This is a genomic window from Streptomyces sp. GLSS-08 (genome assembly GCF_056387915.1).
This window is the reverse complement of record NZ_JBWJAQ010000013.1, coordinates 1-57,299: the sequence shown is the minus strand read 5'-3', so window position 1 is coordinate 57,299 and position 57,299 is coordinate 1. Positions and strand designations below refer to the sequence as shown.

Below are 57,299 nucleotides of genomic sequence, written 5' to 3'. Positions count from 1 at the left end.
CGAGTTGGGCAGTGACGTGCCGTTCAGCCTGGTGGGCGGGGCGGCTCTGGGCACCGGGCGCGGCGAGCGGCTGCGCCCGCTGGAGGTCGGCGGGAGTTTCCACTGGGTCTTCGCCGTCGCCGACGGCGGGCTGTCGACACCGGCCGTGTACGCGGAGTTCGACCGCCTCACCTCGCACGTCACCGTTCCCGAGCCGGCCGCGTCCCAGGACCTCCTCGACGCCCTGGCGAAGGGCGACCCGGCGGCCCTCGCGGCATCGGTCTCCAACGACCTCCAGCCCGCGGCGCTCTCCCTGTTCCCGAAGCTGACGGACACCCTGGCCGCCGGACGCTCCGCGGGCTCCCTGGCCGCGCTGGTCTCCGGGTCGGGGCCGACGACGGCCTTCCTCGTGCGGGACGCGGAGTCCGCGCGCGAGGTCGCCGGCGCGCTGCGCGCCTCGGGCACCTGCCGGGCGGTACGGGCCACCGAGGGCCCCGCGCCCGGCGCGACCCTGCTCTGAGACCGCGGCCTCTGAGACCGCGGCCCGGGCCTCGACGGGCGCGGACTACCCTTGAGGGTCGATCGTCCCCCTCGTCAGGAGAGAAATGGCCGTCAATCTGGTCAATGTCGAGTCCGTCAGCAAGGTGTACGGAACCCGTGCCCTGCTCGACGGTGTCTCCCTCGGCGTGTCCGAAGGGGACCGGATCGGCGTGGTCGGCCGCAACGGCGACGGCAAGACCACCCTGATCCGCATGCTCGCCAAGCTGGAGGAGGCGGACACCGGCCGGGTCACGCACTCCGGCGGCCTCCACCTCGGGGTGCTGACGCAGCACGACTCGCTGGACCCCGCGGCGACCGTCCGCCACGAGGTCATCCGGGACCTCGCCGACCACGAGTGGGCGGGCAACGCCAAGATCCGCGACGTGCTGACCGGTCTCTTCGGCGGCCTGGACCTGCCCGGTTTCCCGCAGGGCCTCGACACCGTGATCGGTCCGCTGTCCGGCGGTGAGCGGCGGCGCATCGCGCTGGCCAAGCTGCTCATCGACGAGCAGGACCTGATCATCCTCGACGAGCCCACCAACCACCTGGACGTGGAGGGCATCGCCTGGCTGGCCCGGCATCTGCGCGAGCGTCGGTCGGCGCTGGTGTGCGTCACCCACGACCGGTGGTTCCTCGACCAGGTCTGCACCCGCATGTGGGACGTGCAGAAGGGCGACGTCTACGAGTACGAGGGCGGCTACACCGACTACGTCTTCGCCCGCGCCGAGCGGGAGCGGATCGCCGCGACCGAGGAGGTCAAGCGGCAGAACCTGGTCCGCAAGGAGCTGGCGTGGCTGCGTCGGGGCGCGCCGGCCCGTACGTCCAAGCCGCGCTTCCGGGTGGAGGCCGCCAACGAGCTGATCGCGGACGTACCGCCGCCGCGGGACACGAGCGAGCTGATGAAGTTCGCCTCGTCGCGGCTCGGCAAGACCGTCTTCGACCTGAAGGACGTGACCGTCCAGGCCGGGCCCAAGCTGCTGCTCAAGCATCTGACCTGGCAGCTCGGTCCGGGTGACCGGATCGGTCTGGTCGGGGTGAACGGCGCGGGCAAGACCTCGCTCCTGCGGGCCATGACCGACGCCGCCCGCAGCGACGGCGAGCAGCAGCCCGCGGCCGGCCGGATCGTCACGGGCAAGACCGTCAAGCTCGCCTACCTGTCCCAGGAGGTCGCCGAACTCGACCCCACCTGGCGGGTGCTGCAGGCCGTGCAGGCCGTGCGGGACCGGGTCGACCTCGGCAAGGGGCGCGAGATGACCGCGGGGCAGCTCTGCGAGACGTTCGGCTTCAGCAAGGAGAAGCAGTGGACGCCCGTCGGCGACCTGTCCGGTGGTGAGCGCCGCCGGCTCCAGCTGCTGCGCCTGCTGATGGACGAGCCCAACGTCCTCTTCCTCGACGAGCCCACCAACGACCTGGACATCGAGACCCTCACGCAGCTGGAGGACGTGCTCGACGGGTGGCCCGGGTCGATGGTCGTGATCTCCCACGACCGGTTCTTCATCGAGCGGACCACCGACAAGGTGTACGCCCTCCTCGGGGACGCCACCCTGCGGATGCTGCCGCGCGGCATCGACGAGTACCTGGAGCGGCGCCACCGCATGGAGGAGGCCGCCGCGGCCGCCGTCCTCGCCGCCGCCCCCGCCCCTGCCAGGTCCGCGTCGGCCGCCGACGCCCGCGCCGCGAAGAAGGAACTGCAGAAGATCGAGAGGCAGTTGGACAAGGTTTCCGACAAGGAGACCAGGCTGCACGCCCAGATCGCCGCCAACGCGACGGACTTCGCAAAGGTGGCCGAACTGGACGCCGAGCTGCGGGAGTTGGCCGGTGAGCGCGAGGAGCTCGAACTGCGGTGGCTGGAGCTCGCCGAGGACGCGTAGGACGCGGCGGGGTGGGTGAAGGGCGCGTGAAGGCGCGTAACGAGGGCATCACGGGCCGGTCCTCCCTTGGGAACAGGGGGAGGACCGGCCCCTTGTTCGAGGGCTGCGCAGTGATAGAAAGGGCCGTCTGAAGACAGTCTGAGAACCACTCCAGCGCGACCGTGGGTGGCTAAAAATCAGTGAAGAGGGGGAGCGCTGATGACTCAGCCGCCCAACCAGCCGCCCAAGGGCGACTCGGGAACACCGCACGACCAGCCGGCCCAGCACGCCTCCGGGGCACCGCAGGACCCGCGGCAGGGCGCCACGCCGCCGCCGCCCCAGGCCCCGCCGGGCCCGCCCGCCGGCGGCCCTCCGCAGCCGCCGCAGCCCGGCTACGGATACCCGCAGCAGCCCGGCCCGTACGCCCAGCCCGGCCCGTACGCCCAGCCGGGCGCGTACACCCCGCCGCAGCAGCCGGGCGCCTTCGGCCAGCCGCAGCAGCCGGGTCCGTACGGGCAGCCGCCGCAGGCCGGTCCCTACGGTCAGCCCCAGCAGCCCGGCCCCTACGGCCGGCCTGGTCCCTACGGGCAGCCGCCGCAGGCCGGTTACGGCTATCCGCAGGGCCAGTTCCCCGGCGGCCCGGTGCCTCCGCCGCCCGGCGGCGGGCCGAGGAACCCGTTCCGGGGCAAGCCCGCGATGATCATAGGCGCGGCGGTCGCCGCGCTGCTCGTCATAGGCGGCACCGTGTTGGCGGTCTCCAGCGGCGACGACGGCGACAAGAAGCCGGTCGCGAAGAAGAGCCAGGACGACAAGCCGACCCAGTCCGCCCCGGTCGACGAGGGCGACGGCAGCGGTGACGGCGGCGAGGACCCGGACAACCTCAACGAGGGCCGCCAGGACGGCGAGGCGAAGGTGCTCTGGTACAAGGAGGCGCCCGACGCCCCCGGTTCCGGCGCCGACGCCCCCGGCATGTGGATCACCGGCAGGACGGCGGTGAAGGCGGCCTACAAGCAGCTCTTCGCCTACGACGTCGGTGACGGCAAGCCCACCTGGGACGCCATCACGTTCCCGCAGAAGATCTGCGCGGCCTCCCGGCAGAAGACGTCCGACGACAAGATCGTCATCGCGTACAAGGCCGGCGCCACGGACGGCGCCAAGTGCAACCAGATCCAGGAGATCGACCTCACCACCGGCAAGAAGGGCTGGAGCGCGAAGGTCGCCGACGGCGGCCTCTTCGACAGCGCCCTGTCCGTCGAACTGACCATCTCGGGCGACACGTTGATGGTCGGCCGCTCGCAGTCCGGCACCGCGTACGACATGTCCTCCGGCAAGAAGCTGTGGGACAAGAAGAAGTACGGCACGGCCTGCTTCCCGACCGCGTTCGCCGGCGGCAGCAAACTGATCTCCGTCTCCTCCTGCGGCGCCGGCAGCTCGAACGCGCACGACGAGGTGCAGGAACTTGACCCGGCGACCGGCAGGACCAGGTGGACGCAGAAGGTCGTCAAGGGCTGGCAGGTCGCGCGGACGTACTCGGTCGACCCGGTCGTCCTGTACCTCACCAACAAGGACAAGAAGCAGTGGAACATCTCCACGCTGAAGAACGACGGCACGATCCGCTCGCAGGTCGACGTCGACGAGTCGTTCGCACCGGAGTGCGGCTGGGCCATCCTCACCCGTGAGCTGCAGGGCTGCACGGGGGTCGCGGCCGACGCCAACACCCTCTACCTGCCCACCGAGGCGAAGAGCGGCCCGAACGAGATCGTCGCGATCAGCCTGGAGAGCGGCAAGGAGAAGTGGCGCACCAAGTCGCCCACGGACCAGACGATGCTGCCGCTGAAGCTCGACGGCGGCGACCTCATCGCGTACGTCGAGCCGTCGTACGACGCGGGCGGCCGGATCGTGTCCGTCCCGACCGGGGGCAGCGGCCACAAGACGACGAAGCTGCTGCAGAACCCGCAGGGCACCGCGGACATCGAGAACGGCTTCTACTCCAAGGCACTCGACTACGTGGACGGACGCTTCTACCTGTCCACGACCCGGCTGACGGGCAACGACGAGTCGAAGGAGAAGCTGATGCTGGCCTACGGCAAGTGACCGCCGGCCCGCCGACAGCGCCCCTTCCCGTCACCTCCACGCGCCCCGCGCGCCCTTCGCACTCCGAACACCCCGAGGTAGAGACGTCATGAGCCAGCCGCCGCCCCCGCCGCCCAACGAGCCCCCGCAGCAGGGAGGGTTCGGCGCCCCGCAGGACCCGCCGCCGGGCGGCTTCGGTGCCCCCCAGCCCCCGCCGCCGGGTGGTTTCGGCGCGCCCCAGACCCCGCCGCCGGCCCCCGGTTACGGCTACCCGCAGCCCCCCCAGCCTCCGCAGACGCCCCCGCCCGCCCCGCCGCAGGGCGCGCCCCCGCAGCCGCCGCAGGGCCCGGGCTACGGCTACCCGCACACCCCGCAGTCGCCGCCGCCCGGACAGCCCGGGTACGGGTATCCGGGCCAGCAGCCCCAGCCGCCGTACGGCTATCCGCAGCCGCAGACCTTCCCGATGCAGCCGCAGGTGCCCCACCAGGGCGGCGGCCGGAAGTTCAGCCCCCAGATGATCATCATCGTCGCGGCCGTCGTCGCCATCGCCCTCATCATCGGCGGGGGGGTCTGGTACAAGTCGTCCTCCGACAAGGACGACAAGAGCAAGGACACCTCCGCGGGACCGGGCGGCAGCTCCGGCGGCACGGACGCGAAGGGCGGCGGCACCTCCGGTGGCGGCGGCGCCAAGGAGAAGGCCCCCTCCGACCCGGCCGCCGAGGTCCTCTTCCAGGTGCCCGCGCACGAGGTCAAGGACGAGCGGATCGACAGCGTCACGGGCTCCTGGCTCACCGACGCGGTGTACGCCAAGGCGGGCGTCGGCAAGATCGTGGGCTACGAGCCCGACAGCGGCTCCGAGAAATGGACCCTCGACCTGCCCGGCCAGACCTGCGCGGGCTCGCGCGAGATCACCGAGGACGGCGTCGCCGCGGTGGTGACCGAGGAGGCCGAGCGCAGCGGCAAGAACGACCGCCATCCCTGCACGAAGGTCGTCGCCTTCGACATGGACACCGGCAAGGAGCTGTGGACCAAGACGGCCGCCATCAGCGGGACGGATATCGCGTTCGGCGAGGTCACCATCAGCGGCAGCACCGTCGCGGTCGGCGGAGGCTACTCCGGTGGCGCCGCGTTCGACGCGAAGACCGGCAAGGTCCTGTGGCAGCCGAAGGCGAGCTCCTGCAAGGACGTCGGCTACGCCGGCGGCGAGCAGCTCGTCGCGGTCCGCAAGTGCGGTGACTACGGCAACGAGAAGTACCAGGTGCAGCTGCTCGACCCGAAGAGCGGCAGCGCCAGGTGGACGTACAAGCTCCCGGCCGGCATCGACAACGCCAAGGTGATCTCCACCAAGCCGGTGGTCTTCGGCGTCGACTCCGGTGACATCACCGCCTCCGGTGTCACGGACGCGTTCTCGCTCGACGAGAGCGGCAAGCTGCGCACCAAGATCACGCTGGCGGACGGCAAGTACGAGCACGACTGCGGCGTCAACAAGGTGCACGACTGCACCGGCATCGCGGTCGGCAACGACAAGCTGTACGTGCCGACCAAGGAGCACGAGGGAACCGCCCAGTACAGCCGGACCAACGAGATCATCTCGTTCTCGCTGGCCACCGGGAAGACCACCGGCGACCGGATCGACGCGGGCGACGGCTACTCGATGTTCCCCATCCGGATGGACGGCGCCGACGTCATCGCGTACAAGGACGGCCCGTACGACAAGGGCGCCCAGGTCGTCTCGGTGGACGGCAAGTCGCTGAAGCAGACGAAGCTCCTGGAGACCCCCGCCTCCGAGACCGTGCTGAGCGCGATCAGCAGCATGGTCCCGAGCTCCTGCGAGCTGCTGTACACCTCCGGCCGCCTGTTCATGGGCAAGGAGCTGATCAGCAAGCCGTACTCGAAGGACGAGAAGGAGTACACGGCTCTCGGGTTCGGCGCCAAGTAGCGCGCGCGGCGCCGAGGAGCGCGCCGCGCGCCAGGACGCACCGGGTACCGCGCGCGGTACCGCACCCCGTGGCCGACGGCCCCGTCCCTGCTCAGGGGCGGGGCCGTGCGCATTCCCCGCATCATGCGCGAGGGGATGGGATTTCGGTGTTCCGGGCCGCTTCTCCCCGGTAGGGGAAGCGCAACGTCGAACAAGCGTGTAGCTTCCGGGGGATGGAGAGCCGGGGGGCTCGTTACCACGGGGAACCAGTGGGGATGCTCAGGGGGACTGGGGGTTGCTCGATGGGAGTTCGGCTCATGGTGGTCGACGACCACCGACTGCTCGCCGAGGCACTGGCCTCGGCGCTGAAACTGCGCGGGCACCGGGTGCTCGCCGCCGCCGCGCCCGCCGCGGGAGCGGCCGAGCTGGTGATCGCCCGGGCACCCGAGGTGTGCCTGATCGGCACGGCGACACCGGCCGAGCCGGGAATCTTCGACCCGGTGGTGAAGATCAAGCGGGAGCGCCCGCAGGTGGCGGTCCTGGTGCTCGGGCCGGTGCCGAACCCGCGCGGGATCGCCGCCGCCTTCGCCTCCGGTGCCTCCGGGTACGTGCGGCACGACGAGCGGATCGAGGGCGTCGAGCGCGCGATCATGAAGGCGAGGGCCGGGGAGGCCGCCGTGGCCCCGCAGTTGCTCCAGGGCGCGTTCGGCGAGCTGCTCAATCCGGCCGCGCAGCCCGACGACGAGGGCCAGCGGCTGCTCCAGATGCTCACCCCGCGCGAGGTGGAGGTGCTGGTGCGGGTCGCGGACGGCGAGGACACCCGGCTGATCGCGGCGGGGATGGGCATCGCGCCGAGCACCGCACGCACCCATGTCCAGCGGGTGCTGATGAAACTGGGTGTGGGTTCGCGCCTGGAGGCGGCGGCGCTGGCCGCGCGCACCGGGCTGCTCGACCGGGCGGGTCCGGTGCCGCACCTCCCCGCACCGACGGGTGCGGGGCCGGAGTGAACTCCGGCCCCGCCTGCCTCGGGCACCGACCGGAACGGCCGGCCGGGCCCGGGTGCGTCACGCGTGCTCGTCCGGCGCCCCGGTCTCGGCCGGCGTCGCCGGGGCGATGGGGCGGAGCTTGAGCCACACCAGGAAGAACAGCCCCAGGGCGAGCATCGCGAGGCCCGTCCAGAGGTTGATGTTGACGTCCTGGGCCTTCTTCAGGTCGGCTTCGGACGGGTTGATCCCGGCGATCGTGACGATCACGCCGTAGACCACGAACAGGCCGCCGATGATCCGCCGGATGTCGAAGAGACGGGCGGCGGTCGCGGACTTGCTCTCCAGTTCGGAGACTTCGCGCTGCAGTTCGGACATGGTCAGTGCCTCCGATCGGGTCAGAAGGAGTACGGGACGTAGCACAGCGCGGCCAGGGCGATCGCGCTCCAGCCCAGCAGCGCCGGCCTGCGGTACCAGGCGTCGTCGCCCGTGGCGGGCGGTTCCGCGAGCCCCGGGGAGGTCGTTCCGTAGACCAGTCCCGCCAGTTCGGCCTCCGGCTTGGGAGCGGTGAACAGGGTGACGGCGACCATGACGACCGCGCCCGCGACGAAGCCGACGATCGCCGACACGAAGTTGGCGCCCTGGTCGCTCGGGATGCTGATGACGCCCTGCTTGTAGATCCAGAAGTAGTTGGCCATCGCGGCCGTGGTGCCCGCGACCAGGCCCCAGACACCGGACTTCATCGAGGCGCGCTTCCAGAACATGCCGATGATGAAGACCACGAACATCGGCACGTTGAAGAAGGAGAAGAGCGTCTGGAGGTAGCTCATGATGTTGGAGAAGCTGGAGGCGATGAACGCCGTGCCGATGGAGGCCAGCACACCGATCGCGGTGATCAGCCGGCCGAACTTGACGTAGTAGCCGTCCTCGCGGTCCGTGACCACGTACCGCTGCCAGATGTCGGTGGTGAACACGGTGTTGAAGGACGACACGTTCGCCGCCATGCCCGCCATGAACGCGGCGAGCAGGCCGGTCACCGCGATGCCGAGGACGCCGTTGGGCAGCAGTTCCTGCATCAGGTACGGGATGGCGTCGTTGTACTGGAGGTCCGAGCCGCCGGTGCCTATCTTCGGGACGAGGACGGCGGCGACCAGGCCCGGGATCATCACCAGGAACACGATGAAGATCTTCGGGAACGCGGCGATCAGCGGGGTGCGCTGGGCGGCGGAGAGGTTCTTCGCGGACAGCGCGCGCTGCACCTCTGCGAAGTTCGTCGTCCAGTAGCCGAAGGAGAGCACGAAGCCGAGACCGAGGACGATCGTCAGCCAGTTCGCGCCGAGCGGGTTGGCTTCACCGATGCCCGTACCGCCCCAGGCGGACAGGAAGTTGTCGCCGTGGCTCTTGCTGAGCGAGTCGGTCAGGCCGTCCCAGCCGCCGACCTTCTTCAGGCCGAGGACGGAGAGCGGGATGAGCGCGGCGAGGATCACGAAGAACTGCAGGACCTCGTTGTAGATCGCCGAGGACAGACCGCCGAAGGTGATGTACGCGAGGACGAAGAAGCCCGCGACGACGATCGCCACCCACTGCGGCCAGCCCAGCAGCGCCTCGACGACGATCGCCAGCGCGTAGAGGTTCACGCCCGCGATCAGCACGGCGGCGAAGGCGAACAGGACCGAGCTCAGCAGATGTGCGGACCTGTCGAACCGCTGGAGCAGATACTCCGGCACCGAGCGGACCTTGGAGCCGTAGTAGAACGGCATCATCACCAGGCCCAGGAAGACCATGGCGGGGATGGCGCCGATCCAGTACCAGTGGACGACGGCCACGCCGTACTGCGCGCCGGTCGCGGCCATGCCGAGGATCTCGGTCGCGCCCAGGTTGGCCGCGACGAACGCGAGACCCGTGACCCAGGCCGGCAGGGAGCGCCCGGACAGGAAGAAGTCGAGGCTCGTCTTCACCGAGCGGCGCGCGGCGAAGCCGATGCCCAGCACCACGACGAAGTAGATCGCCAGGATCGCGTAGTCGAGCCCGTTCGTGGGGAGTCGGAGCCCTTCGGCGAGATAGGTGCCGTGGGGCAGGGAGGTGGGGGACTGCATAGGAACTCGCTTCGTTGCGTGAACGTATCCGACCGGAACCTACGCCTCCGCGTTCAGAAAATGAACACTTCAGTTGATGTTCTTTGTTTGATTGTGATGTTGACGCCCGTGGGGACTTGTGGTTTGTTGTGTTCGGTTCTGTTTGATGGGTGGGACAGGGGAGTCCGGCAGTGAAGAAGACCTCGACCCGGCTGGCGGACGGCCGTGAGCTCGTCTATTACGACTCGCGGGACGACACGGTGCGCGACGCCGCAGACCGGCGTCCGCTGGAGCCGACCGTCACCACCTCCGAGGTCCGCCGCGACCCGCTGCTCGGTGACTCGGTGGCCGTCGCCTCCCACCGGCAGGGCCGCACCTACCACCCGCCGGCCGACGAGTGCCCGCTGTGCCCCTCCCGGGGCGAGAGGCTGAGCGAGATCCCGGACTCCTCGTACGACGTGGTGGTCTTCGAGAACCGTTTCCCCTCGCTGGCCGGTGACTCCGGCCGCTGCGAGGTCGTCTGCTTCACCTCCGACCACGACGCGTCCTTCGCCGACCTCACCGAGGAGCAGGCGGCCCTGGTCCTGGAGGCGTGGACCGACCGCACCGCCGAACTGTCCCATCTCCCCTCCGTCGAACAGGTCTTCTGCTTCGAGAACCGCGGCGCCGAGATCGGCGTCACCCTCGGCCACCCGCACGGCCAGATCTACGCCTACCCCTTCACCACCCCGCGCACCGCGCTGATGCTGCGCTCCCTCGCCGCCCACAAGCAGGCCACCGACGGCGGCAACCTCTTCGACGAGGTCGTGGCCCGCGAACTCGCCGAGGGCGACCGGGTCGTCCTGGAGACCGAGCACTGGGCGGCCTTCGTGCCGTACGCGGCGCACTGGCCCTACGAGGTGCACCTCTACCCCAAGCGCCGGGTCCCCGACCTGCTCGGCCTCGACGACGGCGCGCGCACAGAGTTCCCCCAGGTCTATCTGGAACTCTTGAGGCGCTTCGACCGGATCTTCGACCGGCGGGACGGAGGGAAGGAGGGCGAGGGCGAGCCCGCGACGCCGTACATCGCCGCCTGGCACCAGGCGCCGTTCGGCACGCTGGAGGAGTTCGAGGGCGTCGACCGCGACGACTTCGCACTCCACCTCGAGCTTTTCACCATTCGCCGCACTTCCGGCAAGCTGAAGTTTCTCGCGGGTTCCGAGTCCGGCATGAGCGTGTTCATCAACGACGTGCCGCCGGAGACCGCGGCTCAGCGACTGCGAGAGGTAGCGAGTTCATGAGTGGGAAGTACCTGGTCACCGGCGGCGCGGGCTATGTCGGCAGCGTGGTCGCGCGGCATCTGCTGGAGGCGGGCCACGAGGTCACCGTCCTCGACAACCTCTCGACCGGCTTCCGCGAGGGAGTCCCGGCGGGCGCCGCGTTCATCGAGGGCGACATCCGCGACGCCACCAAATGGCTGGACTCCTCCTACGACGCGGTCCTGCACTTCGCCGCCTTCTCCCAGGTCGGCGAGTCCGTCGTCAAGCCCGAGAAGTACTGGGACAACAACGTCGGCGGCACCATGGCGCTGCTCGCCGCGATGCGCTCCGCGGGCGTGCGCACACTCGTCTTCTCCTCCACCGCCGCGACCTACGGCGAGCCCGAGGTCACCCCGATCGTGGAGAGCGCGCCGACCGCCCCGACGAACCCCTACGGCGCCTCCAAGCTCGCCGTCGACCACATGATCAGCGGCGAGGCGGCGGCCCACGGACTCGGCGCGGTGTCCCTGCGCTACTTCAACGTGGCCGGCGCCTACCGGGACTGCGGCGAGCGGCACGACCCCGAGTCGCATCTCATCCCGCTGGTCCTCCAGGTCGCCCAGGGCCGCCGCGAGGCGATCTCGGTCTACGGGGACGACTACCCGACCCCGGACGGCACCTGCGTCCGCGACTACATCCACGTCGCCGACCTCGCCGAGGCGCACCTGCTGGCGCTGACCGCGGCCCGCCCGGGCGAGCACCTCATCTGCAACCTGGGCAACGGCAACGGCTTCTCCGTCCGCGAGGTCATCGAGACCGTCCGCCAGGTGACCGGGCACCCGATCCCCGAGGTGGCGGCGCCGCGCCGCGCCGGCGACCCGGCCGTCCTGGTCGCCTCCGCCGCCACCGCGCGCGAGCGGCTCGGCTGGAACCCGTCCCGCGCGGATCTCGCGGGGATCGTCGCGGACGCGTGGGCGTTCGCACAGAACAGGGACTGAGGGAGCACCAGGTGGGGGTTCGCGAAGGATTCCAGGAGCTGTACGGGGCCGCGCCGGAAGGCGTCTGGGCGGCCCCCGGCCGGGTCAACCTGATCGGTGAGTACACGGACTTCAACGAGGGGTTCGTGATGCCGCTCGCCCTGCCGCACACCGCGGTGGCGGCGGTCTCCCGGCGCGACGACGGCGTCCTGCGGCTGCACTCGGCCGACGTCGAGGGCCCCGTCGTCGAGCTGCACGTCGACTCGCTCGAGCCGCTGACCAACACCAGCTGGGCCGCGTACCCGGCCGGTGTGGTGTGGGCCCTGCGCGCCGCCGGGCACGCCGTGACCGGCGCCGACGTGCACCTGGCGTCCACCGTGCCGACCGGCGCGGGCCTCTCCTCCTCCGCCGCCCTCGAAGTCGTCACGGCGCTGGCCCTGAACGACCTCTTCGGATTCGGGCTCACCCGGCCCGAACTGGCCCGCCTGGCCCAGCGCGCCGAGAACGACTTCGTCGGCGTGCCCTGCGGGATCATGGACCAGACGGCGTCCGCGTGCTGCACCGAGGGGCACGCCCTGCACCTCGACTGCCGCGACCTGTCGATCCGCCAGGTCCCCTTCGACCTCGCCGCCCAGGGCCTCGAACTGCTCGTCGTCGACACCCGCGTGAAGCACGCCCTCGGCGACGGTGCCTACGCCGAGCGGCGCCAGGGATGCGAGGAGGGCGCCCGCCGGCTCGGCGTCTCCCATCTGCGCGACGTCGCCCACGAGGACCTCGACGCGGCCCTGGCCCGGCTCTCCGACGAGCGCGTGCGCCGCTACGTACGGCACGTGGTCTCCGACGACCACCGGGTGGAGCGGGTCATCGGCCTGCTGGACGCGGGAGACGTGCGCGGCATCGGGCCCGTCCTCACCGAGGGGCACGCCTCCCTCCGCGACGACCTGCGCATCTCCTGCCCCGAGCTGGACCTCGTGGTCTTCGCCGCCAACGCGGCCGGGGCGCTCGGCGCGCGGATGACCGGCGGGGGCTTCGGCGGTTCGGCGGTCGTCCTCGTGGAGTCCGCCGACGTCGACACCGTCACCAAGGCGGTGACGGAGGCGTTCACCGCGGCCGGCCACACCGCCCCCCGCGTCTTCCCGGCGGTGCCCGCGGCGGGCGCCCGCCGGGTGGGCTGACCGAAGGGGTTCCCGGTCCGGGGACGAGCGCGCGGCGCGCTGACGGGGGTCCGGGGCCGGCGCCCCGGGTACGGGACGGACAGCTGGGGAGCCCCGCGGTTCAGCGGGTCAGACGCTTCGTCAGCGTGTACTCGGTGATCCCCGGCGGATAGCCGGGGATCACGCACACCACCTCGTAGCCCTGCTTCTCGTAGAACCCGGGTGCCTGGAAGTCCCAGGTCTCCAGCCGGGCACTGCGGCACCCGTGGTCGTCCCGCGCCGCCCGCTCCGCCCGGGCGAGCAGCCGGGCCCCGAGCCCGGCCCCCCGGTACCGCTCGTCCACCCAGAGATACGTGACGTGGAGCCAGGTCGCCCACGCGTGCCCGACCAGGCCCCCCGCGAGGGCGCCCGTCCCGTCCAGCGCCCAGACATGAAGCGGAACCTCCCGTTCGCCGGGGGTTCCGCGCAGGGAGCGGAGCACCGGGGAGGCCCGCGTGTTGGCGTCCCGCAGCCGCCTGCGCAGCAGATCCCGTCGCTCCCGGTCCACTTCTGTCTCAAGACGGAACATACGGCTCACCATAAACGCGCTGGCCAACCAGTTCTGCAAATCGCCTTCCGCTCCCCGCTCCCGGGCCTACCCTGATGGACAGTGCCGGTGGGGGCCGGTGCTGATCAGGGGGCGAGACAGCCGGGTACGACGCCCGGAGTGGGGGTAGCAGTTCCAGCACGGCGGCGGCCGTGCGGCTGCGTCGCCCCACCCCGGGTCCTGGGGGCCAGGGGATCATTCCGGGCGCCGTACCTGCGCAGGCCGTCCTCCGACAGTGGGGGTTTCAGTGGTTCGCATCCGTGTCCTGGTCGTCGACGACCACCGCATCTTCGCCGAGTCGCTCGCCGCTGCCCTGGCCGCCGAGCCCGACGTCGACGTGTCCGCGGCGGGCAGTGGCCCCGCCGCACTGCGCTGCCTGGAGCGGGGCGCCGCCGAAGGGCGCAGATTCGACGTGGCTCTCGTCGACGCGGACCTGGGCGGCAACGTGCCGGGCACGCGTCCGGCCGTCCCCGTGCAGGAGAGCAACGAGGACGGGCTCGTCGACGGGATCTCCCTCGTCGCCGGGGTCCGCTCCGGTCAGCCCCACGTCCGCACGGTGGTCCTCGCCGAGAAGGACGACCCGCGCCGCGCGGCCCTCGCCCTCCAGGCCGGCGCCTCGGGCTGGGTCGCCAAGGACTGCTCCCTGTCCCGGCTGCTGACCGTCATCCGGGGAGTCCTGCGGGACGAGACGCATCTGCCGCCCGCCCTGCTCACCGGCGTGCTGCGGGAGCTGACCGCCGCCCGCAAGCACCGCACCGAGAGCGAGCGGCTGGTGGAGTCCCTCACGCCGCGGGAGCGGGAAGTGCTGCGGTGCATGGTCGCCGGGCTGGGGCGCAAGGCCGTCGCCGAGCGGCTGTTCCTCTCGCCCCACACCGTGCGGACCCACATGCAGAACGTCCTCGGCAAGCTCGGGGTGCACTCCACGCTCGCCGCGGTCGCGCTCGCGCGCCGGGCCGGGGTCGGACCCGCCGACCTAACCGGGGATGTTGTCGAACGGGGCGGTCAACTGGCGTAGCAGTGCGGCCAGTTCGCCGCGCTGTCCGCGGCTGAGCTCCGCGAGGATCGCGCGCTCCTGGTCCAGGAGTCCGGCCAGTGCCTGGTCGGCGCGGTCCTGGCCCTCCTCCGTGAGCCGCACCAGCACACCGCGCCGGTCGCTGGGATCGGGCAGCCGCTCCACCAGGCCCTTCTTGGCGAGCCGGTCGATGCGGTTCGTCATCGTGCCCGAGGTGACCAGGGTCTGGGTGAGGAGCTGGCCGGGGGAGAGCTGGTAGGGGGCGCCCGCACGCCGCAGCGACGTCAGGACGTCGAACTCCCAGGGCTCCAGGCTGTGCTCGGCGAACGCCAGCCGGCGCGCCCGGTCCAGGTGCCGGGCCAGCCTGCTCACCCGGCTGAGCACCTCGAGCGGTTCCACGTCGAGGTCAGGGCGCTCCCGGCGCCACGCTGCGACCAGCCGATCGACCTCGTCCTCCATGACGATCAGTGTAGTGGTTGTGTCGACGTGAAGTCTCTTGACGTCAAGATACTTGGGTGTGAGGGTGGAGATCGCCCAGGACACCTCGCCCAGGTCACGTCCCCGCCGGACGTGCCCCTCCAGGAGGCCCGCCATGCCCGCCGCCGCTCCCCACTGGGACCCCAGCCAGTACCTGCGCCACGCCGACCACCGCGCCCGCCCCTTCATCGACCTCCTCGCCCGAGTGCCGGCCCTGCCGCGTGAGCCCGCCCGCATCGCCGACCTCGGCTGCGGCCCCGGCAACGTCACCGCCCTGCTCGCCGAACGCTGGCCCACCGCACACATCACCGGCTACGACAACTCCCCGCAGATGCTGGAACGCGCCCGCACCGACCACGCGGGCCCCACCCCGGGCGGCGGCCGCCTCGACTTCGAAGACGCCGACGCCCGCACCTGGACGCCCGCGGAGCCGTACGACCTGATCATCAGCAACGCCACCCTGCAGTGGGTACCCGGGCACCCCGCGTCCTTCCCCGCCTGGGTCGAGGGCCTCACCCCCGGCGGCACCCTCGCCTTCCAGGTCCCCGGCAACTTCGACTCGCCCAGCCACCGCCTCATGCGCGAGATCACCCGCTCCCCGCGCTGGCAGGACCGCCTCGGCGAAACGCTGCGCCACGACGGGGCGATCCTCACCCCCGCCGGCTACCTGGACCGCCTCGTCGCCCTCGGCTGCCGGGCCGACGTCTGGGAGACGACGTACCTGCATCTCCTCCCCGGCGAGGACCCGGTGCTGGACTGGGTGAAAGGAACGGGTCTGCGGCCCGTCCTCACCGAACTGGGCCCGGACGCGGACGCCTTCATCGACGAGTACCGCGAGGCCCTGCGCACCGCCTATCCGGCCGGCGGACACGGCACGGTGTTCCCGTTCCGCCGCGTCTTCGCCGTCGCCCGGAAGGCTGACTGAGGTGCTGACCGCCGTCGACCACGTCCAGCTCGCCGCCCCGCCCGGCTCGGAGGACGCCCTGCGCGCGTACTACACGCACGTCCTCGGCATGACCGAGATCCCCAAGCCGCCCGCCCTCGCCGCCCGCGGCGGCTGCTGGTTCGCCGCGGGAACGGTGCGGCTGCACCTCGGGATCGAGAAGGGCTTCCGGGCCGCGAAGAAGGCCCACCCCGGCCTGCGAGTCCGTGGCATCGAGGCGTACGCCGACCGGCTCACCGCCCACCGGGCCCCCGTCACCTGGGACGACGGCCTGCCCGGCCACCGCCGCTTCTACTCCGAGGACCCGGTCGGCAACCGGCTCGAATTCCTGGAACCGGTCGCCGGTCCTTGGAAGGCTCATGAAGACCCAAGATCTGCACGAGCCTTCTAGGCCTTGCGGTGGCCTATCAGGCGCGGCTTCGCCTCCAGGCCGTCCAGGCCGTGCCACGCCAGATTCACCAGATGCGCGGCCACCTCGGCCTTCTTCGGCCGCCGCACGTCCAGCCACCACTGGCCCGTCAGGGCCACCATGCCCACCAGCGCCTGCGCGTACAGGGGCGCCAGCTTCGGATCGAAGCCGCGGCTCTTGAACTCGCGGCCCAGGATGTCCTCCACCTGGGTGGCGATGTCCGAGATCAGCGACGCGAAGGAACCCGTCGACTGCGGGATCGGGGAGTCACGGACCAGGATCCGGAAACCGTCCGTGTACTCCTCGATGTAGTCCAGGAGCGCGAACGCGGCCTGCTCGCACAGCTCACGGGGATGGCCGGCCGTCAGCGAGCTGGTCACCATGTCCAGCAGCCGGCGCATCTCCCGGTCCACCACCACCGCGTACAGGCCCTCCTTGCCGCCGAAGTGCTCGTACACCACCGGCTTGGAGACCCCGGCCTTCGCCGCGATCTCCTCCACCGACGTGGCCTCGAAACCCTTCGCGGCGAACAGCGTGCGACCGATCTCGAGCAGCTGCTGACGTCTCTCCGCACCGGTCATACGGGTGCGGCGCGGACGCCGCTGCTTGTCGTTGCCGGATGTGCTCGAGTCGGTCGCCACGCTGTCCATCATGCCGCTTCGGCGGTCTCCGGCCTGCGGCGGGCGCCCGTCCCGTCCGGGTTCCGGCGGGAATCGATACGCGAGCGTGACGGCCAGCGCACGTCGTACGCCCAGCCCAGCCGCTCGCACCAGCGGATGATCCGCGCCGAGGAATCCAGCTGACCGCGCTCCACACCGTGCCGCGCCGACGTCGGGTCCGCATGGTGCAGGTTGTGCCAGGACTCGCCGCACGACAGCACGGCCAGCCACCACACGTTGCCCGAACGGTCACGCGACTTGAAGGGCCGCTTGCCCACCGCGTGACAGATCGAGTTGATCGACCACGTCACGTGGTGCAGCAGCGCCACGCGCACCAGCGAACCCCAGAAGAAACCGGTGAACGCGCCCCACCAGGACATCGTCACCAGACCACCGATCAGAGCCGGCAGCGCCAGGGACAGCGCCGTCCAGGCGAGGAACTGCCGCGAGATCGCCCGGATCGCCGGGTCCTTGATCAGATCAGGCGCGTACTTCTCCTGCGAGGTCCGCTCCTCGTCGAACATCCAGCCGATGTGCGCCCACCACAGGCCCTTCATCAGCGCCGGAAGCGTCTCGCCGAAACGCCACGGCGAATGCGGGTCACCCTCGGCGTCCGAGTACTTGTGGTGCTTGCGGTGATCGGCGACCCACCGCACCACCGGCCCCTCCACCGCCATCGAACCGGCGATCGCCAACGCGATCCGCAGCGACCGCTTGGCCTTGAAGGAACCGTGCGTGAAGTACCGGTGGAAACCGATCGTGATGCCGTGGCAGCCCAGGTAGTAGAAGAACACCAGCAGGCCGAGGTCCAGCCAGCTCACCCCCCGGCCCCAGGCCAGCGGCACCGCCGCCAGCAGGGCGAGGAAGGGAAAGACGATGAAGAGGAGCAGCGCGAACTGTTCCACCGAACGCTTCTGCTCACCGCCCAGCGTGGCGGGCGGCAGCGAGCCGTCGTCGTCCGCCCGGGGGGCGTCTTCGAACACATCGGAGCTTGCGGTCATGGGCGTCCCCTTGTGGGGTCGAGGGTCAAGAGTCAGAAAATGCCGGAAGCAGGGACCCGACAGACATACCTGGAGCTGACGGGCATCCCTACGGTTCCGTAACCTACGGCATCGTAAGTATGACAGCGCGAAAGCCGACGGCAACAGCCCGACAGTCTGCGCGTCCGCATGGACACCTATCCTTGGAGTCGGTCGGACAGCGCGGTCCGTTCTGAAATCTTCCCGGGCGCCACGTCCCTGAGCGGCACCCCGCCGCGCGGTCACCACCCGGGTTCCCCGCCAGACGAGCTTCAGACGAGCTTCAACACTGCAAGGAGCCGCACCTGTGAGCAGTGCCGACGAACAGACCACGACGACCAGCAGCGAGCTGCGCGCCGACATCCGCCGCCTGGGCGACCTGCTGGGAGAAACCCTCGTACGCCAGGAGGGCCCCGAACTCCTGGAACTCGTCGAGAAGGTCCGCAGCCTGACCCGCGAGGACGGCGAAGCCGCCGCCGAGCTGCTCCGCGGCACCGAACTGGAGACCGCAGCCAAGCTGGTCCGCGCCTTCTCCACGTACTTCCACCTGGCGAACGTCACCGAACAGGTGCACCGCGGCCGCGAACTGCGCGCCAAGCGCGCCGCCGAAGGCAGCCTCCTCGCCCGCACGGCCGACCGCCTCAAGGACGCCGACCCCGACCACCTGCGCGACACCGTCCGCAACCTCAACGTGCGCCCCGTCTTCACCGCACACCCCACCGAAGCCGCCCGCCGCTCGGTCCTCAACAAGCTGCGCCGCATCGCCGCCCTCCTCGAAACCCCCGTCACCGAGGCCGACCGACGCCGCTACGACACCCGACTGGCCGAGAACATCGACCTCGTCTGGCAGACCGACGAACTGCGCGTCGTCCGCCCCGAGCCCGCCGACGAGGCCCGCAACGCCATCTACTACCTCGACGAACTGCACGCCGGCGCCGTCGGCGACGTCCTCGAGGACCTCACCGCCGAACTCGAACGCGTCGGCGTCGACCTCCCCGACGACACCCGCCCCCTCACCTTCGGCACCTGGATCGGCGGCGACCGCGACGGCAACCCCAACGTCACCCCCCAGGTCACCTGGGACGTCCTGATCCTCCAGCACGAACACGGCATCAACGACGCCCTGGACATGATCGACGAGCTCCGCGGCTTCCTGTCGAACTCCATCAGATACACCGGCGCCACCGAAGAACTGCTCACCTCCCTCCAGACCGACCTCGAGCAGCTCCCCGAGATCAGCCCCCGCTACAAGCGGCTCAACGCCGAGGAGCCCTACCGGCTCAAGGCCACCTGCATCCGCCAGAAGCTCGAGAACACCAAGCAGCGCCTCGCCAAGGGCACCCCCCACCAGGACGGCCGCGACTACCTCGGCACCGGCGAACTGCTCGCCGACCTCACCCTCATCCAGAGCTCCCTGCGCGAGCACCGCGGCGCCCTCTTCGCCGACGGCCGGATGAACCGCACCATCCGCACCCTCGCCGCCTTCGGCCTCCAGCTCGCCACCATGGACGTCCGCGAACACGCCGACGCCCACCACCACGCCCTCGGCCAGCTCTTCGACCGCCTCGGCGAGGAATCCTGGCGCTACGCCGACATGCCCCGCGACTACCGCGGCAAGCTCCTCGCCAAGGAACTGCGCTCCCGGCGCCCCCTCGCCCCCAGCCCCGCCCCCGTCGACGCCGCGGGCGAGAAGACCCTCGGCGTCTTCCAGACCGTCAAGAAGGCCCTCGAAGTCTTCGGACCCGAGGTCATCGAGTCGTACATCATCTCCATGTGCCAGGGCGCCGACGACGTCTTCGCCGCCGCCGTCCTCGCCCGCGAGGCCGGACTCATCGACCTGCACGCCGGCTGGGCCAGGATCGGCATCGTGCCGCTGCTGGAGACCACCGACGAACTGCGCGCCGCCGACGTCATCCTCGACGAAATGCTCGCAGACCCCTCCTACCGGCGCCTGGTCGCCCTGCGCGGCGACGTCCAGGAGGTCATGCTCGGCTACTCCGACTCCTCCAAGTTCGGCGGCATCACCACCTCCCAGTGGGAGATCCACCGCGCCCAGCGCCGCCTGCGCGACGTCGCCCACCGCTACGGCGTCCGCCTGCGCCTCTTCCACGGCCGCGGCGGCACCGTCGGCCGCGGCGGCGGCCCCTCCCACGACGCGATCCTCGCCCAGCCGTGGGGCACCCTCGAAGGCGAGATCAAGGTGACCGAACAGGGCGAGGTCATCTCCGACAAGTACCTCGTACCGTCACTCGCCCGCGAGAACCTTGAACTGACCGTCGCCGCCACCCTCCAGGCATCCGCCCTGCACACCGCCCCCCGCCAGTCCGACGAGTCACTCGCCCGCTGGGACGCCGCGATGGACGTCGTCTCCGACGCCGCCCACGCCGCCTACCGCCGGCTCGTCGAGGACCCCGACCTGCCGACCTACTTCCTCGCCTCCACGCCGGTCGACCAGCTCGCCGACCTGCACCTGGGCTCACGGCCCTCCCGCCGCCCCGGCTCGGGCGTCTCGCTCGACGGACTGCGCGCCATCCCGTGGGTCTTCGGCTGGACCCAGTCCCGGCAGATCGTGCCCGGCTGGTTCGGCGTCGGCTCCGGCCTCAAGGCCCTGCGCGAGACCGGCCTCGACAGCGTCCTCGACGAGATGCACGAGCAGTGGCACTTCTTCCGCAACTTTCTGTCCAACGTCGAGATGACGCTGGCCAAGACGGACCTCAGGATCGCCGGCCACTACGTCGAGACCCTCGTCCCCGACGAGCTCAAGCACGTCTTCGACACCATCAAGGCCGAACACGAACTCACCGTCCGCGAGGTGCTGCGCGTCACCGGCGGCGAACGACTGCTCGACAACCACCCCGTCCTCCAGCAGACCTTCGCCATCCGCGACGCCTACCTGGACCCCATCTCCTACCTCCAGGTCGCCCTCCTCAAGCGCCAGCGCGACGAGGCCGCAGCGGGCTCCGAACCCGACCCGCTGCTCTCCAGGGCCCTGCTCCTCACCGTCAACGGCGTCGCCGCCGGACTGCGCAACACCGGCTGACCCACCCGGCACACACAAGTGGCCCCCGCCCTCGCACCACGAGGACGGGGGCCACACCCCATTCACAGCACCAGGAACGTCACCCGTTCACAGCACCAGGCACGTCACCGGCTCACAGCACCAGGAACGTCGCCGTCAAGAACGTGACACCCGCCCCCGCCATCAACCACGCCACCCGCGTCAGCCGCAGACCACCCGCCACCACCACCGACGCCAGCAACAACGCGCCCGCCAGCGGAACCCACGCATACAACAGCCCCGCAGGCCCCGTACGCACCACACGGCCACTGCCCGGCTTCACCGCCACGGAGTACGTCCGCCCCGCCTCCACCGCCACCGACCGATCGATGACCACCCGGCCCCGCGCCTGCGACCCCACCGACGTCGGCCGGAACGGCCCCCAGCAGGCATCGTCCGCACAGGACGTCACCCGCATCGTCCCCTGCTCGCGCCCCTTGGTCAGCATCACGTGCTGCGCCGTACCCCAGGAACCCCACACACCCGCGACCAGGATCAACGCCGCGACCACACCCATCGCCGCCAGCCGCCCGAACCGCAGCGCCGCGTACGCGCTCTGACTGGAGGCCGCCCGGGGACACATGGCCGCGATCCTTGGCCATGACACTGCACCCGGTCAACCCGGCCGGGCGACAAGTCGCCGTTGTCCCCCTGCAACCGGGCCGGACAGCATCCGGCCCCTCACGAGTTGTACGTCGACTGCGCCCGCTCAAGACCCTCGATCACCAGGGCCTCCACCGCATCCGCCGCGCGGTCCACGAAATACCCCAGCTCCTTGCGCTCCGCCGACGAGAAGTCCTTCAGCACGAAATCCGCCACCTGCATCCGCCCCGGCGGACGCCCGATACCGAAACGCACCCGGTGATAGTCCGGACCCATCACCTTCGTCATCGACTTCAGCCCGTTGTGCCCGTTGTCACCCCCGCCCAGCTTCAACCGCAGCACCCCGTGATCGATGTCCAACTCGTCATGCACCGCCACCACATGACCCACCGGCACCTTGTAGAAGTCCCGCAGCGCGTTCACCGGACCACCCGACAGATTCATGTACGACATCGGCTTCGCCAGAATCACCCGCCGGTTGGCAGGACCCGGCGGACCGATCCGCCCCTCGATCACCTGAGCCTGCGCCTTCCCGGCCCGCTTGAACTTCCCGCCGACCCGCTCCGCCAGCAGATCGGCCACCATGAAGCCCACGTTGTGCCGGTTCATCGCATACTCCGGCCCCGGATTGCCGAGCCCCACGATCAGCCAGGGCGCATTGGCGTCGGTCGTCACGTCCGTGTCTCCCATGTGTGCTGGATACGCGCCAGCCGCCGCTCCGGAACGGAACGGCGGCTGACAACAGAGAAATCGGGGGGATCAGGCCTCGGCGGCCTCGTCGCCCGCACCCTCGGCCTCCGGAGAGGCCTCCTCCGCCTGCGCGGCCAGGACCTGGAGGACGACCGCGTCCTCGTCGATCGCCAGCTTCGTGCCCGACGGCAGCGGGATGTCCTTCGCGAGAATGGCGGCACCGGCCTCCAGACCCTCGATGGACACGGTGACCGACTCGGGGATGTGCGTGGCCTCGGCCTCGACCGTCAGCGTGCTCAGCACGTGCTCGAGCAGGTAGGCACCCGGAGCCAGCTCGCCCTCGGTGTGGACGTAGACCTCGACCGTGACCTTCTCGCCACTGCGGACGAGCAGCAGGTCGACGTGCTCAAGGAAGCCCTTGATCGCGTCACGCTGCACGGCCTTCGGGATCGCCAGCTGCGACTTGCCGTCGAGCTCCAGGGACAGCAGCACGTTCGGCGTACGCAGGGCGAGCAGCAGCTCGTGACCCGGAAGCGTCACGTGAACCGGGTCGGCACCGTGGCCGTACACGACACCGGGAACCTTGCTGTCACGACGGATACGACGCGCGGCACCCTTGCCGAACTCGGTGCGGGTCTCAGCGGCGATCTTGACCTCGGACATGTCACTCCTCGTAGTACCTGGGGAAAGTGGTCACCCGGCCACGAACGGCCTGCTACGAAGAGCGCGTCGATAACGGACAGCCGTACCCCGAAAACGCGGTACGGCCTCCCTCGCCGAGCAACTGTCACAGCTTACTCGGCGCGAAGGCCGTACCAGAAATCGATCTTCAGCAAGCCGGTGGACGGCTCACTGCTCCTCGAACAGGCTCGTCACCGAACCGTCCTCGAACACCTCACGCACCGCGTTCGCGATCGTCGGCGCGATGGACAGCACCGTGATCTTGTCCAGCTCCAGCTCACCCGGCGTCGGCAGCGTGTCCGTGAACACGAACTCGCTCACCTTCGAGTTCTTCAGCCGGTCCGCCGCCGGCCCCGACAGCACACCGTGCGTCGCCGTCACGATGACATCCTCCGCACCGTGCGCGAACAGGGCGTCCGCCGCAGCGCAGATCGTGCCACCCGTGTCGATCATGTCGTCGACCAGGACACAGACCCGGCCCTTCACATCACCCACGACCTCGTGCACGGTCACCTGATTGGCGACGTCCTTGTCACGACGCTTGTGCACGATCGCCAGCGGCGCGTCCAGCCGGTCGCACCAGCGGTCCGCCACCCGCACCCGGCCGGCGTCCGGAGACACCACCGTCAGCTTGCTCCGGTCCACCTTCGCACCCACGTAGTCCGCCAGAATCGGCAGCGCGAACAGATGGTCCACCGGACCGTCGAAGAAGCCCTGGATCTGATCCGTGTGCAGATCCACCGTCAGGATCCGGTGCGCACCCGCCGTCTTCATCAGGTCCGCGATCAGACGCGCCGAGATCGGTTCACGCCCACGGTGCTTCTTGTCCTGCCGCGCGTAACCGTAGAACGGCACGATCACCGTGATGCTCCGCGCGGAAGCCCGCTTCAGAGCATCGATCATGATCAACTGCTCCATGATCCACTTGTTGATCGGAGCCGTGTGGCTCTGCATCAGGAAGCAGTCGGCGCCACGAGCCGACTCCTGATAACGGATGTAGATCTCACCGTTCGCGAAGTCGAAGGCCTTCGTCGGGACAACCCCGACACCCAGCTTGTGGGCGACCTCCTCGGCAAGCTCGGGGTGGGCGCGGCCGGAGAAGAACATCATCTTCTTCTCGCCGGTCGTCTTGATCCCGGTCACAGCACTGTCTCCTCAGAGGTGTCTCAGCTGGGCGTTGAGAAGTGATCTCAGCTGGGGGGTGCGAGTTGTGCACCTATCACGGTACGCCGTGTCCGACGTGCCCGTTTCCGGTCAGCCTTCGCCGTCCGACTCCCGGGAAGCCGCCTCCGCCGCCTTCGCGGCCGCGCTCCCCGGACGCTTACGGGCCACCCAACCCTCGATATTCCGCTGCTGGCCACGGGCCACGGCCAGCGAACCGGGCGGCACATCCTTCGTGATCACCGAGCCCGCCGCGGTGTACGCGCCGTCCCCGACCGTGACAGGAGCCACAAACATGTTGTCCGAACCCGTACGGCAATGCGAACCCACCGTCGTGTGGTGCTTGTCCTGCCCGTCGTAGTTCACGAACACGCTCGCCGCACCGATGTTGGAATACTCACCGATCGTCGCATCACCCACATACGACAGATGCGGCACCTTCGTCCCCTCACCGATCGACGCGTTCTTCGTCTCCACGTACGTACCCACCTTGGCCCTCAGACCCAGACGCGTCCCAGGACGCAGATACGCGAACGGACCCACACTCGCCTGCGGACCCACCTCCGCGCCGTCCGCCACCGTGTTGTCGACCCGCGCCCCCGCACCCACCGAGGTGTCCTTCAGACGCGAATGCGGACCCACCTCCGCACCCTCACCCAGATGCGTCGCACCCAGAAGCTGCGTCCCCGGCAGCACCACCGCGTCCCGCTCGAACGTCACCGTCACATCCACCCACGTCGACGCCGGATCCACCACGGTCACCCCCGCGAGCATCGCCCGCTCCAGCAACCGGTCGTTCAGAATCCGCCGCGCCTGAGCCAACTGCACCCGGTTGTTGATACCGGCGATCTCCCGGTGATCGGCCGCCACCGACGCCCCCACCCGGTGACCCGCCTCCCGCAGGATCCCGAGCACATCCGTCAGGTACTCCTCACCCTGGCTGTTGTCGGTACGCACCTTGCCCAGCGCCTGCGCCAGCAGCCGCCCGTCGAACGCGAACACCCCGGAATTGATCTCCCGGACGGCACGCTGCGACTCGCTCGCGTCCTTGTGCTCCACGATCGCGGTCACCGCGCCGTTCGCGCCGTCCCGCACGATGCGGCCGTACCCCGTCGCGTCCGGCACCTCGGCGGTCAGCACCGTGACCGCGTTGCCGTCCTCGGCGTGCGTCGCCGCGAGCCGCTCCAGGGTCGCGCCCGTCAGCAGCGGCGTGTCGCCGCACACCACCACGACGGTCCCGTCGACGGCTCCGCCCAGCTCCTCCAGGCCCATCCGGACGGCGTGCCCGGTCCCGTTCTGCTCGGCCTGCACGGCCGTGCGTACGCCCGGGTCCGTGCCGGCGAGGTGCGCGGTGACCTGCTCACGGGCGTGACCCACGACGACGACCAGGTTCTCGGGGTCCAACTCGCGCGCGGCGGCGAGCACATGGCCCACCAGGGAGCGTCCGCAGAGTTCGTGCAGGACCTTCGGTGTGGCCGACTTCATACGGGTGCCCTCACCCGCTGCAAGGACGACGACGGCTGCCGGGCGGTTGGCGCTCACGGGGATGCCCTTCGGCTACGGATGGCGGGGTGGACATCCGCAGGATACCGGGGCGTTTCGGGGGTGACATGAGAGCGGGCCCTGACGGAGCTGTCAGGGCCCGAACGTGCTTGCTCCCGGGGAAGGAATCGAACCCTCATTCAATGGACCAAAACCATTTGTCCTGCCATTAGACGACCCGGGAAGGTCTGCGCGTTATGTCCGGTTCGATCGACCGGCGTCGCGCGCGGACAACACTATGCCGTACCAAGCCCCTTCGATGCGACGGTAGAGGTCGGCGCCTTGGCGGACAGTGACTGCCAGGCACCCTTGATAGGCCGGGCCCACGTTCCTGCGGACCGTCTTGGGATTGTGCTTCTTGAGCGTCGTCTTGTAGAAGGCGGACGGGTCGGCTCCGACCAGGTCCGCCCAGTACCGTTCGGCGCCCGCGACGTCGGCGCTCTCGTGGATCATCACGGAGTAGCGCAGCCGGTCCCGCTCCACTCCGAGCAGGTCGAGCCAGCGGAGGAAGACCTCGATCATGCCGGGGTCGCTGTTGACGAAGGTGACCTTCTCGCGGCGGTCGTACGGCTTGTCCTTCGCGCCCTCCGCCCAGTACAGGCCGACGCCCAGCAGGAACAGCTCCCTGGCGGACAGGGGGCCGATCTCCGCGGCTGCGGCCGCCTTGACGCGCCGGCGCTCCTCGTCCCGTACGGCCAGTTCGTGCTCCCAACGCTTGCGGGCCGCGAGCCTGGCCTGTTCCGCGGGGTTGCGGCGCTCCGGCTTCGGCAGGTCTCGCACCCACAGCGAGATCGAGCTCTTCGAGCAGCCCAGCTCCAGCTGGATCCGGTCGTACGTCCAGCCCTTGAGACGCAGTTCGCGGGCCCGGGCGCGGAGGTCGTCCTTGGCGTTGGGGCGGTGGGTCCACTCGGGGGCGGGCTCGCCGTCCAGGAGGCGGTTGAGGATGTCGTTGTTGTCCACGAGGAGCCGGTCGCGGATCTGGCGGCGGCTGAGCCCCGCCCGTCGCAGCGCCACCGCCCGCTCCCGCAGGGTTTCGAAGTCGGTGTATTTGCCGTGTGGGTATGCCATGAGCACAGGCTTCGTGCGGAATGCGGGCGTCCGGGGGCGAACAATGTGCGATTCAGCAGTTCGAGGGATACCGGCAGGTTTCGCTTCTGTTCGATTACGGAGTGTGGTGGGGGTCGGTCGCGGAAACTCACCGGAAACCGCCCGGGGTGCGCCCGTAGGCTGGGAGGCATGACCACGACGGGGGAGGACCACACCGCGGCCGGGAGAGGGCCGTGGTGGTGGACGAAGTGGCGCAGTGCGGTGCTGGACGTCGGCCTTGCGCTGGCGTCGGCGGTCGAGTGCGCGGCCGAGGGGGTTCCGTTCGCGCGGGACGCGGGTCTGCCGCTCGCGGCGGGCATCGTGTTCGGTCTTGTGGCCGGCTCGGTGCTGGTGCTGCGGCGGAGGTGGCCGATCGCGGTGGTGCTCGTCGCCCTGGCGATCACGCCGGCGCAGATGGGCTTCCTGATGGGTGTCGTCGGGCTGTACACGCTCGCCGCGTCCGAGCTGCCGCGCCGGATCATCGGGGCGCTGGCGGGCATGTCCCTGGTGGGGACGCTGATCGTGACGTTCGTGCGGGCGCGCCAGGACGTGGTGCGCGGGGACCTGACGATGGGGGACTGGTTCGTCCCGTTCCTGTCGATCACGACGTCGCTCGGGATGACGGCGCCCCCGGTGCTGCTGGGGCTGTATGTGGGGGCGCGGCGCCGGTTGATGGAGAGTCTGCGGGAGCGGGCGGATTCGCTGGAGCGGGAGTTGCAGCTGCTCGCGGAGCGGGCGGAGGAGCGCGCGGAGTGGGCGCGCAACGAGGAGCGGACGCGGATCGCGCGTGAGATGCATGACGTGGTGGCGCACCGGGTGAGTCTGATGGTGGTGCACGCGGCGGCGTTGCAGGCGGTGGCGCGGAAGGATCCGGAGAAGGCGGTGCGCAATGCGGCGCTGGTGGGGGACATGGGCCGGCAGGCGTTGACGGAGTTGCGGGAGATGCTGGGGGTGCTGCGGACGGGGGAGGTGGCGGGTTCCCGGGCGGGGCGGGGTCCGGCGGTGCCGTTGGTGGCGGTGGGGGTGGCGGCTGCGGTGGCGGCGTCGCGGGCGGTGGACGAGGCGGCGGACGGGCCGTGTCTGGCGGAGCTGGACGAGTTGGTGGGGCAGTCGGCGGCGGCGGGGATGGTGGTGGCTCTGTCGGTGGAGGGGGAGGTGCGGTCGTATGCGCCGGAGGTGGAGCAGACGGCGTACCGGGTGGTGCAGGAGGCGTTGACGAACGTGCACAAGCATGCGGCGGGGGCGAAGACGTATGTGCGGTTGGCGCATCGTTCGTCGGAGATCGCGATGCAGGTGGAGAACGAGCCGCCGCCGGAGCCGGGTTCGGCGTCGTCGGCTCGGTTGCCGAGTGGTGGCAATGGGCTGCTGGGGATGAAGGAGCGGGTGACGGCGCTGGGGGGTGTGTTCGTCTCGGGGCCGACGGATGCGGGGGGTTACCGGGTGTCGGCGGTGTTGCCGGCGGCCTGAGGGTGCGTGTCGGGGCTGGGCGGTGCGTGTCGGGGCCGGGCGGGCGCGGGTGCGCGTCAGGGGTTGTGCGGGTGTCCGTCGGGGTGTGGGTCCGTGGGTGTCCCTGGGTGGGTCAGACGGCGGTGAGGCGGACCGGTTCGAGGCCGGTGAGGAGTGTGGCGAGGGCCTGGTCGAGGTCGTGGCCGAGGTACCAGTCGCCGGTGTGGTCGAGGGCGTAGACGCGGCCTTCGGTGTCGATGGCGAGGGCGGCGCCGGTGTCGGTCTCCTCGCCGAGGGGGCAGACCTCGGTGTCGAGGGCGCGGCCGAGGTCGCCGAGGGTGCGGGCCATGTGGAGGCCGTGCAGCGGGTCGAGGTGGAGGTTGGCGGGAGCGACGCGGCGGCCGGGTCCCTGGGGGGTGATGCGCAGGCCGCCGAATTCGGCCCAGGCTTCTACGGCGGCGGGGAAGACGGTGTGGCGGTGTCCTGCGGGTGAGGTGTGTCCGCGCAGTGTGTCGGCCCAGTATTCGGCCTGCTTTATGTCCCAGCGTCCCGGCTGCCAGCCCGCGTCCCGCAGCGCGGCGTCGACGGGGACGGAGAAGCGTGTGGTGGAGGTGCGGTCGGCGTGCATGTGCCCTTGGTTCGTCGAGTGTCGTGGTCCGGCGTGCTGGGGGTGGGGAGGTCAGTCGTCCTGTGCTGTGGGGTCGACGACGCGTACGCCGAAGTGGGCGCTGAGCGCGGTGCAGGAGCGGCAGGGTGCGGCGAAGCTGCCGTGGAGGGGGTCGCCGTCCTCGCGGATGCGGCGGGCGGTGAGTTTGGCGTGCTTGAGGGCTTTGCGGGCTTCGCCGTTGGTCATGGGTCTGCGTGCGGCTCGTCTGCTGCGGGTGGCGTCGGCGGACGTGATGTGGCGGGAGATGAGGATGGTCTCGGCGCAGCGTCCGGTGAAGCGGTCGCGCTGGGCGCTGGTGAGGGTGTCGAGGAAGTCCTGTACGAGGGGGTGGAGGGCGGGGGGCTGGTCGCCGCGGGCGGCTGTTCCGGTGAGGGTGGTGCCGCGTACGGAGAGGGCGGCGGCGACGGTGGGGAGTATGCCGTCGCGGCGGTGGAGGAGTGTGGGGGTGTGGGGTGTTCCGGTGCTGCTCCAGCCGACGCGTGGATCGCCGGACGTGCCCGTCTGTGTCGCGTTCATGGTTGCCATCCCCTCCCGGCTCGTGGTGGCGGCCGCTGATGTGACCGCCGCCGCCGGTGGGGACACAGACTGCCAAACGGGGTGGCTGGTGGGGAAGCTGGGGCGCCGCGACACGCGCGGTCTTCGGCGGACGGTCACGGCGGGGTGACGGCTGGTCACGGAACTGGAGGCCCGGTGACCTGTGTCGTCGTACCGCATAGGCTGTCGACATCCGGGATCCATACCGCCGTACGAAGAACGCCGCAGGGGGCAATCGCCATGACGACAGGTCGGCTCGGGCAGCAAGCCGCGCCGCCGAACGCGGCATACGCGGGGCAGGTCGTGCATTTTCCGGATCCGGTCCGGGCGGCGCGTCATCCCGGAGGTGTGCGGGTGGACGAGCACGGCTATCCCGACTTCTCGCCGTATGCGCGTGCCGCCGCGGAGATCGCCGAGCCGCCGGAGGGTTTCGGGGTCGATGAGCTGCGGCTGACGGATTACGTGTCGGCGAATGCCGCGCTGGCCGCGACGGGGCACGACCTGTGGGACACGATTCCGTCGGTGGCGACGCCGCACGGGTGGACGTGGCACCACGTGCCGGGGTCGCGGCGGCTGGAGTTGGTGCCGGTCGAGGTGAAGGCGTTGTTGCGGCATCACGGTGGTCTGGCGACGGCGGCGGTGGATCAGGACAAGAGGGGCACGCGGCCGTTGCAGGAGACACGGCCGGCGCATTTCGGGTTGCCGAAGTCGTCGGTGGCGGTGTCGGAGCAGCAGGTGCTGGGGGTCGAGGAGGACCTGGGGTACCGGCTTCCGGGTGCCTACCGGTCGTTCCTGAAGGCGGCGGGCGGGTGTGCGCCGGTGGGTGCGGCGCTCGACGCGGAGCTGGGGCTGCTGGTGGACCAGCCGTTCTTCACGGTGCGCGACGAGGCGGCGGTCAATGATCTCGTCTATATCAACAAGTGTCTGCGTGATCATCTGACGAAGGACTATCTGTGCGTCGGGTTCGTGCAGGGTGGTCTTCTCGCGGTGAAGGTGAAGGGCGACGCGGTCGGGTCGGTGTGGTTCTGCGCGTACGACGATGCGCGTGACCAGGACGCGTGGCCGCCGGCCGAGCGGGTGGAGCGGCTGTTGCTTCCGTGCGGGGACGATTTCGACGTGTTCCTGTCCCGGCTGGCGGGCAGTCCGCCGGAGTTGGAGACGGTGGCGAATCTGATGGTGGACGGTGGCTTCGCGTACGCCGTGCCCGTCTCTTCGGTGGGGGAGTGAGCGTCCGATGGTGACCTTCGCGCAGGCGCAGGAGCGCGCGGAAGAGTGGATCAACGGGGACGTGGCCTCGTATCAGCACCGGGAGGTGCGGGTGCGGGAGTTCGATCTCGGGTTCGTGGTGTGGGCGGAGGACCGTGCCGACGGTCCGCGTTCGGACGGTGGGGCGCAGCGGCTCGTCATCGCGCGTGACAGTGGTGAGGCGACGTTGTGGCCGGCGTTGCCGGTGGGTGAGGTCGTCCGCCGGTACGAGGAGGAGTACGGGGTGGCGGACGCGCCGGTGCGTCCGGCGCCTGCCGCGCGGGTGGATCTGAATCAGACGTCGTTCCTGTTGAGTCCTCCGGAGTGGCTTCAGGAGGCGGCGGACCGGATGGGGATTCCGGACCGCCGGGCGGGTGCGTCGGACGGGGCGGGGTCGCGGCCGGCGGCTGCGGAGGTGTCTGCCGACGGGGCTTCTGCGGGCGGGGGTCCGGGGGTCGCCGGGGTGTCGGACGGTGAGGGTGTCCGGGTGTCTCCGGCGTCCTCGGGTGCCGGTGTCGCGGCCGCTCCGGAGGGGGCGACGCCGTGGCCGGCCGCCGCGTCCGACGACGAGGTGCGGGACGTGCCGCCGCAGGACCGGGTGCCGTCGGGTGCGCCCGCGGGGGCGACGCCGTGGGCCGGGACGGACACCAACGCCGATGCGGGCGAGGACCGTTCGGTGCCGTTGCCCGCGACGGTGTTCGCGCCGCCGTTGAGCGACTTCGACGAGGTGGCGCCGCCGCCGGGTGTGACGCCGGATGCGAAGACGGCTCTGATGTCGGGTGGCAGTGCCCTTCCGCGTACGACGCTGGCGCCCGCGCTGGACGACTCCGGCACGCCGTCGCCGTCCCGTTCCCCGCAGGATCCGGGTGCGCGGGGCCCCGGTGGGGTTCCGTCCGGGTCTGCGCCCGCCGGTTCCGCGTACGGCTATCCGCAGGGCCCGGGCGGCCCGGGTACGCCGCCTCCGGGTGGGCCGTTCTCCGGTGGCCCGGGTACGCCGCCTCCGGGGGTGCCGGTGTCCGGTGGTCCGGGTATGGCCGCTCCCGGGGCGCCCGGCACCCCCGGCATGGTTGCTCCCGGTGGCCCCGGTACCCCGCCCCCGGGCGCGACTGCCCCCGGCGCTGCGGGTGTTCCGGGGCCGGGTGCCCATGCCCCCGGCGGTCCCGGCACACCGCCTCCCGGTGTGCCCGTCCCCGGTGGCCCGCAGGGCACGCCTCCGCCGGGCGCCCCGTCCTACGGCTACCCGCAGGGTCCCGCCGGTCCCGGCGCGCCGCAGCCGCCCGCCGGTCCGGCATCCGCCGGGCGCCCGTTGCCGCCGAACGCCGGTGACATCGCGGACGCCGCGACCAGCAAGGCACAGCGGCCGGCGCGCGGTGCGCGGGGTGGCGGGGCGGCGACGCCTCCGCCGCCGGGTGCGCCCGGGATGCCGGGCGCACGCCCGGGGAGTGCGCCCCCGCCCGGTCCCGGTGCGCCGGGCGCACCGGCGGGCGGTTATGTGCCGACGCAGCTGATGTCCCAGCTGGGTCCGGACGGGCCCGAGGGCCTCCCGGGCCCGGGAGGGCCGTCCGCACCGCAGGCCCCGGGCGCGCCCGGTGGTACGCCTGCGGGTGACGCCCACCACGCGGCGACGATGCTGGCGGGCCCCGCCCTCGGCGGTCCGGGCGCGCCCCCGCCCCCGAGCCCTCCGGGCGTCCCGCATGCTCCGGGTGCGCCGAACCCGCCCGGTGGTACGCCTGCGGGTGACGCCCACCACGCGGCGACGATGCTGGCCGGCCCCGCCGTCGGCGGTCCGAGGCCGCCCGGCGCGCCAGGAGTACCCGGCGCCCCGGCGGCGCCCGGTGCGCCGGGCACCCCGGGTGCCGTGCATCACGCGGCGACGATGCTGGCCGGCCCAGCGGTCGGCGGCCCCGCCGCGCCCCCGCCGCCGCAGGCACCCGGCATGCCCCCGGGTGGGCCGCAGCCGATGCCGGGTCAGCCCGTGCCCGGACAGCCTCCGGCGTACGGCTATCCGCAGGGCGGTCAGCCGACGGTGGGTCCCGGCTACCAGGCCGTGTTGCGCTACCGCGCCCAGGACGGGTCGGAGCAGCAGCTGATCCGGCGTTCCGCGCCGGGCACCCCGCATCCGGAGTGGCAGATCCTGCACGAGCTGCGTGCGATGAACGTGCCGCCGCAGCAGGTGCTGGAGCTGCACACGGAGCTGGAGTCCTGCGAGCTGCCGGGTGCGTACTGCGCGCGGATGATCCGGGAGACGTGGCCGCAGGCGCGGATCACCAGCATCGCCCCGTACGGCACGGATCACGCGAGCCGTCAGCAGGGGATGCATCAACTGCTCGCGCATCAGGGCGAGTTGCATCAGGTGGCGGACGGCCCGGCGCGGCCCGCCCCGGTGCGGGCCCCGATCCCGCCGGTGCAGCCCGCGCCGCCCCTCCCGCCGGAGGGCATCGCGCACGAGCTGGCGGCGGCGTTCGGGCCGGGTGTCTTCCGCTTCGACCATGCGGCGGTCTCCCGGCAGGGGGTGCCGCCGATCGTGGCGCACACCCTGGTGGTGGCCGGACTGCCGGTCGACATGGGCCCGTTCTTCTGGGCGCAGGCGCAGCCGGGCCGCCCGGTACCGACGCTCGCCGAGCTGGCGCAGGAGCGGGGTGTGCGGCCGGCTGCGGACGCGGGTTCGTACCTGGTGATGGGCACCGACTTCGGCCGCGCGGTCTGTGTCCAGTACGGCACGGCGAACATCGTGGCCGTGCCGGTGGAGGCGGGTCCCGGCGGCGGGTCGGTGCCGCCGCAGTTCGTGAACACGGGCCTGCCCGAGTTCACGCGCTGTCTGGCGCTGCTGGGCCGGATGTGGCGGCTGCGGTACGGCCTGAACCAGGAGCAGGCGGGGCGCTGGACCGTCGACTTCCAGGCGCAGCTGGCCGCCCTCGACCCGGCGGCCCTGGGGTCGCCGGAGAGCTGGTGGTCGGTGCTGCTGGAGCAGATGTGGGACGGGCTGCTGTGAGGCGCCGCTGAGCCGTGGTGCTCGGCGTCGAAGGGGCGGTTCCGGTCGTACGACCGGAACCGCCCTTTTCGTTGTGAACCCTGACCGGAACCGCCAAGCGGAGTGTCGCGTTATGAACACTTCCGTGTGATCCGTCACGATATGCGCGAAATCATTCGTCAGTTCGTGTGTGTTCGGCGGAGAGGGGTTACCGGATGAGCAGCGCTTCGGTGTCGCCGCACGGCTTCGTGGCCGTACGGCGCGGTTATCGTCCCGAGCAGGTCGACGCGTTCGCCGCGGCCCTCTCTCGGGACCGTGACGCCGCCTGGGAGCGGGCGGCCCGGCTGACCGTGCTGGCCAGGGAGATGGAGGCCGACGCGGAGGACCTGCGCGAGGTGGTCGCCGGGCTGGCCCCGCAGACGTACGAGAGTCTCGGTGAGAGTGCGCGGCGGCTCTTCGCGCTCGTCGGGGAGGAGGCCGACGGGATGCGCGAGGGCGCCCGGCGGCAGGCGCGGCAGCTCGTCGAGGACGCGGAGGCGGCGGGCCGGCGCCTGCGCGAGGACACCGAGGCGTACGCCGACGGGGTGCGCGCCGCCACCGACGAGCACGTGGGACAGCGGCTGCGGGTGGCCCGTGCCGAGGCCGACGACCTGCGGATCTCGGCCCGCCGTGCGGTGAAGGCGGGCCGCAGCGAGTCGCTGGCCGCGCTGCGGGAGGCGCGGCGGCGCACCGGGGAACTGCTCGCCGAGCAGGAGAGGGAGCACGCGGCGCGCTGGGAGGAGGCGGAGCGGGCGGCCGCGGAGCGGGCTGCGGCGCTCGACGCCCACCACGAGGAACTGGTGGCCCGTGCCGAGGCCGGCCTGGCCGCGGCGGGGCGGGAGCTGGCGCGGGCCGAGGAGTCGGTGCGGCACACCCAGGAGGCCGCGGAAGCGCGCGCCGCGGAGGTGGTCGCCGGGGCCAGGGTCCGTGCGGACGGCATCGCGCGGGAGACCGAGGGCGTCCTGCGGGAGCACGGTGAACGCTGGGACGAGGTACGCGCCCAGATGGACCAGGTACGCGGCAAACTGACGGCGCTGACGGGCCGGGCGACGGCGGAGTGACCGCGCCCGCCACCCACTCGACGCGGTGACCCCCGTGCTGCACGGGCCGCGTGCTTGCCGGTCGGCGCCCCCCGTGCGTCCCGTGCGGGCGCCCGCCCCGGGTCTGCGCCCGCCATGCATCCCGGTGAGGTACCCGAGCCGGCGCCCGCCGTCCAACCGCCCGGTGCCCGCGGACCGTCGTCCACCGCGCATCCCCGGACGGGCGCCCCGGGTCTGCGCCCGCTGTGCATCCCGGTGAGGTACCCGAGCCGGCGCCCGCCGTCCAACCGCCCGGTGCCCGCGGACCGTCGTCCACCGCGCATCCCCGGACGGGCGCCCCGGGTCTGCGCCCGCCGTGCATCGCAGTGGTGCCTCCAGCCGACCCCGCCGTGCATCGCAGGGGTGCCCCCAAACTGCGAACACCGTCCACCGGCCGGGGTGGTCCCCCTGGCCGGTGGACGGTGTTCGCCCGGCCGGGTGGCTTCCGGCGGGCGCGCGGCGCTCAGTCGGTGCGGCGGACCGCGCCGGCCAGGATCCAGCCCTCCACCGCCTCGTACTGGCGGCGCTGCTCCCCGGCCTTCCGGCGTCCGGAGGCCACCGTGCCCAGCCAGCCGTAGGCGAAGCCGAGCGGGATGGAGAGGATGCCGGTCGTGGTGAACGGGAACCAGTTGAAGTCCGCCTCGGGGAAGGCGGAGGCGGGGGAGCCGGACACCAGGTTGGTGCCGGTCATCAGCACGAGGACCGTGAGCGAGCCGCCGATGAGGGTGCACATCAGGCCCGCCCGGGTGTAGCGGCGCCAGAAGAGGCTGTAGACCAGCGCGGGCGCGATGGCGGAGGCGCCCAGGCAGAACGACAGGGTGACCAGCGGCTGCAGGCTGTGGTGCTGGACGAGCGTGGCCAGCAGGATCGCCGGTGCGCCGACCGCGAGCGCGGAGAGCCGGGCGACGGTCATCTCGCGGCGCGGTGTCATCTCCTGCACGCGCGCCGCGAACACGTCGTGCGCGAGGGAGTTGGCGCAGGCCAGGATCATCCCGGCGACCGAGGCGAGCACGGTCAGGAAGATCGCCGTGGTGACGGTCGTGAACAGCAGGGTCTCCGCCGTCGAGACGTTCGCCCCGAACGCGGCCCGGGCGCCCAGCAGATAGGCCGTGTTGCCCTGCGGGTCGGCGGCGGAGATCGCCCCGCGCCCGATCAGGGCCGTCGCGCCGAACCCGACGACCGAGATGACCAGCACGAACAGGGCCACGCACGGCACCGCCCAGGACAGCGAACGGCGGACCTGGCGGGCGCTGTTCGCGGTGTACATGCGCATGGTGATGTGCGGCAGGCACGCCCCGCCGAGTACGACGGTCAGCTCCGCGCTGATCATGTCCAGGCGTGGGCTGGGGCCGCCCGCGAACTGGAGTCCCGACCGCAGGAAGGCCGGACCGGCCCCGCTGCCCTGCGCGGCGGCGTCCAGCAGGGCGCCCGGACTCCAGTCGAACCTGCTCATGATGAGGACGGCGACGACGGTGCCGGAGCCCAGCAGCATCACGATCTTCATAATCTGGATGAGTGCGGTGCCCTTCATTCCGCCGATCGCCGCGTAACTGATCATCAGCACGCCGAGCCCGATCACGCAGCCGGTCTTCAGGGAGTCGCTGGAGAAGCCGAGGAGGAACGCCAGCAGGTCGCCGGTTCCGGCGAGTTGGACCAGCATCAGCGGGAGCAGCGCGATGAGGGTCGCGGCGCACGCGGTGATGCGGACCGCGCGCCCCGGCATTCGCCGGGCGAGCGCGTCGCCCATGGTGAACCGGCCGGCGTTGCGCAGCGGTTCGGCCAGCAGGAACATCAGCAGCATCAGGGACAGCGCCGTGCTCAGGGCGAGGACGACCCCGTCGTACCCGGCGAGCGCGATGACTCCGCCGGTGCCGAGGACGGTCGCCGCGGAGATGTAGTCCCCGGCGACGGCCAGGCCGTTGCGCAGGGGGGAGAGCGACCCGTACCCGGTGTAGAACTCGTCGATGTCGTCGCGGTCGGGGCCCGTCATCACGCACAGCAGCAGCGTGATGGTGGCGACGGCGGTGAAGGCGACCAGGGACATCGCCTGCGCGGAACTGCTGAAGCCGGTCATCGGGAGGCCTCCCGTCGGACGTCCAGTTCGGCCTGTCTGCGGATGCGGTCGGCGATGGGGTCGACACGGCGGCGGGCCGTGTACTCGTACAGCCAGATCGCCAGGCAGGTGACCGGGACCTGGAGCACTCCGAGCAGCAGCCCGAGGGACAGCCCGCCGGAGACGGGGCTCGTCATCAGTGAGGGGGCGAACGCGGAGAGGAGGAGGAAGAGCACGAAGCAGCCGAGCGCGGTGAGTGTGGCCACCCGGCGCTGCCGGCGGTAGGCGCTGCGCAGCAGGCGGATGTCGCTGTGCTGCCCGAGCGCGTGATGGCGTGGGCGGCGTGGTCTCGGAGGCTCGGCCGGTGGCGGCTCCCAGGGGTAGGTGGCGTATGAGGGGGACGAGTTGTGGGGTGACTGCCGGTTCGGTTGATGCGGTTGGTGTTCGGGGAACGAGAACGCGTCTGGCATCCCGTTTCTCCTTGCGCGGCTCGGGTCCGTGGGGACCGCAGGGAGCGGGGGGTGAGCGAGGCACGTTACTCGCAAGTAGTTGATGGGAGGAGGGGTTTCCCCGAACTGAGTGGTCGGTGCGCGGATACTTCGGTGACCTGCGGTGTTATCCCTCGCCAAGCTGTCGCTTGGCTGTGCGTGTGGCGGGCGGGAGGTGTGGCGGAGGTGTGAGGAGCGGCCCACGGATCTCCCTCGGCGAGAGGGGCGGGTGCCCCGGCGTCCGGGTCCGGGTCCGGGCCCGTTCAGTCCCCCGGGTTCCCCAGCACCGGGAACCGTGGGGCCATCAGCAGCAGGACCAGGAAGGCCAGGGCCGCCGCGCAGGCCGCGCCCAGGTAGACCGCGTGCACCGCGGCGGCGACCGCTCCGCTCAGGTGTTCGTCGGCGTGGCCGGAGTCCAGCGCCCGGGTCACCGAGTCGAGATCCCCCGCGCCGCCGAGACGCGCGGCGAGCACCCCGTTGGCGACCGCGCCGAACAGGGCCGCCCCGACGGTCTGCCCGGTCTGGCGGCAGAAGAGGACGGACGCGGTGGTCGTGCCGCGTTCCTCCCAGCCGACGGTCGACTGCACCCCGACGAGCAGCGGCAGTTGGAAGAGGCCGAGCGCGCCGCCGAGCAGCAGCATCAGCAGGGCGGGCTGCCACGGTTCGCCCGGGTAGGGGAGGAAGGGGAACGCGAGCAGGAGCAGGGCCGCCGTGGCGATGCCGAGCATCGCGGTGGCGCGGAAGCCGATCCGCCGGTACACGTGCTGGCTGAGCGCCGCCGACACCGGCCAGCTCAACGTCCATACGGACAGGACGAATCCGGCGGCGACGGGCGCGAGACCGAGCACCGCCTGCGCGTACGTCGGCAGGAAGACCGTCGGGGCGACCATGAGCAGCCCGAGGGCGCCGAGCGCCAGATTGACCGCGGCGATGGTGCGCCGCCGCCACACCCAGCCCGGGATGACCGGCTCGGCCGCCCGCCGTTCGACGATGACGACGACGGCCACCAGGGCGAGTCCCGTGGCGAACAGGGCGAGGGAGGGCGCCGACAGCCAGGCCCAGGCGACGCCGCCCTGCACCAGCGCCATCAGCAGGACGCCCCCGCAGGCGAAGACGGCGAGCGCGCCCGCCCAGTCGATCCGGGGCCGGTCCCGGCGGGCGACGCGCTGCGGCTCGTGGAGGTGGCGGACGATCAGCCACAGGGCGAGCGCGCCGATCGGCAGGTTGATGAGGAAGATCCAGCGCCAGTCCGCGTACGTCGCGAGGAGTCCGCCCAGCGCGGGCCCGGCGACCGCCGACGTCGCCCACACGGTGGACAGCCGCGCCTGGATCTTCGGGCGTTCCGCGAGCGGGTACAGATCGGCGGCGAGCGTCTGGACCGTGCCCTGGAGGGCGCCGCCGCCGAGGCCCTGCACGACCCGGAAGGCGATGAGCGCGGCCATGTTCCAGGCGCCGGCGCAGAGCAGGGAACCGAGGAGGAACAGCACGGCGCCGGCGATCAGCACCGGTTTGCGGCCGAAGGTGTCCGAGAGCTTGCCGTACACGGGCAGGGTCACGGTCACGGCCAGCAGGTAGCCCGAGAACAGCCAGGAGAAGACGGAGAAGCCGCCGAGGTCGCCGACGATCTGCGGCACGGCGGTCGACACGATGGTGGCGTCGAGCGCGGCGAGCGCCATCGCGAGCATGAGCGCCGCGACGACCGCGCGGCGCCGGCGGGCCTCGGGCCGTGCGCCGGCCGAGGCGCCGGTCCGCGCGGCCGGTGTCGTCGTCTCCTCCTGGTCCACCGGATTCCTTCCCCCTGCACCTATCTGCCGCCGACACCTTCTCACTTGACCCTCGCGCAGCGGCAGGGTGGACGCTGCATGGGCCCGCGGGTGGAGGCAACCCCGAGAAGGACTCCACCGAAGGGTGGAGTGCCCCTAGGGGTACCTACCCACCAGGGCTCGGGGAGGGTTCGTCCCGGCGGAGGACGAGAGGGGACGGCGACCGTCCTTAACCTGGCTTTATGCCGCTGGGGAGCGGACCGGGACCCGCTCGGGTCGTGCGGGCCGCACCCCCGGGGGTGGGGTTTTCCCCAGGTGAAGAGTGCGCTGCGCACCAGCGCGCCCGACCCCCTGCCACCACCAGACTGATCCACGTACCGAGCAGCACGATCCACCAGCTGTACCGGGATGCGACCACGGCATCTTTTTCGCTCATCCACTGACCGGCATAGGAGACTTACCGTGACAACGGCTGTGACCATTCCCAGGCACGGGGGCACTGGAGGGCGTACGGCCGTTGCCGCCCGGGCGCGGCAGGTCGTGAAGGCGTACGGGTCCGGGGAGACCCGCGTCGTCGCCCTGGACCACATCGACGTCGACATCGAGCGGAGCCGGTTCACCGCGATCATGGGCCCCTCGGGGTCCGGCAAGTCGACGCTGATGCACTGCCTCGCCGGACTCGACACCGTCACCTCCGGGCAGATCTTCCTGGACGAGACGGAGATCACCGGTCTCAAGGACAAGAAGCTCACCCAGCTGCGCCGGGACCGGATCGGTTTCATCTTCCAGGCGTTCAACCTGCTGCCGACGCTGAACGCGATAGAGAACATCACGCTGCCGATGGACATCGCCGGCCGCAAGCCCGACAAGGCGTGGCTGAGCCAGGTCGTCGACACGGTCGGTCTCGGCGACCGCCTCAAGCACCGGCCGACCCAGCTCTCCGGCGGGCAGCAGCAGCGCGTCGCGGTCGCCCGGGCCCTCGCCGCCCGCCCCGAGATCATCTTCGGTGACGAGCCGACCGGAAACCTCGACTCCCGGGCCGGCGCCGAGGTGCTGGGCTTCCTGCGCCGCTCCGTCGACGAGCTGGGCCAGACCATCGTGATGGTCACCCACGACCCGGTGGCGGCGTCGTACGCGGACCGGGTGCTGTACCTCGCCGACGGCCGCATCGTCGACGAGATGCAGCGGCCCACCGCGGAGGCCGTGCTGGACCGCATGAAGGACTTCGACGCGCGGGGGCGTACGTCATGACCGTCGTCAAGACCTCGATGCGCAACTTCTTCGCGCACAAGGGGCGCATGGCCCTGTCGGCCGTCGCGGTGCTGCTGTCGGTGGCGTTCGTCTGCGGCACGCTGGTGTTCACCGACACGATGAACACGACCTTCGACAAGCTGTTCGCGGCCACCTCCTCCGACGTCACCGTCACCCCGAAGGAGGCGAAGACCAGCGACACCCCGCAGAACGGCAAGCCGGAGTCGATGCCCGCCTCCGTACTGGCCGAGGCGGCGAAGGCGCGGGGCGTCAAGTCCGCCGAGGGCGCCGTCAGTTCGATGAACGTGACCGTCGTCGACAGCCACGACGAGAACATGGGGTCCACCAACGGCGGGCCCACCATCGCGGGCAACTGGACGAAGAACGACCTGCGTTCGATGAAGATCACCGAGGGGCACGCGCCGCGCGGGCCCACCGAGGTGATGGTCGACGCCGACACCGCCGACAAGCACCACCTGAAGCTCGGCGACGAACTGCGCACCATCGCGGTCACCGGTGACTTCAAGGCGAGGATCGTCGGTATCGCCTCCTTCACCGTCACCAATCCCGGCGCCTCCGTCGTCTACTTCGACACCGCCACCTCGCAGCGTGAACTGCTGGGCGAGAGCGGCCGGTTCACGCACATCAACCTGATGGCCGCCGCCGGTGTCACCGACGCCCAGCTGAAGAAGAACGTCGCCGCAGCACTCGACGGCACCTACAAGGTGCAGACGCAGAAGGAGAGCGCGGACGAGAACCGCTCGGACGTCGACTCCTTCATGGGTGTCATCAAGTACGCCATGCTCGGCTTCGCCGGCATCGCGTTCCTGGTCGGCATCTTCCTGATCATCAACACCTTCTCGATGCTGGTCGCGCAGCGCACCCGCGAGATCGGCCTGATGCGGGCGATCGGTTCCTCCCGCAAGCAGGTCAACCGTTCCGTGCTCGTCGAGGCGCTGCTGCTCGGCGTGGTCGGCTCGATCCTCGGCGTCGGCGCGGGCGTCGGCATCGCGATCGGCCTGATGAAGCTCATGTCGTCCATGGGCATGAACCTCTCCACCTCCGACCTGACGGTGAAGGCGACGACCCCCCTGGCCGGCCTGCTCCTCGGCATCGTCGTCACGGTCTTCGCCGCCTACCTGCCCGCCCGCCGCGCGGGCAAGGTGTCCCCGATGGCGGCCCTGCGCGACGCCGGGACGCCGTCCGACGGCAAGGCCGGTCTCGTACGCGGCCTGATCGGCCTGGTCCTCACCGGCGCCGGGACGTTCGCCCTCTTCACCGCGGCCAACGCGGACAAGGCGAGCGAGGGCTCCCTGGTCCTCGGCGCGGGCGTGGTGCTCACCCTCATCGGCTTCGTGATCATCGGCCCGCTGCTCGCGGGCGGAGTGGTCCGGGTCATCAGCGCGGTCCTGCTGCGTGCCTTCGGCCCCGTCGGGCGGATGGCCGAGCGCAACGCGCTGCGCAACCCGCGGCGCACCGGCGCCACCGGCGCGGCCCTGATGATCGGCCTCGCCCTGGTGGCCTGCCTGTCCGTGGTCGGCTCGTCCATGGTGGCCTCGGCGACCCAGGAGCTCGACAAGACGGTCGGCGCGGACTTCATCGTCCAGGGCAACCAGCGCATCGTGCCCCAGGCCGAGAAGGCCATGGAGTCCACCCCGGGCCTCGAGCACGTCACCCGCTACAAGACGCTCGAAGCCACGCTGACCTCCCCGGACGGCAAGACCGACACCGACGGCGTGACCGCCGCCGACCCCTCGTACGCGAACGATCTGCGCCGCGAGACGACCTCCGGCACGCTGAAGGCCGCCTACGGCAAGGACGCCATGTCCGTCGGCTCCGACTACGCGACCAAGCACCACGTGAAGGTCGGTGACACCCTCAGCGTCGCCTTCAAGGGTGGCGAGACCGCCAGGCTGAAGGTCGCCGCCGTCACCGACGACGACACGTCCATCGACCAGGGCGCCCGCTACCTGAGCCTTGCGACCATGAAGAAGTACGTCCCCGCGGACCGGATCCCGCCCAACGAGATCATGTTCGCCTCCGCCAGGGCCGGCCAGGAGGAGCAGGCGTACGCGGCGCTCAAGAAGGCCATGAAGCCGTACCCGCAGTACCAGGTCCGCGACCAGACGGACTTCAAGCAGGAACTGAAGGACCAGGTCGGCCAGCTCCTCAACATGGTCTACGGCCTGCTCGCCCTGGCGATCATCGTCGCCGTCCTCGGCGTGGTGAACACGCTGGCCCTCTCGGTCGTCGAGCGCACCCGCGAGATCGGCCTGATGCGCGCCATCGGTCTCTCCCGCCGCCAGCTGCGCCGCATGATCCGCCTGGAGTCCGTCGTCATCGCCCTCTTCGGCGCCCTGCTCGGCCTCGGCCTCGGCATGGGCTGGGGCGCCACCGCCCAGAGGCTCCTCGCCCTGGAGGGCCTGAACGTCCTGGACATCCCCTGGCCGACGATCATCGGCGTCTTCATCGGCTCCGCCTTCGTGGGCCTCTTCGCGGCGCTGATCCCGGCGTTCCGCGCGGGCCGCATGAACGTCCTGAACGCCATCGCCACCGAATAGCCCCCGCGGACGGGGGTCACGGGGGACCAGGCCCGGTCCCGGAGAGCCACCCGGCTCCCCGGGGCCGGGCTTTCTGCGACAACCGGGGGGAGATGTCCAGCCCGTCCGGCGTCTGAGGACGAGCGCGGAGCGCGAAGGGGGGTCCGGGGGCGCAGCCCCAGGGACGCACACCCCCACCGGGGCGCGGCCGGGGCGGGCGGGGGTGTGCCACCGGGCGCGGCCGGGGGCGGCCGGGCCGTCGTCCACAGGCACGGCACCGGCGCCCACACCGACGTACGCTGGAGACCCCCGGCCCCCGGCCAGACCTCGCGCCGGGCGTTTCGCGTTGCCCACCCCCGGACGGGATTGCCTTTCATGAGCCTGCACGGTCTGCTCGACGCCGTCGTCAAGGACGCCGCCCTCGCGGAAGCGGTAAAGGCCGCAGCCGACGGAAACCGCATGCACGTCGACCTGGTCGGACCCCCCGCGGCCCGCCCCTTCGCGGTGGCCGCCCTGGCCCGCGAGACCGGCCGCCCCGTGCTCGCGGTGACGGCGACCGGCCGCGAGGCGGAGGACCTGGCCGCCGCGCTGCGCTCCCTCCTGCCGCCCGACGGCGTCGTGGACTACCCGTCCTGGGAGACGCTCCCGCACGAGCGGCTCTCCCCGCGCAGCGACACCGTGGGCCGCCGCCTGGCCGTGCTGCGCCGTCTCGCGCACCCGCGGCAGGACGACCCGGAGACCGGCCCGGTCTCCGTCGTCGTCGCCCCCATCCGCTCCGTGCTCCAGCCCCAGGTCAAGGGCCTGGGCGATCTGGAGCCCGTCGCGCTGCGCAGCGGCGAGAGCGCCGACCTCGGCGAGGTCGTCCACGCGCTCGCGGCAGCCGCGTACTCCCGGGTCGAGCTGGTCGAGAAGCGCGGCGAGTTCGCGGTCCGCGGCGGCATCCTGGATGTCTTCCCGCCCACCGAGGAGCACCCGCTCCGCGTGGAGTTCTGGGGCGACGACATCGAGGAGATCCGCTACTTCAAGGTCGCCGACCAGCGTTCCCTGGAGGTCGCCGACCACGGCCTGTGGGCCCCGCCCTGCCGTGAGCTGCTGCTCACCGACGACGTACGGCAGCGGGCCGCGGCCCTCGCCGAGGACCACCCGGAGCTGGTCGAGCTGCTCGGCAAGATCGCCGAGGGCATCGCCGTCGAGGGCATGGAGTCCCTGGCGCCGGTGCTGGTCAACGACATGGAGCTGCTGCTCGACGTCCTGCCGAAGGGCTCGATGGCCGTCGTGTGCGACCCGGAGCGGGTGCGGACGCGCGCCTCGGACCTGGTGGCGACCTCGCAGGAGTTCCTGCAGGCGTCCTGGGCGGCGACCGCCGGCGGCGGCGAGGCCCCCATCGACCTCGACGCGGCCTCGCTCCGGTCCATCACGGACGTCCGCGAGCGGGCCCGCGAGCTCGGCATGATGTGGTGGTCGGTGAGCCCCTTCGCCGCCGACGAGGAACTCGACGCGGCCACCCTCAAGCTCGGCATGCACGCCCCCGAGACCTACCGCGGCGACACCGCCCGCGCCCTCGCCGACGCCAAGGGCTGGATCTCGGACGGATGGCGCACGGTGTTCGTCACCGAGGGCCACGGCCCCGCCGCCCGCACCGTCGAAGTCCTCGGCGGTGAGGGCGTCGCCGCCCGCCTCGACACGGACCTGGCCGACATCAGCCCCTCCGTCGTCCATGTGTCCTGCGGTTCGATCGACCACGGCTTCGTGGACCCGCGGCTGAAGCTGGCCGTCCTGACCGAGACCGACCTGTCCGGCCAGCGTTCGGCGACCAGGGACGGCGCGCGCATGCCGGCCCGCCGCCGCAAGACCATCGACCCGCTCACGCTGGAGACGGGCGACTACATCGTCCACGAGCAGCACGGCGTCGGCCGCTACATCGAGATGGTGCAGCGCACCGTCCAGGGCGCGACCCGCGAGTACCTCGTCGTGGAGTACGCGCCCGCCAAGCGCGGCCAGCCCGGGGACCGGCTCTACATCCCCACCGACCAGTTGGAGCAGATCACCAAGTACGTCGGCGGGGAGGCGCCCACGTTGCACCGCCTGGGCGGCGCCGACTGGACGAAGACCAAGGCGCGCGCCAAGAAGGCCGTCAAGGAGATCGCCGCCGACCTGATCAAGCTGTACTCGGCCCGGATGGCGGCGCCCGGCCACGCCTTCGGTCCCGACACGCCCTGGCAGCGCGAGCTGGAGGACGCGTTCCCTTACGCGGAGACCCCGGACCAGCTGACCACGATCGCCGAGGTCAAGGAGGACATGGAGAAGACGGTCCCGATGGACCGCCTGGTCTGCGGCGACGTGGGGTACGGCAAGACGGAGATCGCCGTGCGGGCCGCCTTCAAGGCGGTGCAGGACGGCAAGCAGGTGGCCGTGCTCGTCCCGACGACACTGCTCGTCCAGCAGCACTTCGGGACGTTCTCCGAGCGGTACGCGCAGTTCCCGGTGAACGTGCGCGCCCTCTCCCGCTTCCAGACGGACAGCGAGGCGAAGGCGGTCCTTGAGGGCCTGCGGGACGGTTCGGTGGACATCGTCATCGGCACCCACCGGCTGTTCTCCTCCGAGACCAGGTTCAAGGACCTGGGCCTGGTCATCGTCGACGAGGAGCAGCGGTTCGGTGTCGAGCACAAGGAGCAGCTGAAGAAGCTCCGCGCGAACGTCGACGTCCTGACGATGTCCGCCACCCCCATCCCCCGGACGCTGGAGATGGCCGTCACGGGCATCCGGGAGATGTCGACGATCACCACCCCGCCGGAGGAGCGCCATCCGGTGCTGACCTTCGTCGGCCCGTACGAGGAGAAGCAGATCGGCGCGGCCGTCCGCCGCGAACTGCTCCGCGAGGGCCAGGTCTTCTACATCCACAACCGGGTCGAGTCCATCGACCGGGCCGCCGCCCGCCTGCGGGAGATCGTCCCCGAGGCGCGCATCGCGACGGCGCACGGCCAGATGGGGGAGCAGGCGCTGGAGCAGGTCGTCGTCGACTTCTGGGAGAAGAAGTTCGACGTGCTGGTGTCGACGACGATCGTCGAGTCCGGCATCGACATCTCGAACGCGAACACGCTGATCGTGGAGCGCGGCGACAACTTCGGCCTCTCGCAGCTGCACCAGCTGCGCGGCCGGGTGGGCCGCGGCCGGGAGCGCGGCTACGCCTACTTCCTGTACCCGCCGGAGAAGCCGCTCACCGAGACCGCGCACGAGCGCCTCGCCACCATCGCCCAGCACACGGAGATGGGCGCGGGCATGTACGTGGCGATGAAGGACCTGGAGATCCGGGGCGCCGGAAACCTCCTCGGCGGCGAGCAGTCGGGCCACATCGCGGGCGTCGGCTTCGACCTGTACATCCGCATGGTGGGCGAGGCGGTGGCGGACTACCGCGCCGCTCTCGAAGGCGGAGTGGAGGAGGAGCCCCCGCTGGAGGTCAGGATCGAGGTCCCGGTCGACGCCCACGTCCCGCACGACTACGCGCCCGGCGAGCGGCTCCGCCTGCAGGCGTACCGCGCCATCGCCTCCGCGAACACGGAGGAGGACATCAAGGCGGTCCGTGAGGAACTTGTCGACCGCTACGGCAAGTTGCCCGAGCCGGTGGAGAACCTGCTGCTGGTTGCGGGCCTGCGGATGCTCGCGCGCGCGTGCGGCGTCGGCGAGATCGTCCTCCAGGGGACGAACATCCGGTTCGCGCCGGTGGAGTTGCGCGAGTCGCAGGAGCTGCGCCTCAAGCGGCTCTACCCGGGCACGGTCATCAAGCCGACCGCCCACCAGCTTCTCGTGCCCCGCCCGAAGACGGCGAAGGTGGGCGGAAAGCCGCTGGTCGGCAGGGATCTGCTCGGCTGGACCGGTGAATTCCTGACGACGATCCTCGGGTCGTAGGCTCCGCCGGGGCGCCCCGAAATGCCGGGGCGCCCGGAACTTGCGTAACGGCGTACCCACTTGCGCCCCGCCCCTTTCCCGGGGCGGGGCGCTGTCGGTCAGCCGGACCGGAACAGCAGCCCCGTCAGGGTGCGGAAGACCTCTTCGGGGTCCCGGTCACCGACCGGACCGTCCAGGTTGTGCCCGAGGAGCAGCGTGGCGTAACCGTGCGCCAGCGACCAGGCGGCGACACCGGCGAGCCGGGCGTCGGTGCCCCGCCCCTCGCTCGGCACGGCGGTGACCGCGGCGCGCAGGCGCTCTCCGGCCAGCGCCCGGGCCGTCGTCAGTTCCAGGTCGTCGTCGCGCAGCAGGCCGGGGGTGAACATCACCTGGAAGTGCGCGGGGTGTTCGCGCGCGAAGCGTACGTAGCGGACGCCGGCGTCCCGGAGGTCGGCGGCCTCCGCGAGCGCGCTTGACAGCAGCCCGAAACCCTCGGCGGCGATCGAGGTGAGCAGGCCGGTGCGGTCCTTGAAGTGGTGGGCGGGGGCCGCGTGCGAGACGCCCGCCCGGCGCGCGAGGTCACGCAGGCTCAGCGCGGAGGGGCCGTCGGCCGCGATGACGTCCAGCGCGGCGCTCAGGATCGCGCGCCGCAGGTCGCCGTGGTGGTAGCGGCGGCGGTCGTCGGACTCGGTGCTGGTCATGGGCAGCAGCGTACGCAGAATCTAGGCATTGACAAGTTGTGTGGGCCCGGGCAATCTTGTCAGTGTCAAGTTGTGGAGCGAGTGGGACGCGACGAGGGGAGTCACGCCATGCCGGAAAGCGTCAGCGAGACACGTGCGGTCGGTGGGTCCACGGCCGGGGGGCCGAGGCGGGGCGGCGAGGTGGAGCTCGGCCGGGTGCGTCAGATGTGGCATCTGCTGGAGCCCCTGCACGCCGTTCTGTACTACGCGCCGGAGGCCTTCGAGGAGGCGGCCGCGCTCGGCTTCGGGACGCGGGAGCGCTGGCCGGGCTACTTCCCGTTCCGCGCCGCCCCGTTGGGAGCCGTGAGTGGCGAGCGCGTCACGTCGGCGTTCTACAGCTTCAGCCCGCGCATGGTCGCGCGGTACGTCGATCCGGCGTGGCGCAAGGCGGATCCGGAAGCCGTACTTGCGGCGCGCGAGCGGGCCGTCGGCCGGGCCTACGGCGCGATATTCGGGGACCGCGCCGCGAGTCCCGAGCTGGCCGAGGCCGCCGCCCTCGCCCGCCGCGCCGCCGAGGCCGCGAACACCGCGGGCCGTCCCCTGGCCGCGGCCAACGCGGAGTTGGCCTGGCCTGACGCCCCGCCCCTGCAGCTGTGGCACGCGGCGACCCTCCTGCGCGAGCACCGCGGTGACGGACACGTGGCGGCGCTCCTCGTCGCCGGCCTGGACCCGGTCGAGTCGCTCGTGTCGTTCGCGGCGACAGGCGCGGCCTCCAGGGAGCGGTTCGACAGCCGCGGCTGGAGCGCCGAGGAGTGGACCGCCGCGCACCGGCGCCTCGCGGACCGCGGCCTCGTCGCCGATGACGGCACCGCCACGGAAGCCGGCCGGGAGCTGCGTCGCCGGGTGGAGCGGCACACGGACGAACTGGCCGCCGCGCCCTGGCGGTCGCTCGGTCCGGACGCCACCGCCCGCCTCGCCGAGCTGCTCGGTGAGTTCTGGGTCGCGGTCCTCGGTTCGGGACTCCTGCCGTCGGAGACGACGCTGGGTATCGGAAAGGCCTGACGCCGGCCGCACACGCCGCGCGCGGCGAAGCGCCTCGCACCGCGCGCGGCGAAGCGCCTCGCACCGCGCGCGGCGAAGCGCCTCGCGCCGAGCGTGCGGCGAGGCCGTCCGGGGGAGGGGATCTCCCGGACGGCCTCTGGGCTCACGGTGGTTCCGTCCGTCCGCGTTCCGTCCGGCCGCCGGTGCCCCATGGGGTCAGGCGGCGTGCATCACGGTGCGGGCGGCGCAACGGGCTACGGCCGGTCGGGGTTGTCGCGATGCATCCGCATGCGGTCCTCGGCCTGTTGCTGGGCCTTGTCGACCTGGTCCGTGTACTTGTCGTCGGTCCGCTTGTTGATTTCCCGCTCCGCGGCGTCCGACATGTCCGGACCCTTGCCCCGCGTGTGGCTCTTGAACCTGTCGAAGATGCCCATCCAGAACTCCTTCCGGAGGTGACTCACTCTCGACGATACGCCCGGCATGCGGTGATTGCCCGTTCAGGTGGGATAGGGCCGGGACTCCGTGGCCGCTACGGTGTGTTCAGGGAGAACCGCCTGCTCCAGGCGGTACCGGAGGGCAAGGGGAGGGGCGTCGTGGCGCGTCTGAGGGGTGGGGTGACCGCCGCTGTTCTGGTGCTGTTCGCCGTCAGCGGCTGCAAGGAGCAGGCGACGGGCGTCGCGGGGCCCGAGGACACGGCGGCCGGCGGTGCCGCCCTCACCGCCGTGGACTCGCTGACCGTGAAGGGGCGCGCGCCCAGGACCGGGTTCGACCGGGAGCGGTTCGGCACGGCCTGGGCGGACACGGACTCCAACCGCTGCGACACCCGGGACGACATCCTCAAACGGGACCTGAAGGACGTGAAGTTCAGCGACGGCACGTGCAAGGTGTCCTCGGGGACGCTCGACCCGGATCCGTACACCGGCAAGGAGGTGACGTTCGCGCGCGGACGGAGCCAGGTGGACATAGATCACCTGGTCGCGCTCTCCGACGCCTGGCAGAAGGGCGCCCAGCAGTGGGACGCGAGCAAGCGCATCGCCCTGGCCAACGACCCGCTCAACCTCCTCGCGGTCGACGCCGGCCGCAACCGCAGCAAGGGGGACGGCGACACGGCGACCTGGCTCCCGCCGAACAAGCGTTACCGCTGCACGTATGTCGCCGCCCAGGTGGCCGTGAAGAAGAAGTACGGGCTCTGGGTCACCGGCGCCGAGAAGGCCGCCATGAAGCGGGTCCTGTCGGGCTGTCCCGGCCAGAAACTCCCCGCGGGCGGCAGTCCCACGCGGGCACCGGAGCGCTTCCACGCGGGCTGACCGCCCCCGGTACGGTCATGGGCCGGCCGCCCTGGGGTGACCAGGTCACCGGGTGACCGGGTGACCGGGTGACCGGGTGACCAGGGTGACCGGGGTGACCCCTTCCCGGCCGACGTCCGACGGGCGGGCGCTCAGTTCATCTTGTCCAGGTCCATGACCTTGCCCTTGGGGGCCTCGGCGGGGACCGGCTTGTCGTAGTCGCTGAAGGTCAGCGTGCCCGGGTCCTTGGCGGACTTGCTGTCGATCTTCAGAAGGTAGGGCTTGCCCTCGGTCGCCACGTAGAGGGTGGCGCGGTCCTTGCCGTCCTTCTCGTGCAGGACGATCGCCGGAGTGCCGTCGACGGACGACGTCCTGCCCCGGGTGGCGTCGGAGTTCACGTCGCCGGCCTCGGAGAGCACCGTGTCGAGGTCGCAGAGGCTCCCGATCTCCTTGGCGTCCCCGCCGGCTGCGGACATCTTGGTCCACTTGCCCGCCATCATCGCGACGACGCTGTCGGTCTCGTCCTTCGGATCGCCCTTGCTCTGCTCGCGCAGGAAGGTCTCGTCGTACCGCATGTAGAGGGTGTCGCCGGTCTTGATGAGGTCGGCCTTGCCCTCGCCGCCGGCGCTCATCGTGCCGGCGCAGTCGCCCTTCCTGTCCAGCGCGATGTCGATCCGGATGGTGCCGCCGCTCTCCTCGTCGGCGACGTCCCCCTTCATGCGGAGCGACGTGGCGCCCTTCGTCGCCTTCACGGCCCGGTCGGCTATCTCGCCACCGGAGAGTCCGGCGAACGGGCCGTCCGCCTTGTCCTCGCCGCAGCCGGTGAGACTGACGGTGGCCGCAGCGGCGAGGCAGAGAGCGGCAAGTGCGGTTCGGCGCATGGGAGTTCCTCGGAGTGGGAGCGGCATGGGTGACGTCGGGACCGCGTGATGCGCTGCGTGGGAGCACCGCGACGGCGGACCGTGCATAGGTCAATCACAGCAGACGCTGTGAACCGAGTCAACACGGTTCACGGCGACTCTTGTGTACACGATTGTGAACAGGTAGATCTTGCATATGTCGGTATGCTCGACGCCACACACCAGGTAGAGGGGAGCCGGGCGGGTGCAGGAGAACGGGACAGAGGTGACCGCCGCCGGTATCGCGCGGCTCGCCGGGGTCGGCCGTGCGGCCGTCAGCAACTGGCGCCGCCGCCACGCCGACTTCCCCAGGCCGGTCGGCGGCACCGAGGCCAGCCCCTCCTTCGCCCTGGCCGAGGTCGAGCAGTGGCTGCGCGTCCAGGGCAAACTCGCCGAGGTCCCGCTGCGGGAGCGCGTGTGGCAGCACCTCGCGGGCCACCCCGGGGGCCCGGTCACCGCCCTGGTGCACGCGGGGTGCGCCCTCCTGCTCATCCACGACCGCCCCCCGGTGTGGCTCGAACTCGGCGCCACCTCCGACGAACGCCTCGCCGAGCAACTCCCCGCCGCGCTCGAACAGGTGCTCACCCCGCGCTTCGGCGCCGCCCGCGCACGTGCCGTGCCGACCCCGTCCACCGCCGAACTCCTCCCGTCGGCGCCCCTCCTGCGCGGCACCGCCGAGCTCGCGGCCGAGCTGGGCGCCCGGCAGACGTACGAGTTCCTGCTCGGGCGGCACCTCGACGCCAACCCGAGGCAGTACACGCTCACGCCCGGCGACCTCGCCGCACTCATGGCCGAACTCGCCGGCCCCGCCCGGACCGTGCTGGACCCTGCCTGCGGCACCGGCGCCCTCCTGCGCGCCGTCGCGCCGGCACCCGGCCAGCAGCTGTACGGCCAGGACAACGCCCCCGAACTCGCCGCGCTGAGCGCCATCCGCCTCGCCCTGCACTCCCGGGCCACCGTCCGCACGGCCGTCGACGACAGCCTGCGCGCGGACGCCCACCAGACACTGCGCGCCGACGTCGTGCTGTGCCACCCGCCGTTCAACGAACGCAACTGGGGCCACGACGAACTCGCCTACGACGCCCGCTGGGAGTACGGCTTCCCGGCCCGCACCGAGTCCGAACTGGCCTGGGTCCAGCACGCGCTCGCCCGCCTCCGGGAGGGCGGCACCGCCGTCCTCCTCATGCCGCCCGCCGTCGCCTCCCGCCGCTCCGGCCGCCGGATCCGCGCCGACCTGCTGCGCCGAGGAGCCCTGCGCGCGGTGATCGCCCTGCCGGCCGGCGCGGCACCCCCGTACAACATCCCGCTGCACCTGTGGGTGCTGCGCCGCCCCGGGAAGGCGCCCGCCCACCCCGAGGTGCTGCTCGCCGACACCGCCGCGCACGCCGAGGGAGCCGGCTCCGCGGCGGAGCGGGTCCGGGAGACCGGAGGAGGCCGGGCCGGCTTCGACTGGCAGACCGTGCGCACCGCCGTCCTCGACGCCTGGCGGCCCTTCGAACGCACCGGCACGGCACGCGAGCGCCCCGGACTCAGCCGCTCCGTCCCCGTCATCGACCTCCTCGACGACGACGTGGACCTGGCCCCCGCCCGCCATCTGCCGCCGCCCGCCGAGGCCGGAAGCGCCGAGCGGCTCGCGACGGTACGCGAACGCCTCGGCGAGACCCTCCGGCTCACCGCAGACCTCGCCCCGCGGCCCGACGCCGACGCGGACCCGGCGCGCTGGCCGCTCACCACCGTCGGCGAACTGGCCCGCGGCGGCGCCCTGTTGGTGCGCACCGGCGGAAGCAGCGCCCCCGCACGCGTGCCCGTGCTCACCGACCACGACGTCGTCGCCGGGACCGCCCCCTCCGGTGTCCTGCCCGAGGGGGAGGAGGAAGCCGTGCTGGTGGCGGCGGGTGACGTCGTCGTCCCCGTGCTCGGCGGCGGCGCGGTCGCGCGCGTGATCGACGAGGAGACCGCCGGAGCCGCCCTCGGGCGCAATCTCACGCTGCTGCGCCCCGACCCGGCCGCGCTCGACCCGTGGTTCCTGGCCGGGTTCCTGCGCGGCACCGCCAACACCCGGCAGGCCAGCAGCTACGCGTCCACCGCCACCCGGCTCGACGTGCGCCGCCTCCAGCTGCCCCGGCTGCCGTTCGACCAGCAGCGCCGCTACGGCGAACGGTTCCGGGCACTCGCCGAGTTCGAGGGCGCCCTCAGGCTCGCGGGCCGCCTGGGCGAGCAACTCGTGCGGGGCATGTACGACGGGCTGACGGACGGGACGGTCGCGCCCGAGTCCCCGTGAGGCGGACGAAGTGATCAGCACGACAACGGTTCGGTACAACCCGGGACCGGTAGTGCTTGTCGGCCTATACGCTCGGACTTCCAGCTCACCCGTCCACCCCACCAGGCATCCAGGAGCAGCCATGCACGGCCACGGCTACGCGCCGCCTCCGCCGAAGCGACCCTCGACCGGGACGCTGGTCGTGCTGCGCATCATCTTCGCGGCAGTGCCCCTGCTGACGATCGGGTTCCTGGCGTGGGTCTCGCCGCTGCGGGTCGCGATCGTCACCCGCCGCGCCGCGCACTGGTGGATATTCGTGGGGTCCCTCGTGGTCCTCGGCATCAGCTTCGCGTTCCTCAGCACCGACCACACCGACGACTTCAGCAGCCCGAACGGCAATACCGGCATGACCATCCTGCTGCTCAACGCCGCCGCCTGCACCGCCTGGTTCCTGTTCGCCGACATCCGGCACCACCAGCGGCTGAGCCCCGTCGGGTACCTGCCGCCGCAGCCCCACTCCCCGCACTACGGCTACCCGCAGCCCGCCTCGCCGTACGCCGTCGCGCACCAGCCGACCCCCGTGCCCCGGGCCCCCCTGCCGCACACCCCCGTCCCCGGGACTCCCGTGCCGCAGCCGCCCACGCGTCCCGCGCCCGCCCGCATCGACCAGGTCCGTGCCGAACTCGACGAACTCAGCGACTACCTGCGCAAGCAGGACGGCACCCACGAGGACGGCAGATGAGCGTGGCGACGGGGCGCATGGTCGGCGACCGCTACGAACTGTCCACGCTGATCGGGCAGGGCGGCATGGGTCAGGTCTGGACGGCCTACGACCAGCGCCTGGACCGGCGCGTCGCCGTCAAACTGCTGCGCCCCGACAAGGTCGCGGGCCAGGAGGCCGACGAGCTGCGCCGCCGCTTCGTGCGCGAGTGCCGGGTCACCGCCCAGGTCGACCACCCGGGTCTGGTCACCGTCCACGACGCGGGCAGCGAGGGCGAGGAACTGTTCCTCGTCATGCAGTACGTCGACGGCGCCGACCTCTCCGACCACCTCGCCGAACACGACCCCTACCCGTGGCCGTGGGCGGTCGCGGTCGCGGCGCAGCTGTGCGCGGTGCTCTCCGCCGTGCACGCCGTGCCGATCGTCCACCGCGACCTGAAGCCGCGGAACGTGATGGTCAAGCAGGACGGCACGGTCACCGTCCTCGACCTCGGCGTGGCCTCCGTGATGGACACCGACACCACCCGGCTCACCCACACCGGTTCGCCCATCGGCAGCCCCGCCTACATGGCCCCCGAGCAGGCGATGGGCGGCGCGGTCGGCCCGTACACCGACCTGTACGCGCTCGGTGTGCTGCTGCACGAACTCCTCAGCGGGGACGTGCCGTTCTCGGGGTCCACCGCCCTCGGCGTCCTGCACCGCCACCTCTACGAACCGCCGCTCCCCGTGCGCCGGCTGCGGCCCGAGGTCCCCGAGGCCCTGGAGCGCCTGGTGCTGCGCCTGCTCGCCAAGGACCCGCAGCACCGCCCGGACTCCGCGCAGGAGACGTACGAGCAACTGCTCCCGCTGCTGCCCGCGCGCGGCATGCCGTCGGGTGCCCCGCTCGACCCCACACGCCCCTTCCTGCGTCCGCACGCCCCCTGGCCGGACCGCGCCCGCATCCCGGCGCCCCAGCCGACCGTGACGGCCTCCGCCCCCGCCGCCGAGAAGCCCGACGTCGCCGGCGCCGTCGACGAGGTCAAGCGGCTGCTCGGCGAGGGGCGCATCACCCAGGCCGTCGACATCCTCGGCGCGATCCTCCCGGCCGCCGCCGCCCAGCACGGCGAGCACTCACCCGTCGTACGCACCCTGCGCAAGCAGTACGCCGCCACCCTCATGGACGACGGGCAGTACCGGCGCGCCCTGCCCGAGCTGCGCCGCCTCGCCGACGAGCGGGCCGCGGAGGCCGGACAGGCCGACACCCAGTCGCTGCGCTTCCGCTACGAGGCCGCCCAGTGCCTGGAACAGCTCGGCGAACCCGCCGCCGCGCTCGCGGAGTACCGCGTTCTGCTCCCGTACTACGAGAACCAGTACGTCGCGGGCGATCCCGAGCTCTCCCTCGAAGTGCGCCGCCGCATCGGGCACTTGCTGCTCGCGCTCGGTGACCGCCCCGCCGCCCACGACACGCTGGCCCGGCTGCTGCACGACGTGGAAAGGCTGCGGGGGCCCGGGCATCCGATGGCGGCCGAGATCCGCCGGACGCTGCAGTGGCTGGGGCAGGTCCGCGGCTGAGCGAGGCACCGTCCCGGCGGTACGTGGGCCCGCCCGTCGGCCGGCGGGCGTACGTGCGGGTGCGGAGAGGGTGCCCGAAGTCCTCGCGAATCGTTGGTCGAATGGGTGGCCGAGAGCTGAGCCACTGCCTAACATCGATCACCGCAAGACCTTGTGCGCCCGCGCGTCGCCCGGCCACCACCCTCGACGAGACGCCGCGTGTCGCACCTGTCTTCACCATCTCCTCGGGAGGCCTCCTTGCACCGCCGCCGTCGTTCCGCGCTCGTTGTCTCCGCCGCGATCATCGCCGCGGCTCCTCTGCTCACCGCCTGCGGAAGCGACGCGCACCCCGGCGCCGCGGCCGTCGTGGACGGCCGGCGGATCACGGTCGGCCAGCTGGAGAACCGGGTGAACGAGGTACGCGTGGCACAGCGCGCCGCCACCAAGGACGACGCGCAGTACGAGCAGGCGATCGCCAAGACCGGCAGCCTGACCCGCGACACCCTGCACAGCCTGGTCCTGGACCGGGTCCTGGCGCGTGCGGCGAAGGACGCGGGCGTGAGCGTCAGCCGCAAGGACACCCAGCAGATGCGTGCGGGACTGGAGCGGCAGGCGGGCGGCGCCAAGGCACTGGAGACGGCCTGGCTCCAGCAGTACGGCGTGGCCCCCCAGCGCCTCGACGACAGCCTCCGCACCGAGATCGAGGCGCAGAAGCTCGCCGGCGCGCTCGGCGCCGACATGAACACCGAGGCGGGCAAGGCCACGTTCTGGAAGGCCCTGTCCGACGCCTCCAAGAAGCTCCACGTCGACCTGAACCCGCGTTACGGCACCTGGGACGTCGAGAAGAGCAGCCGCGCCGACGCGAAGACCCCGTGGCTGCGCGAGGTCACGGCGGCGCCCGGGAAGCCCGCGTAGGTCTGTACGGACACCGGCCCGCCGGGCTGTGGACAAACGGTTCAGCCGTTTGCCCACGGCCACGGCGGACGGTTCCGCTGACCTGTGGACAACCGGCGGGGACGCCGGCCCGGTGGGTTACGTTCGAGGGGTGAACGCAACCAGCTTCGACGGCGACCCGAACGCGCGCGGCTCCGGTGCCGGCGCACCCGGCCGTGACACCCCCGTGCCCGAGGGGGACGCCCCGGCGTCCGGCCGTATCGTCCTGCTCACCACCAGCCACCGCGTCGCCCCCGGGCTGCTGTCCTGGCCCGCCTGGCAGGCGCTGCACGCGGCCGACAGAGTCCTGTGCGCGGACGGCGCCCACCCGCAGCTGCCGTACCTGCGCGAGGCGGGCATCACGGTCGACGAGGCCCGACCGGCCGCCGAGGACCTGCTCGACCAGTGCTCCGGCGGCCGCACGGTGGTCGTCGTCGCCACCGGCGAGGGCGAGCCGCGGCTGACCGACGGACTCGCCCGGCTCGCCGGATCCGGCCGCATACAGATGCCGGAGCTGGAGCTGCTCCCCGCGTCGTACGACCTTCCCGGCGCCCGCCTCCTCGACCTCGTCCAGGTCATGGACCGTATCCGCGTCGAGTGCCCCTGGTCTTCCCGCCAGACCCACGAGGGCCTGGCGAAGTACGGCCTCGAGGAGGCGTACGAACTGGTGGAGGCCATCGAGGAGGGCGACCGGGACGAGCTGCGGGAGGAACTCGGCGACGTGCTGCTCCAGGTCGTCTTCCACGCGCGGATCGCCGAGGAGGGACGCCCCGAGGACGGCACCGAGCCCTTCTCGATCGACGACGTGGCGGGCGGCATCGTCACCAAACTCATCCACCGCCACCCCCACGTCTTCGGCGACGAGAGCGCCTCGACCCCCGAGGAGGTCAAGGAGCACTGGCTGCGCACGAAGGCGCAGGAGAAGCGCCGGACGTCCGTGACGGAGGGCATCCCCGTCGGGCAGCCGGGCCTGGCCCTGGCGGCGAAGCTGGCCTCGCGCGTCCGCACGGCCGGACTCGACGTCCCGATACCCCGGGGGGAGGGCGTCGGCTACGAGCTGTTGGCCGCCGCCGCCCGCGCGGAGGCGGCTGGCGTCGACCCGGAGACGGCCCTGCGGGCGGCGGCGCGGGCCTACCGGGACGCGATCCGGGCGACGGAGGCGGCGGAAGCCGGGGGCACGGCCGAGCGCTGAGGGCCGCGTGCCGACGGGCGCCGGGCTCTGTGGGCGCCGGGGGCTGAGGGTGGGCGGGAGGCCGCCGGACAGGCTCGACGCCCT

Annotated in this window: 46 protein-coding genes and 1 tRNA gene (1 of these 47 running past the window's edge); 26 read left to right on the top strand and 21 right to left on the bottom strand. The window is 71.7% G+C overall.

Features of this window, described 5'->3' with window-relative positions; translation table 11 throughout:
* The 5 genes from AC0ZLC_RS23135 to AC0ZLC_RS23115 all read left to right on the top strand — a co-directional run.
* On the top strand, positions 1 to 499 hold the 3' portion of the coding sequence (locus AC0ZLC_RS23135; RefSeq protein ID WP_476753855.1) for a 4-(cytidine 5'-diphospho)-2-C-methyl-D-erythritol kinase. It extends 395 nt beyond the left edge of the window; the window shows 499 of its 894 coding nt (coding positions 396–894); its start codon lies off the left edge, out of view; the stop codon is at positions 497 to 499.
* A gap of 85 nt (positions 500 to 584) precedes the next feature.
* Positions 585 to 2,390 carry an ABC-F family ATP-binding cassette domain-containing protein gene (locus AC0ZLC_RS23130; protein WP_388788404.1) on the top strand — a complete coding sequence of 602 codons (1,806 nt, stop codon included), beginning with the start codon at positions 585 to 587 and terminating at the stop codon, positions 2,388 to 2,390.
* 198 nt (positions 2,391 to 2,588) lie between these two features.
* On the top strand, positions 2,589 to 4,463 hold the full coding sequence (locus tag AC0ZLC_RS23125; RefSeq protein WP_476753854.1) for an outer membrane protein assembly factor BamB family protein: 1,875 nt from the start codon (positions 2,589 to 2,591) through the stop codon (positions 4,461 to 4,463).
* Between the two features lie 88 nt (positions 4,464 to 4,551).
* Complete coding sequence (locus AC0ZLC_RS23120; protein WP_476753853.1) at positions 4,552 to 6,381, top strand: outer membrane protein assembly factor BamB family protein; 1,830 nt, start codon at positions 4,552 to 4,554, stop codon at positions 6,379 to 6,381.
* Between the two features lie 281 nt (positions 6,382 to 6,662).
* Positions 6,663 to 7,367 carry a helix-turn-helix transcriptional regulator gene (locus AC0ZLC_RS23115; RefSeq protein WP_476753852.1) on the top strand — a complete coding sequence of 235 codons (705 nt, stop codon included), beginning with the start codon at positions 6,663 to 6,665 and terminating at the stop codon, positions 7,365 to 7,367.
* A 57-nt stretch (positions 7,368 to 7,424) separates the two neighbouring features.
* Here the strand turns inward: AC0ZLC_RS23115 and AC0ZLC_RS23110 are convergent, their stop codons facing one another.
* Positions 7,425 to 7,721, bottom strand: coding sequence for a hypothetical protein (locus AC0ZLC_RS23110; RefSeq protein ID WP_476753851.1), 297 nt, complete (start codon positions 7,719 to 7,721; stop codon positions 7,425 to 7,427).
* Positions 7,722 to 7,741: 20 nt separating this feature from the next.
* Positions 7,742 to 9,439 (bottom strand): sodium:solute symporter family protein, encoded by a 1,698-nt coding sequence (locus tag AC0ZLC_RS23105; RefSeq protein ID WP_476753850.1) that lies wholly within the window; start codon positions 9,437 to 9,439, stop codon positions 7,742 to 7,744.
* Between the two features lie 170 nt (positions 9,440 to 9,609).
* Between AC0ZLC_RS23105 and galT the strand changes: the two genes are divergently transcribed.
* The 3 genes from galT to galK are packed head-to-tail and all read left to right on the top strand — an operon-like array spanning position 9,610 to position 12,808.
* Entirely contained in the window at positions 9,610 to 10,698 is a 1,089-nt protein-coding gene (galT, locus tag AC0ZLC_RS23100; RefSeq protein WP_476753849.1) for a galactose-1-phosphate uridylyltransferase, read from the top strand.
* Positions 10,695 to 11,654 (top strand): UDP-glucose 4-epimerase GalE, encoded by a 960-nt coding sequence (gene galE, locus AC0ZLC_RS23095; RefSeq protein ID WP_476753848.1) that lies wholly within the window; start codon positions 10,695 to 10,697, stop codon positions 11,652 to 11,654. Before galT ends, galE begins: the two co-directional genes overlap by 4 nt.
* 11 nt (positions 11,655 to 11,665) lie before the next feature.
* Positions 11,666 to 12,808, top strand: a complete 1,143-nt coding sequence (gene galK, locus AC0ZLC_RS23090; protein WP_476753847.1) for a galactokinase — start codon at positions 11,666 to 11,668, stop codon at positions 12,806 to 12,808.
* A 100-nt stretch (positions 12,809 to 12,908) separates the two neighbouring features.
* On the opposite strand, the gene AC0ZLC_RS23085 is transcribed toward galK, so the two are convergent.
* Positions 12,909 to 13,367: a GNAT family N-acetyltransferase gene (locus tag AC0ZLC_RS23085; RefSeq protein WP_476753993.1), complete on the bottom strand. Its 459-nt coding sequence runs from the start codon at positions 13,365 to 13,367 to the stop codon at positions 12,909 to 12,911.
* A 253-nt stretch (positions 13,368 to 13,620) separates the two neighbouring features.
* Here AC0ZLC_RS23085 and AC0ZLC_RS23080 point away from each other — a divergent pair, with 253 nt between their 5' ends.
* On the top strand, positions 13,621 to 14,388 hold the full coding sequence (locus tag AC0ZLC_RS23080; RefSeq protein WP_476753846.1) for a LuxR C-terminal-related transcriptional regulator: 768 nt from the start codon (positions 13,621 to 13,623) through the stop codon (positions 14,386 to 14,388).
* Here AC0ZLC_RS23080 and AC0ZLC_RS23075 read toward each other — a convergent pair.
* The gene (locus tag AC0ZLC_RS23075) at positions 14,347 to 14,844 is read right to left on the bottom strand and encodes a MarR family winged helix-turn-helix transcriptional regulator (protein WP_476753845.1); all 498 of its coding nucleotides are present in this window, start codon (positions 14,842 to 14,844) and stop codon (positions 14,347 to 14,349) included. The two genes, AC0ZLC_RS23080 and AC0ZLC_RS23075, sit on opposite strands and share 42 nt — an antisense overlap.
* A 133-nt stretch (positions 14,845 to 14,977) precedes the next feature.
* On the opposite strand from AC0ZLC_RS23075, the gene AC0ZLC_RS23070 reads away from it, so the two are divergent.
* On the top strand, positions 14,978 to 15,787 hold the full coding sequence (locus AC0ZLC_RS23070) for a trans-aconitate 2-methyltransferase (protein ID WP_476753844.1): 810 nt from the start codon (positions 14,978 to 14,980) through the stop codon (positions 15,785 to 15,787).
* A 1-nt stretch (position 15,788) separates the two neighbouring features.
* Positions 15,789 to 16,196, top strand: a complete 408-nt coding sequence (locus AC0ZLC_RS23065) for a VOC family protein (protein ID WP_476753843.1) — start codon at positions 15,789 to 15,791, stop codon at positions 16,194 to 16,196.
* On the opposite strand, the gene AC0ZLC_RS23060 is transcribed toward AC0ZLC_RS23065, so the two are convergent.
* Both AC0ZLC_RS23060 and AC0ZLC_RS23055 read right to left on the bottom strand, forming a co-directional pair.
* Positions 16,193 to 16,867, bottom strand: coding sequence for a TetR family transcriptional regulator (locus AC0ZLC_RS23060; RefSeq protein ID WP_476753842.1), 675 nt, complete (start codon positions 16,865 to 16,867; stop codon positions 16,193 to 16,195). The two genes, AC0ZLC_RS23065 and AC0ZLC_RS23060, sit on opposite strands and share 4 nt — an antisense overlap.
* Positions 16,864 to 17,874 carry an acyl-CoA desaturase gene (locus AC0ZLC_RS23055; RefSeq protein ID WP_476753841.1) on the bottom strand — a complete coding sequence of 337 codons (1,011 nt, stop codon included), beginning with the start codon at positions 17,872 to 17,874 and terminating at the stop codon, positions 16,864 to 16,866. Before AC0ZLC_RS23055 ends, AC0ZLC_RS23060 begins: the two co-directional genes overlap by 4 nt.
* 325 nt (positions 17,875 to 18,199) lie before the next feature.
* Between AC0ZLC_RS23055 and ppc the strand changes: the two genes are divergently transcribed.
* Positions 18,200 to 20,932 (top strand): phosphoenolpyruvate carboxylase, encoded by a 2,733-nt coding sequence (ppc, locus tag AC0ZLC_RS23050; protein WP_476753840.1) that lies wholly within the window; start codon positions 18,200 to 18,202, stop codon positions 20,930 to 20,932.
* Positions 20,933 to 21,044: 112 nt separating this feature from the next.
* Here the strand turns inward: ppc and AC0ZLC_RS23045 are convergent, their stop codons facing one another.
* The 7 genes from AC0ZLC_RS23045 to AC0ZLC_RS23015 all read right to left on the bottom strand — a co-directional run bounded on the left by AC0ZLC_RS23045 (position 21,045) and on the right by AC0ZLC_RS23015 (position 26,695).
* The gene (locus tag AC0ZLC_RS23045) at positions 21,045 to 21,533 is read right to left on the bottom strand and encodes a hypothetical protein (RefSeq protein WP_476753839.1); all 489 of its coding nucleotides are present in this window, start codon (positions 21,531 to 21,533) and stop codon (positions 21,045 to 21,047) included.
* Between the two features lie 98 nt (positions 21,534 to 21,631).
* Positions 21,632 to 22,243: an aminoacyl-tRNA hydrolase gene (gene pth, locus AC0ZLC_RS23040; protein WP_358850086.1), complete on the bottom strand. Its 612-nt coding sequence runs from the start codon at positions 22,241 to 22,243 to the stop codon at positions 21,632 to 21,634.
* A 69-nt stretch (positions 22,244 to 22,312) separates the two neighbouring features.
* Positions 22,313 to 22,906, bottom strand: a complete 594-nt coding sequence (locus AC0ZLC_RS23035; protein ID WP_358850087.1) for a 50S ribosomal protein L25/general stress protein Ctc — start codon at positions 22,904 to 22,906, stop codon at positions 22,313 to 22,315.
* A 186-nt stretch (positions 22,907 to 23,092) separates the two neighbouring features.
* Positions 23,093 to 24,067: a ribose-phosphate diphosphokinase gene (locus AC0ZLC_RS23030; RefSeq protein ID WP_121402468.1), complete on the bottom strand. Its 975-nt coding sequence runs from the start codon at positions 24,065 to 24,067 to the stop codon at positions 23,093 to 23,095.
* Between the two features lie 111 nt (positions 24,068 to 24,178).
* Positions 24,179 to 25,627, bottom strand: coding sequence for a bifunctional UDP-N-acetylglucosamine diphosphorylase/glucosamine-1-phosphate N-acetyltransferase GlmU (gene glmU, locus AC0ZLC_RS23025; RefSeq protein ID WP_476753838.1), 1,449 nt, complete (start codon positions 25,625 to 25,627; stop codon positions 24,179 to 24,181).
* Between the two features lie 113 nt (positions 25,628 to 25,740).
* A tRNA-Gln gene (locus AC0ZLC_RS23020) sits at positions 25,741 to 25,811 on the bottom strand.
* Positions 25,812 to 25,822: 11 nt separating this feature from the next.
* A complete protein-coding gene (locus AC0ZLC_RS23015; protein WP_476753837.1) occupies positions 25,823 to 26,695 on the bottom strand; it encodes a hypothetical protein in 873 nt (290 codons plus the stop codon).
* 168 nt (positions 26,696 to 26,863) lie between these two features.
* On the opposite strand from AC0ZLC_RS23015, the gene AC0ZLC_RS23010 reads away from it, so the two are divergent.
* Positions 26,864 to 28,180, top strand: a complete 1,317-nt coding sequence (locus AC0ZLC_RS23010) for a sensor histidine kinase (protein WP_476753836.1) — start codon at positions 26,864 to 26,866, stop codon at positions 28,178 to 28,180.
* 112 nt (positions 28,181 to 28,292) lie between these two features.
* Here AC0ZLC_RS23010 and AC0ZLC_RS23005 read toward each other — a convergent pair whose 3' ends face one another.
* Positions 28,293 to 28,787, bottom strand: coding sequence for an SUKH-3 domain-containing protein (locus AC0ZLC_RS23005; RefSeq protein ID WP_476753835.1), 495 nt, complete (start codon positions 28,785 to 28,787; stop codon positions 28,293 to 28,295).
* A 51-nt stretch (positions 28,788 to 28,838) separates the two neighbouring features.
* On the bottom strand, positions 28,839 to 29,351 hold the full coding sequence (locus AC0ZLC_RS23000) for a YwqJ-related putative deaminase (RefSeq protein WP_476753834.1): 513 nt from the start codon (positions 29,349 to 29,351) through the stop codon (positions 28,839 to 28,841).
* A 249-nt stretch (positions 29,352 to 29,600) separates the two neighbouring features.
* On the opposite strand from AC0ZLC_RS23000, the gene AC0ZLC_RS22995 reads away from it, so the two are divergent.
* The 3 genes from AC0ZLC_RS22995 to AC0ZLC_RS22985 all read left to right on the top strand — a co-directional run bounded on the left by AC0ZLC_RS22995 (position 29,601) and on the right by AC0ZLC_RS22985 (position 34,676).
* A complete protein-coding gene (locus AC0ZLC_RS22995; protein WP_476753833.1) occupies positions 29,601 to 30,587 on the top strand; it encodes an SMI1/KNR4 family protein in 987 nt (328 codons plus the stop codon).
* Between the two features lie 7 nt (positions 30,588 to 30,594).
* Positions 30,595 to 33,597 (top strand): SUKH-4 family immunity protein, encoded by a 3,003-nt coding sequence (locus tag AC0ZLC_RS22990; RefSeq protein WP_476753832.1) that lies wholly within the window; start codon positions 30,595 to 30,597, stop codon positions 33,595 to 33,597.
* A 194-nt stretch (positions 33,598 to 33,791) separates the two neighbouring features.
* Positions 33,792 to 34,676 carry a cellulose-binding protein gene (locus AC0ZLC_RS22985; RefSeq protein WP_476753831.1) on the top strand — a complete coding sequence of 295 codons (885 nt, stop codon included), beginning with the start codon at positions 33,792 to 33,794 and terminating at the stop codon, positions 34,674 to 34,676.
* 481 nt (positions 34,677 to 35,157) lie between these two features.
* On the opposite strand, the gene AC0ZLC_RS22980 is transcribed toward AC0ZLC_RS22985, so the two are convergent.
* The 3 genes from AC0ZLC_RS22980 to AC0ZLC_RS22970 form a co-directional block, all read right to left on the bottom strand.
* Complete coding sequence (locus AC0ZLC_RS22980) at positions 35,158 to 36,768, bottom strand: sodium/solute symporter (protein WP_476753830.1); 1,611 nt, start codon at positions 36,766 to 36,768, stop codon at positions 35,158 to 35,160.
* Entirely contained in the window at positions 36,765 to 37,217 is a 453-nt protein-coding gene (locus AC0ZLC_RS22975) for a DUF485 domain-containing protein (RefSeq protein ID WP_476753829.1), read from the bottom strand. The genes AC0ZLC_RS22980 and AC0ZLC_RS22975 overlap by 4 nt, the downstream gene beginning before the upstream one ends.
* A gap of 281 nt (positions 37,218 to 37,498) precedes the next feature.
* Positions 37,499 to 39,019, bottom strand: a complete 1,521-nt coding sequence (locus AC0ZLC_RS22970) for an MFS transporter (protein ID WP_476753828.1) — start codon at positions 39,017 to 39,019, stop codon at positions 37,499 to 37,501.
* A gap of 441 nt (positions 39,020 to 39,460) precedes the next feature.
* On the opposite strand from AC0ZLC_RS22970, the gene AC0ZLC_RS22965 reads away from it, so the two are divergent.
* From AC0ZLC_RS22965 to mfd, 3 genes are all read left to right on the top strand, one after another.
* On the top strand, positions 39,461 to 40,249 hold the full coding sequence (locus AC0ZLC_RS22965; protein WP_476753827.1) for an ABC transporter ATP-binding protein: 789 nt from the start codon (positions 39,461 to 39,463) through the stop codon (positions 40,247 to 40,249).
* On the top strand, positions 40,246 to 42,810 hold the full coding sequence (locus AC0ZLC_RS22960; protein ID WP_476753826.1) for an ABC transporter permease: 2,565 nt from the start codon (positions 40,246 to 40,248) through the stop codon (positions 42,808 to 42,810). Before AC0ZLC_RS22965 ends, AC0ZLC_RS22960 begins: the two co-directional genes overlap by 4 nt.
* Before the next feature lie 354 nt (positions 42,811 to 43,164).
* Entirely contained in the window at positions 43,165 to 46,695 is a 3,531-nt protein-coding gene (mfd, locus tag AC0ZLC_RS22955; RefSeq protein WP_476753825.1) for a transcription-repair coupling factor, read from the top strand.
* Positions 46,696 to 46,793: 98 nt separating this feature from the next.
* Here the strand turns inward: mfd and AC0ZLC_RS22950 are convergent, their stop codons facing one another.
* A complete protein-coding gene (locus AC0ZLC_RS22950) occupies positions 46,794 to 47,375 on the bottom strand; it encodes a TetR/AcrR family transcriptional regulator (protein ID WP_476753824.1) in 582 nt (193 codons plus the stop codon).
* 204 nt (positions 47,376 to 47,579) lie between these two features.
* Between AC0ZLC_RS22950 and AC0ZLC_RS22945 the strand changes: the two genes are divergently transcribed.
* Entirely contained in the window at positions 47,580 to 48,416 is an 837-nt protein-coding gene (locus AC0ZLC_RS22945) for an SCO6745 family protein (RefSeq protein WP_476753992.1), read from the top strand.
* A 233-nt stretch (positions 48,417 to 48,649) separates the two neighbouring features.
* On the opposite strand, the gene AC0ZLC_RS22940 is transcribed toward AC0ZLC_RS22945, so the two are convergent.
* Positions 48,650 to 48,829, bottom strand: a complete 180-nt coding sequence (locus AC0ZLC_RS22940) for an antitoxin (RefSeq protein ID WP_476753823.1) — start codon at positions 48,827 to 48,829, stop codon at positions 48,650 to 48,652.
* Between the two features lie 159 nt (positions 48,830 to 48,988).
* Between AC0ZLC_RS22940 and AC0ZLC_RS22935 the strand changes: the two genes are divergently transcribed.
* Positions 48,989 to 49,702 carry an HNH endonuclease family protein gene (locus tag AC0ZLC_RS22935; RefSeq protein ID WP_476753822.1) on the top strand — a complete coding sequence of 238 codons (714 nt, stop codon included), beginning with the start codon at positions 48,989 to 48,991 and terminating at the stop codon, positions 49,700 to 49,702.
* A 131-nt stretch (positions 49,703 to 49,833) separates the two neighbouring features.
* On the opposite strand, the gene AC0ZLC_RS22930 is transcribed toward AC0ZLC_RS22935, so the two are convergent.
* Complete coding sequence (locus AC0ZLC_RS22930; protein ID WP_476753821.1) at positions 49,834 to 50,562, bottom strand: hypothetical protein; 729 nt, start codon at positions 50,560 to 50,562, stop codon at positions 49,834 to 49,836.
* 223 nt (positions 50,563 to 50,785) lie between these two features.
* Between AC0ZLC_RS22930 and AC0ZLC_RS22925 the strand changes: the two genes are divergently transcribed.
* The 5 genes from AC0ZLC_RS22925 to AC0ZLC_RS22905 all read left to right on the top strand — a co-directional run bounded on the left by AC0ZLC_RS22925 (position 50,786) and on the right by AC0ZLC_RS22905 (position 57,215).
* Positions 50,786 to 52,861, top strand: coding sequence for an N-6 DNA methylase (locus AC0ZLC_RS22925; RefSeq protein WP_476753820.1), 2,076 nt, complete (start codon positions 50,786 to 50,788; stop codon positions 52,859 to 52,861).
* Positions 52,862 to 52,982: 121 nt separating this feature from the next.
* The gene (locus tag AC0ZLC_RS22920) at positions 52,983 to 53,582 is read left to right on the top strand and encodes a hypothetical protein (RefSeq protein ID WP_476753819.1); all 600 of its coding nucleotides are present in this window, start codon (positions 52,983 to 52,985) and stop codon (positions 53,580 to 53,582) included.
* A gap of 17 nt (positions 53,583 to 53,599) precedes the next feature.
* Positions 53,600 to 55,111 (top strand): protein kinase domain-containing protein, encoded by a 1,512-nt coding sequence (locus AC0ZLC_RS22915; RefSeq protein WP_476753991.1) that lies wholly within the window; start codon positions 53,600 to 53,602, stop codon positions 55,109 to 55,111.
* Positions 55,112 to 55,348: 237 nt separating this feature from the next.
* Positions 55,349 to 56,005, top strand: a complete 657-nt coding sequence (locus AC0ZLC_RS22910; protein ID WP_476753818.1) for a SurA N-terminal domain-containing protein — start codon at positions 55,349 to 55,351, stop codon at positions 56,003 to 56,005.
* A 130-nt stretch (positions 56,006 to 56,135) separates the two neighbouring features.
* Positions 56,136 to 57,215, top strand: coding sequence for a nucleoside triphosphate pyrophosphohydrolase (locus tag AC0ZLC_RS22905; protein WP_476753817.1), 1,080 nt, complete (start codon positions 56,136 to 56,138; stop codon positions 57,213 to 57,215).
* The last annotated feature ends 84 nt before the right edge of the window (positions 57,216 to 57,299 follow it).

Excerpts from the sequence above, each read along its gene's own strand:
- AC0ZLC_RS23060 (WP_476753842.1), bottom strand. The coding sequence starts at position 16,867 with ATGATGGACAGCGTGGCGACCGACTCGAGCACATCCGGCAACGACAAG.
- AC0ZLC_RS23110 (WP_476753851.1), bottom strand. The coding sequence starts at position 7,721 with ATGTCCGAACTGCAGCGCGAAGTCTCCGAACTGGAGAGCAAGTCCGCG.
- AC0ZLC_RS23045 (WP_476753839.1), bottom strand. The coding sequence starts at position 21,533 with ATGTGTCCCCGGGCGGCCTCCAGTCAGAGCGCGTACGCGGCGCTGCGG.
- AC0ZLC_RS23070 (WP_476753844.1), top strand. The coding sequence starts at position 14,978 with ATGCCCGCCGCCGCTCCCCACTGGGACCCCAGCCAGTACCTGCGCCAC.
- AC0ZLC_RS23055 (WP_476753841.1), bottom strand. The coding sequence starts at position 17,874 with ATGACCGCAAGCTCCGATGTGTTCGAAGACGCCCCCCGGGCGGACGAC.
- AC0ZLC_RS22985 (WP_476753831.1), top strand. The coding sequence starts at position 33,792 with ATGAGCAGCGCTTCGGTGTCGCCGCACGGCTTCGTGGCCGTACGGCGC.
- AC0ZLC_RS23000 (WP_476753834.1), bottom strand. The coding sequence starts at position 29,351 with ATGGCAACCATGAACGCGACACAGACGGGCACGTCCGGCGATCCACGC.
- AC0ZLC_RS23075 (WP_476753845.1), bottom strand. The coding sequence starts at position 14,844 with ATGGAGGACGAGGTCGATCGGCTGGTCGCAGCGTGGCGCCGGGAGCGC.
- AC0ZLC_RS23105 (WP_476753850.1), bottom strand. The coding sequence starts at position 9,439 with ATGCAGTCCCCCACCTCCCTGCCCCACGGCACCTATCTCGCCGAAGGG.
- AC0ZLC_RS22920 (WP_476753819.1), top strand. The coding sequence starts at position 52,983 with ATGCACGGCCACGGCTACGCGCCGCCTCCGCCGAAGCGACCCTCGACC.
- AC0ZLC_RS23005 (WP_476753835.1), bottom strand. The coding sequence starts at position 28,787 with ATGCACGCCGACCGCACCTCCACCACACGCTTCTCCGTCCCCGTCGAC.
- pth (WP_358850086.1), bottom strand. The coding sequence starts at position 22,243 with ATGGGAGACACGGACGTGACGACCGACGCCAATGCGCCCTGGCTGATC.
- AC0ZLC_RS22990 (WP_476753832.1), top strand. The coding sequence starts at position 30,595 with ATGGTGACCTTCGCGCAGGCGCAGGAGCGCGCGGAAGAGTGGATCAAC.
- AC0ZLC_RS23010 (WP_476753836.1), top strand. The coding sequence starts at position 26,864 with ATGACCACGACGGGGGAGGACCACACCGCGGCCGGGAGAGGGCCGTGG.
- AC0ZLC_RS22975 (WP_476753829.1), bottom strand. The coding sequence starts at position 37,217 with ATGCCAGACGCGTTCTCGTTCCCCGAACACCAACCGCATCAACCGAAC.
- AC0ZLC_RS23120 (WP_476753853.1), top strand. The coding sequence starts at position 4,552 with ATGAGCCAGCCGCCGCCCCCGCCGCCCAACGAGCCCCCGCAGCAGGGA.
- AC0ZLC_RS22960 (WP_476753826.1), top strand. The coding sequence starts at position 40,246 with ATGACCGTCGTCAAGACCTCGATGCGCAACTTCTTCGCGCACAAGGGG.
- AC0ZLC_RS22980 (WP_476753830.1), bottom strand. The coding sequence starts at position 36,768 with ATGACCGGCTTCAGCAGTTCCGCGCAGGCGATGTCCCTGGTCGCCTTC.
- AC0ZLC_RS22950 (WP_476753824.1), bottom strand. The coding sequence starts at position 47,375 with ATGACCAGCACCGAGTCCGACGACCGCCGCCGCTACCACCACGGCGAC.
- AC0ZLC_RS23115 (WP_476753852.1), top strand. The coding sequence starts at position 6,663 with ATGGGAGTTCGGCTCATGGTGGTCGACGACCACCGACTGCTCGCCGAG.
- AC0ZLC_RS23130 (WP_388788404.1), top strand. The coding sequence starts at position 585 with ATGGCCGTCAATCTGGTCAATGTCGAGTCCGTCAGCAAGGTGTACGGA.
- AC0ZLC_RS23035 (WP_358850087.1), bottom strand. The coding sequence starts at position 22,906 with ATGTCCGAGGTCAAGATCGCCGCTGAGACCCGCACCGAGTTCGGCAAG.
- AC0ZLC_RS23125 (WP_476753854.1), top strand. The coding sequence starts at position 2,589 with ATGACTCAGCCGCCCAACCAGCCGCCCAAGGGCGACTCGGGAACACCG.
- AC0ZLC_RS23085 (WP_476753993.1), bottom strand. The coding sequence starts at position 13,367 with ATGGTGAGCCGTATGTTCCGTCTTGAGACAGAAGTGGACCGGGAGCGA.
- AC0ZLC_RS22995 (WP_476753833.1), top strand. The coding sequence starts at position 29,601 with ATGACGACAGGTCGGCTCGGGCAGCAAGCCGCGCCGCCGAACGCGGCA.
- galE (WP_476753848.1), top strand. The coding sequence starts at position 10,695 with ATGAGTGGGAAGTACCTGGTCACCGGCGGCGCGGGCTATGTCGGCAGC.
- AC0ZLC_RS22945 (WP_476753992.1), top strand. The coding sequence starts at position 47,580 with ATGTGGCATCTGCTGGAGCCCCTGCACGCCGTTCTGTACTACGCGCCG.
- AC0ZLC_RS23015 (WP_476753837.1), bottom strand. The coding sequence starts at position 26,695 with ATGGCATACCCACACGGCAAATACACCGACTTCGAAACCCTGCGGGAG.
- AC0ZLC_RS22915 (WP_476753991.1), top strand. The coding sequence starts at position 53,600 with ATGGTCGGCGACCGCTACGAACTGTCCACGCTGATCGGGCAGGGCGGC.
- AC0ZLC_RS22940 (WP_476753823.1), bottom strand. The coding sequence starts at position 48,829 with ATGGGCATCTTCGACAGGTTCAAGAGCCACACGCGGGGCAAGGGTCCG.
- AC0ZLC_RS22930 (WP_476753821.1), bottom strand. The coding sequence starts at position 50,562 with ATGCGCCGAACCGCACTTGCCGCTCTCTGCCTCGCCGCTGCGGCCACC.
- mfd (WP_476753825.1), top strand. The coding sequence starts at position 43,165 with ATGAGCCTGCACGGTCTGCTCGACGCCGTCGTCAAGGACGCCGCCCTC.